This is a genomic window from Brachyspira sp. (assembly GCF_050873525.1).
Classification (GTDB): domain Bacteria; phylum Spirochaetota; class Brachyspiria; order Brachyspirales; family Brachyspiraceae; genus Brachyspira.
Map to the genome: position 1 here is coordinate 1 of NZ_JBNMIZ010000001.1, position 51,024 is coordinate 51,024.

Here is a 51,024-nt window from a genome sequence, read left to right on the forward strand (position 1 = left end):
ATTTTTTCACTTTAGATTTGAATGAAGTAAATTCTCTGTATATATTTATAAAATAAGGATTAAAATCCAAATCTTTGCAATCGGAAAGTTTTTTGATAAATAATTTTGTCCAAGTAAGAAGATGTAAAGAATGAAATTTAATTTTTCTATTTTCTCCGTTTAATATATAATTGCAAAACGGCTCTTTATTTTCAAAAAATATTTTCTTCAATTCGTATTTTCCTTTCTTTAACATTTCAAATTCTGGAGCGCCGTAAACTATCGCCGAATCAAAAATAGAATCGTTTACTATTTCGCTTAAATCTCCAATCGGTTCTTTTATGCTCGAAAAAAATTCTCTCGAAATATCCATATCGGAAATACTTCCTGCCACTCCGTTAGTCGCTCTGTCGGTTTTATAATACATATCTTTTAATTTATTAAGTTCGTTTTCGTTAGTATATTTGAATAATAAATATTTTGAAAATTCATTTAAAATTTCAATATCTTTAATATGCATAGTTAAAGCCAAATTATGAGCGAGCGAAATTTTATAATTTGAAAAAGGTTTTAAAGCGTTATCCAAATCGGAAAATATTAATATGTCGCTGTCGATATGCAGGCATTCGTTTATATTATATTCTTTCATAAAATCTCTTAATAAAATCCATCGCAGCATACAAAACATTTCGTAATTAGGATTGCTTTTTCCGAGATGAACATATTTTTCTTTAAAAGTTTTTGCATCCGAACTTGAAATTTTAGATATGTCGACAAAAGTTGAATATTTGGAATATTTTTTATATTCTCTGTCGGATATTAAAAATATTTTAGAATCTGGATTTGTTCTTTTGATTTGCCTTAAAACATAAAGCAAATATTTTGCAAAGCCCGTATGAATTATAACCACATTCATGATACGAGCCTTGAATATATTTTTAACGAGATGTTAAATAATTTTATTTTTATAAAAGTTATGCAATGAAAAAAGTCAGCTAAATATAATTCTAGCGTTGACGGTTGACGGTTGACGGTTGACGGTTGACGGTCGACGGTTGACGGTGATGAACTTCATACCGTCATTATACAATAAATTTATTTTTTGTCAAGCCTTAAATAATTATTTTAAATATTATAAATCGATTATTAAGTATTGTTTTTTATTTCTTTATAACATATAATAAATTCATAATGAGTATTTTAAGTTATAATTTATTTGTCCCGTTATTGGGAAACATTAAAAATTGGTATTCGCATATCGACAGAATAAAAAAAATCGGATTCGAGTGGGTTTATATTAATCCGATAACTTTTCCGGGATTTAGCGGAAGTTTATACGCGACAAAAGATTATTACAAATATAATCCCGCATTTTTTTCAAGCCCCGAAAAAATCGAAGCGGAAAAAGAGATAAAAGATTTCACTCAATATTGCAAAAAAAATAATATAAAATTAATGATAGATTTGGTTATCAATCATTCTTCAAAAGATTGCAATTTGGTAGAAGAACATTTCGACTGGTATAAATTAAAAGACGGAAAACTTGTTTCGCCCGGCGCTTGGGATAACGGCAAATGGATTGAATGGGGAGATTTGGCTTCTTTCAATAACGAAAAAATAATTTTAAACGAAAATAACGAAAAGACGGAAAATCCTATTTGGAATTTTTGGAAAGAACTTATTAAACATAATTTGGAATTAGGATTTTCAGGTTTCAGATGCGATGCGGCTTATAAAGTCCCTAAAGAATTATGGCAGTATTTAATAAGCGAAGCTAAAAAAGAAAATAAAGAAATTATATTTTTTGCGGAAAGTCTGGGATGTTCTTTGGACGACACTAAAGATTTAATAGAAGCGGGATTCGATTATGTGGCAAGCAGCGCCAAATGGTGGGATTACGAAAGCGAATGGTTTATAGAACAATACGATGCGGCAAGAGAAAATTGCAAACAAATAGCTTTTCCGAGCAATCATGATACGGAAAGACTTATAACGGAATATAAAGGAAACATTTGGAAATTAAAACAAACTTTTTTATTCACGGCGATAGTATGCGATATGTGGATGATAACGCTCGGAGACGAATACGGATTTTATAAAAGATGCAATGTAGTCGGCGGAAACGAAAAAGACTTTGAAAAAATAAATTTCGATTTAAGCGAATTCATAAAAGATATGGGCGATTATATTAAAAAAAATCCAATACTTTCAAACTGCGGAAAAATAGTTTCTTTGGATGTTTTGGAAAATATTGAAAAAAAGAAAAAAGAAGAAGAATTAAAAAATAAGAATAACGATAACAATAATAATAATGAAAATAAACCCGAAGAAAATAAAGAAGAAATTGAAGAGATAAAAAATCCGCTCAAAAAATTTTATAAATATAGTTTGGACGAAAAAGACATGGTTTTTATAGTCGTTAATACTTCCGATACGAAAGAAGAATTTGACGCTAAAAAATTTGATATAAAAGAAGATATTTCATTCGATAATATAATAGAGATAAAAGAAACGATTGAAATAGCGCCTTATCAGTTAAAGATTTTTAGAGTTTGATATATTTTATAAATTTAAAAATCAATATAAAAAATAAATGAGGAATTTTATGGAAAATGCAAAATCTATAGAAAATTTTTTTACCGATTTGTCGAAAGGATTGCTCTTTGCCGAAAACACCAACGAAATAGATATTATAGTCGATTTGTTTTTAGAAAAAATATGCCAGTATTATAATTTCGACTGCGGAGAAGTTTATTTTCCGAAAGGCGAATATTTGATATTGCGAGGCGTTTACGGAATAGACAGATATTATGTATGCAAAGTCGATTTTCCAATGAATATAGATAAAGTGCAGGAAATTTTATACAACGGAAAAGAATATATAGCGCAAAATGTCAATATTTCGGATATAGAAGTATTTTCAAATTATCAAACTTTATTCGCCCTGCCGATTAATACGAGTCAAAATCCCATAGGAATAATAGTTTTCAGAAATAAAGAAGATAAAACGGAATTCTACAAAAGCATAAGAGACGAACTTAAAAATTTTATCGGACATTTCGCCGTATATGTAAACAATGTATTGCAGCATGTAACTTATAAAGAAAAAGACAAACAATTAAAACTGCTTAGAGATTTATATTTGAAATTAAGCGATATTGATAAATTTGAAGATAATTTAAAAGATTTGGCTTCGGATATTGCAAACATATTCAGCGCGAGCAAAACTTTTATAAGATTAAGATACGAAGGCTATAATTTTGAAACGATTTCTTCCTACGGTTTTGACAATAATTTTGATTATTCGATTTTTGAGAAAAAAGAATACGAGCATAAATATCTGGACGCGGAAGTCGGATATGTAAACAATGTTGAAAAACATGAGGACGGAGAACATTTTAAGAATATTATAAATCGTTCGGTTTTATTTAATAGAATTTCCGTAAGAAACGACTGCATCGGATATATTATGGTAATTGATAAAATAAAAGACGCGGTAAATCCTTTGGGAGATTTCGATAAAGAAGATTTGAATCTATTTAAACCGCTTCTGGTTAATATATCGAGTAGAATGTCGGAATATTATAATACGATAGAATTGAATAAAATAAACGAAGAATTGTTCAAAGCTAACGAAATAAATACAAAAAACATGAATCGTTTAAGCGCTTTATACGATATAAGCAATATTTTACTCGAGCGTTCGAAACCAGAAGATATTTTATTTATTCTTCTTACGATAGCGACTATTGGAGATGTTTTCGCTTTCAATAGAGCTTTCGCTTTTTTATACGATAAAGAATTTAATGTTTTCAGAGGAAGAATGTGCATTGCTCCGAAAGACGCGAGCGACGCGGGAAATATCTGGAATAAAATGAAAGATATGAATAAATACGGTTTGCGAGAAAAACTGATGCTCTCTTTTGAAAAAAAAGATTTGGAAGAATCATGGGATTTGAATCAGAAATTTATGAATACCGTTATTCCGAACAACGAACAATGCCAGTTATTTTCTTATGTATTCAATAATAGAGAAAGCATAAATGTAAAATCGGTAAACGACAGATGGGCGGAACAATTAAGAAATTATACCGATATATTTGGAAAAAATCCTTTCGCGATAATTCCGATAATGGACGCAAATAACTGTATGGGAATGGTTGTAGTCGATAACGCGTATAACGATGTTTCGATAACCGATTATGATTTGGAATATTTGAAAATGTTCGGGCGTCAGGCGGCGGTAGCTTTTGAATATTCTTCTATGTATAACGAAATAGAAAAGAGTCATAACGATTTGAAAGCGGCTCAAAAGAACTTATTTGACATCAAAAGTCTGGCAATGATAGGAGAGATGAGTTCTTCAATGGCGCATAATTTGAGAAATTTCGTAGTTCCAATATCGGGCTTTGCAAACAGACTCGTAAAAGTGAGTTCGGATGAAAAAACGAGCGAATACGCGAAAATTATAGTCGAAGAAATCGGTAAACTGGAAAGTTATATTCAAAAAAACTTATCGTTTGCAAAAAGCATTAATTTAGTTCCCGAAACTATTAAAGTTGACGATATAATAAAATATATAAACATACTTGCAAAAGAATATATAAAGAAAAGCGGTAAAAAAATAAAATTTTACGCGGTTAATTCCACTAAAGAAAACAGCGTTCGATGGGATTATAACAGAGTAAACGATGTGATAATAAATTTAATTATAAACGCGATTGACGCGATAGAAGACGAAAACTACGCGATAATAAGCGCCGTATTTTCGGATAATTCCTATAAAGAATCTATGATTGATATAATAGTGGAAAATACCAACTCTTATATTGAAGAAGACATAATAGGAAAATTATTCACTCCGTTTTTCACTACGAAAAGTCATGGAGTTGGAATAGGACTCGCCGTTTCAAAAAGAATAGTGGAAGCTCATGGCGGAAGCATAACTGTTAAAAGTATAAATAAAAATTTCCAAGCCACCGCGTTTATCATAACTATGCCCGTAGAATTAAACGGTTAAATTATAAAATTAATAATAAAATTAAATAATTAAAATCTCATTTTCAGGTAAATTTTTCCGATAAATTTAATAGGGGAATAATAAATGGCTAAAATTAGCGAAGCGGCAAAAGCCGAATGCACAAGAATGCAAAATAAATATAAAGACTTGCTTAATTCGGTAGAAGTCAATATGGATAAATTGGAAAAAGGACTAGCGTCTATAGAAGATAATTTTGAAGTCGCTAAAAATAAAATAGATTTGGCGGTTATGTATATAAGAGCGTCTTCGTTTATCGCCACGATTTGCTATATCTCGATTGAACATTTAGATATTAGAGTAGAAAATCAATTAAACGATGGAAGAAGATATATCAATAAAGCGATATCGTTATTGGAAGAGGCTTTAGGAGATTACGGAGACGATTCTTTATCTTTAAATGACGAAGTGCATGAATATTTGAAAGACAAATTCACGGACGAATGGAGATACAAATTTATATGTTCTTTCGGCTATGTTATAGATTATTTTAAATTCTGCTACGGCGAAAATTCAAAATGGCTTCAGAATTTTATCGAAATTGAAGGAAGACTTGCTTTGCTTTCAAAAAATATAATCGATTTCAAAAATTATATAAAAGAATTAAGCCCCGAAGTCGAAGGTTATATTTATAGAGTAAAATTAATGAATCTTACAAAATCTTTAATATCCGCATCCGCCGAACAATATAGAACGAAATACGAATTGCAGGACAGACGCCCAGACGACATGAAAATGGCTCTTAATCTCACTGGAACTTTAAGAAGAATATATATTTATTTGAACGAAGTCGAAGAAGCGGAAGAACAAAAAAAGATTTACGACCTTTGGAAAAAGAAATTAGACACCGACTTAAAAGCAATGAAAAAATAAATTCGCTTTGACAAAAACTTTCAATTAAGTATAATAAAATAATGAAAAATAAATTAATATTTCTTGCATGCATAATTTTTATAGCGATTATTTTAAGATTATCCGCTCTGTCAAAAAGTTTAATCGAAAATGTTTATTCGAGATTTTTCTATAAAGGCTTGGCGGGAAATTTAAATAAATTTTTTGGCAAATTCAGTTTTTCTTTCGGCGAGATTCTTCTTATAATATTTATAATTCTTGTAATATTATTTATAATTTTTACCGTGAAAAATTTAATAACGGAAAAAGATAAATTAAAAATTCTATTTAATTTTTTATACGCGATAGTTTGCGCCGCCGTTATTTTGTATATAATATTTATGTCGGTTTGGGGATTAAATTATTATAGAATTCCGCTTATAAATAATTATTCGGATTATATGGAAAAGCAAATTGACAACGAAGATATTTATGCGGTTGCCGAGTATTTGGTAAAAGATATTAATAATTTGAAAAGTCAAATGAAATATCAAAACATAAACACGAATTTTCAGGCTTTGAATAGAATGGTTGAAGCGGATTATAAAAATATATTTGAAGAATTTGAATTTTTGAATATGAATTATATAAGAACGAAGCCGATAAAATTCTCAAAACTTTTTTTATATTTGCAAATACTCGGAATTTATAATCCTTTCACTTTTGAATCGAATGTTAATATTTTGATTCCTTATATTTCTTTTCCTTTCACAATCGCCCATGAAATGTCGCATCAAATAGGAATTTCCTACGAGGATGAAGCGAATTTTTTAGCTTATTTGGTATGTTCAAAAAGCGAAGATTTATTTATAAGATATTCTGGAACTTTTGAAACTTTATTGTATTTACTCGGGCAGTTAAACCGTGACGAAAATTACGGATATTTGATAAATAATTTGAACGAAGAAACAAAAGAAGAAATCAGAGAACATAATAAATTTTGGCAGCAGTATTCGGGCGAATTGTCGAAAGTAAGCAAAAAAGTTAATGACGCGTATTTGAAAGCGAACAGTCAAAAAGAAGGCGTTAGAAGTTATTCGAGAGTCGTTCGGCTTTTAGTTTATTATTACAGAAGTAAAAATTTATTATAAATATTATAGAATTAATTTTAAAAATTTTAAATTTCTATCGTAAGTCCGTCATAAGCTGGATACATATTTTTAGGCAATTCTTTTTCCAAATTTTTATGCAAAACATCATGAGTCATATGCGTGAAGTAAGTTTTTTTAGCCCCCACTTTGTCTGCAATATTTACCGATTCCTGCAAAGATAAATGCGTATGGTGAGGACGATATCTCAATCCGTTTAAAACTAAAATCTCCGTTCCTCCTATCAATTTGAAACTTTCTTCGCTTATAAAACTTGCGTCCGTTATATAAGTGAAATTATTGAATCTGTATCCTAATATATTCAATACTCCATGTTTTATCGGAATTGGAACTACTTTTATGCCGTCAAATTGCATCGGCTTATTAATATGATAAAATACGACTTGAGGAAGCCCGCCACCCATTTGAACGGGATTAAAAAAATAATCGTATTTATCTCTTAAAATATCCATAGTTTCTTTATTTCCGTAGCAATCTATAGAACGATTCATCGCGAAATTTAAAGAGCGTAAATCGACTATTCCAGAAGTATGGTCGGCATGCTGATGAGTAAAAAATACCGCTTCGAGTCTGTTAACTTTTTCTTTAAGCATTTGCGCCCTAAAATCCAAAGAAGTATCGACTACATAATTTTTATCGTTGTCTCGTATAAGAATGGAGGCTCTTAATCTTTTATCTCTTTTATCTTTACTTAAACAAACGGGACATTTGCATCCTATCATTGGCACGCCATCCGAAGTTCCCGTTCCCAAAAAAGTTATTCTCATTATTTTCCTTAATTAATTAAAAAATTAAAAATTTGTTTATTAGATTATACTAATTTTATTTTTTATGGCAATATTAAAAAAATAGCGTCCTCCGTTCGCAACACACGAAGAACGCCGAATTATATCGTAATGACATAAATAATCCGTCATTGCGAATGCACTGACTAAAATACGCCTTTGACAAAATTCAATAATTATATATCATTTATACGATTTACGATTAAAAAATTAGAGGCAAGCAATGTATAAAATATCGGAGTTAAAAGAATTATTAAAAAATAAAAAATTGGACGATAGATTTGACAAAATATACGGCGGAGATAAAAATTCAATCGAAGAAGCTTATTTAAGATTGTCTTCGGTTTTGGAGCATTTTCAAAAAATAGAAAAATCGGATAATGTCCGAATATTCAGCGCTTCGGGAAGAACGGAATTATCTGGAAATCATACGGACCATAATAACGGTTGCGTTTTGACGGCTTCTATTAATTTGGATAAACTGGCTTTGGTTTCAAAAAGAGAAGATAATAAAATAATCGTTTATACGGACGGAGCAAATAATCCCGATTCTATAGATATTAATAATTTGGATATTGATAAAAAAGAATTTGGAAAATCAACCGCTTTAATAAGAGGAGTTTGCGCGGGCTTAAAAAATTCTGGTTATAAAATCGGAGGATTCACCGCGTCTTTAAATAATAAAGTTTTAATGGGAAGCGGACTTAGCAGTTCGGCGAGTTTTGAATCTTTAATCGGAGAGATTTTAAACGCTTTATATAATGACGATAAAATTGAAAAAACGGAAATAGCATTAATAGGAGAATTTGCGGAAAATATATATTTCGGAAAACCTTGCGGATTAATGGACCAAATGGGATGTTCGGTTGGAGGAATAATTTCAATAGATTTCAAAAATCCAAAAAGTCCTCAAATAGAAAAAGTGGAATACGACTTTGAAAAATCGGGCTACGCTTTAATGATAGTAGACGCTAAAGGCGACCATAGTTCGCTTACGGGAGAATATGCGGCGATAAGAGAGGAAATGAATTCTATTGCAAAATATTTTTCAAAAGAAGTTTGCCGAGACATAACAAAAGAAGAATTAATTTCAAACGCTTCAAAAATACGAGAAAAAATCGGAGACAGAGCAATAATGCGAGCTTTCCATTTTATTGCCGAAAACGAAAGAGTAATAAATCAAATTAACGCTTTAAGAAATAACGATATAAAAGAATATTTAAATCTTATGAACGAATCTGGACTTTCAAGTTTTATGTATTTGCAAAATTGTTTTTCAATTACTACTTTAAAAAATATGGGAGTCGCTTTGGCTTTAATGATTACAAAAGATTTTCTTCACGGAGACGGGGCATGCAGAGTTCATGGCGGAGGATTTGCGGGAACTATTCAAGCGCTTATTCCTTTAAATAGAGTCGAAGAATATACAAAACTTATGGATTCAATATTTGGAGATAAAAGCGCGATAAAAATAAAAATTCGACAATCGCCAGTTTGCGAAGTATAAATTTTAAATTATTTGTCCGCGACTACATCGATTTTCGCATATTCTTCGGGAGGCAGAGTCTTCGGAGCTTTTTCAGAAATATCTCTCAATTCTTTCGAGTAAAAATATTCCGTTCCCGAGATTTTATTCGTAATATATTTTCTTATGTTCGATATATAAACCGTAACGCCGGGAAAAAATCCTTCCATTGAAGAAATACTACTGTTTGAAAGTTTTTCAAATTCTTCGCTCATTTGTTTTCTTTTTTCTTCAAGTTCCGTTGTTTCTTTTACGAGATTAGAGACTTTTTTCAAAATGGCTTTTATCGTATCTCTTTTATTTTCTGGTATTCTTTGTATAAACGCTTTCGGGTCTTTAAAATATTCCGAACCGAGCAGAGTTTTATATTTGTTTATTTCCTCTCTATTCGCTTTTACCGTAGTTTGTATATTCTTAAATAAAGCGTATGCTTCGGCGTCTCTTCCTACAATAATAGTCGTTTTTGATTCGCTTATCGCTCCTATGCTCCTTGCCCAGACTCCGTTCAAAGCCTTTACATTTCCGCCGATTATTACTCCCTTTCCTTCCAATACTATTACTCTATTATTGCATGATATATCGGAGTTTACTATTTGATTCGCTATTACATCGCCGTTGCAAATTAAATTAGCGTTTCTTATAAAAGACGCGTAAACTTTTCCGTTTATATGCATATCGCTGTCGGGACCGCCGATTATTCCGCCCGATACGATTAAATTTCCTCCGCAGTTTATTTTAGCGTCTTCAATATTTCCGTTTACTTTAATGTCGCCTTCCGTTTTAATGCTGAATCCCGGCGTAACATTTTCTTTGATTATAACCGAACCGTCAACTTCAATATTTCCCGTAGACAAATCGACTTTTTCAATTTCAATTACATTACTAACGGATATTGTATTATTGTTATTTACCAAAATTCCTTTTATTGCGCTTTTTATATTTATTCCGTCAGCTTCAACTTTAAGATTATTTCCTATTTTGTAGCAAGGTTCTTCGTCATAATGCGCTTCCAAAACTTCATCGTATATGTCGAGTCCGTCAACCGCTGGTTTTTCTGGAATGAAATGAGCTATTTGAATTCCCGCGTCTATATTATGTATAAAACTTCTTTCTTTAAAATCGATGCTTCCGTCTTCCGATTTTTTCCCTGTTTCTATCGACATATCGTAATCGAGTATAACTTTTTGCACATTTCCATCGACTGGTTTTTTTCCTTCAACGAATACACAGCAAACTCCTTCGTTAAATTTCAAATTCTCTTCGACAAGTCCTGCAACTTTATCGTAGTCAACCATTAATCTAATAGGAATTTCCGAAATAAGATTTTGAATATCTTCCGAAGATAATTGTCTTTTTAATTCTTTTTGAGGAGGCAAAACCATAACTCCGCGCCATTTATCCTCTACATTTATCACGGGAATAACTGAAACGGAATTCATACCGTCATAAACTACATAGCCGAAAACCGCGCTTCTATATATGCCCGTCATTTTATCGAATTTAACATTTTTTCCCGCTTTGATTCCCGCTCTTTTGCTGATTGATTTTAAAATCTGCTCGCCCGTTACCGCGTAATTTTTCAAAAGCTCAGTATATAAAAGTTGATTATTAGGTTCGGAATCAACTATTTTATTATATATTTCCCGAACATTGATTGTATTGTCAAAAGAATATTCGTAATTGTTTGGGTCCATTGAAAGCATGCCGCTATTTTCCGTTGCCATAATAATCTCCTTAAAATTTTATTTATTTCATTATATATTTATTTCTTACATAAAAAAAGCATCACATCGCCTTTATTAAATATTTTAACATATTTATCAAAAAATAACTTTATTAATTTATTAGAATTTTTTTCTATTGGAATACTTCCCCAAGAAAAATCTTTAATAATATTAAATCCAATACTTTTCATATATTGCGATAAAGTTTTTTTTGAAAAAAGCCATAAATGTTGAGGCATAACCGCTCGCCATTTAGCTCCGTATTTTTTCGCAAATATTCCGTCCGCATTCGGAGTCGTAATCGCCAAATAGCCTCCTTTAGCGAGTATTCTATAAACTTCTTTTAAAGTTTCGGCTGGATTCGGAACATGCTCTATAACATGCGAAAAATGTATAAACGAAAAAAAATCGCTTTCAAAACCAATTTCTATAAGGCTTTTCTCATAAACTTTCAAATTATAATTTTCTCTCGCGTATTTCGCGGAAGAGGAACAAATTTCAACGCCATAAGTATCGTAGCCTTCGCTTTTCAAATAATTAAGAGTCATTCCCGTAGCGCATCCTATATCCAAAACATTTTTATTTGGAAATTCTTTTTTTATATTTTCAAAATCTATATCTTTCAAGGCAAGTCTTATCAGTTTAAAAAAATTCTCCTGATTTGCAACCTCGTATTCAAAATAATTGTCGTCATATATAGCATCAATTTCTTTTTGACTTATAATTGGATATTGATATATTAATCCGCAGTTTAAACATTTATTATAACTAACCAAATCGGATTTTATATAAAGTTCCGAATCGATTCCGTTACAAAATTCGCATTTATTATTTGTCATCGCTATATAATACTCCAATATTCATAATCGGAAAAATTTTCATAATTCTTATTATATGTTTCGTTTCGATTTTTCATTTTTATTCCTTTTTATTAACCGTTAAAGTTATTTCCGTATTGCTTTTTATAATCTCGTTCGCTTTAGGATTTTGAGATAAAACAATATCGTTTTCGTTCGTTTCGTCTTGCAATTCTATTATATCGTTAATAATAATATTTGGAAATTTGCTTATCACTTCGTTTGAAATTATATTAAGAGCGTCTTCGTATTTCATTCCCGTAATGTCGGGCATATTTAAAGTTATTTGTTCGGGAGAGTTTATTACCAAATATACCGTTCTTCCTTCTTTAATTCTTACTCCGCCTTTAGGTTCTTGATTTACCACAGTTCCCAAAGGAAAATTACTGAAATAATGAGTTTGCACTTTTAGATTGATATTTTCTTTTTCCAAAATATCAAACGCTTCGTAAATTTCTTTATTCAAAACATCGGGAAGTATAAAAGATTTTCCGCCTGCTTTTACCACTATAAACACGACTATTGAAACGACAAAACATTGCAAAACGAATAATAATAAAGCGAAAAGAAGAAGCCTCTTAAAAACCAAAGCCGAGTTCGGATTAACCATTATATCTTTCGGCAGAATTATTTTTAAGAATTTCAATAATTTAATCTTCGCTTTCTTAAACCAGTATTTTATTTTTGAATCTTTCATAATTTATAATTAAACTCCTCTATTTAAAATATTCGCTTGTATTTAATTTATTTCCGCATAAAAATTCTTTAACGGTTTGCCTTTTTTTGCCTTCTCTTTGCAATTCTTTTATGATATAAATTCCGTTTAATGCGGATACAAAAATTCCATCGTTATTTACTTCGAGTATTTTTCCAAAATTTGAATTATTGTCGGATTTTAAATATTCGCTTTTAAAAACTTTTATCATAAAATTATCGTAAAAACAAAACGCCGTTGGATATCGGACAAACGCTTTAGTCATATTATGCAAAATTAAAGCGTCTTTAGTGAAATCCAATTTTCCGTCTTCTTTTTTTATCTTCGAGCAATAAGTCGCTTTTTTATCGTCCTGCTTTTTTAAGTTTGAAATATATTTATCTACATTACTAAAAAATTCTTTAAGCAAATTGACTCCGCTTTTTTTAATCTCTTCGTATAATTCGTAAAACTGCCAATTTTTTTGTATTTCAAATTCTTCCTGCAATATAATATCTCCTTCGTCCAATTTATAATCCATTTTTTGCAATGTAGTTCCCGTCTTTTCAAAACCGTTTAATAAAGCATGCTCAACGGGACTCGCTCCTCTCAAAATAGGCAAAAGCGAACCATGAATATTCATTGGCATTATTTTTGGAATCGATAAAGTTTTTTTCGATAAAATTTTTCCATAAGCGACAACGATTAAAAAATCAGGTTTCAAATCGGATAAAGTTTTATTAAAATCTTCGCTATTAATATTTTCGGGCTTCAAAAGTTTAATATTATTTTCCAAAGCAATTTTGCTTACTTCGGAGATTATTATATTTCCCTTTCTGTCTTTTTTAGAATCTATCGGCGCTATCACGGAAGATATATTGACATTATCTAATTTCATTAATTGCAAAATACAATCAGCCGTAAAATCGGTAGAACCCGCAACGATAACATTATACATAAATCTATTATATATGTCTATCGCTAAAAGTCAAATTTATAAATTAGATAAGAACGAATATAAAAGTCAATCCTAATATACTTTTACAATTTTTGCCTCGCTCAAATTATATTGATAATCTATATTTAAATAAGGTTTACCTTCTTCCTCTTCTTCAGAAAGATTAATACTAATATCTGGAATTGCTATTATTGAAACATGTTCTTCTCCTTCTATATTAACCGTTTTTCCAAGATTATTTATTAAATCTTGATAGTTATTATCCTTTGGTATAACCTCGTAATATCTTACGCCATCTGGAAATACTTCGTCTTTTATAGAAGTTTTAAGAAAAATATATGTATCAAGTATATAAAATCCTCTAAATGGCAAATCGTTTTTATGCATCAAAACACCGTCATAAGAAACTTTATTTTTATTTTTGCAACCAAATATTGATACAAAGATTATGAATAGTAATAAATATTTTTTTAGCATTTTAATATCTCCGTTATTTATATAACATTTACAAGTATAAAATTAATCTAATATACTTTTACAATTTTTGCCTCTTCCAAACGATATTCGTCAAAACCTTGATAATATGGAGGTTCTTCAGGATTTGGAGTTGACGGATGCTGAGATATATCTCCTTGCGCAATTTGATATGTTTCTTCTCCTCTTGCCGTAACTTTTCTCCCAAGATTATTTTTAAAATTCTGATAATGTTTATTTTTGGGGCAAATAACATAATATCTAACTCCGTCTGGAAATTTACTATCACTTATTGAAGTTTTTAGAAGAATATCCCGCTCTAAACCATAGTCTACCCCATAACCTTTAAATGGCAAATCGTTTTTATGCATCAAAATGCCGTCATAAGAAACTTTACTTTTACAACCAAAAATTATTAAGCAAATTATGATTATACAAATTTTTAATCTCATTTTTTATACTCCTTAAAATCTATTCTTAAGGTTCTATAATATCAGGCTCCGTAGGTTCTATAACATCAGGCTCTATAATCTCCATTGATTTAACTATTATATATAAATCATATCTTTTATTCCCGTTGCCTAGGTCAAACCATTGATTCCATTCTTCTCCTATAATTTTTGCTGTTTCATGATAGGGAAGCGTATCCACATCCGTTCCGCTTTTAAAGATTAATCTATAAATGTCATATTGCCTATCTTCTTTATCCACATATACTTCTAAATGAGGTATTCCTCCATTACCTGGCGTTAATTCTCCTATCCTTGTTATATAAACAGGTTCTTCTTTACTTTTACAACCAAAAACAAATATGCAAATTATGATTAAATAAATTTTTAATCTCATTTTTATACTCCATAAAAAATTAAAATTAATAAATAGGAATTGATTCAATTTCAATAACATATATTTTCTTCACATTACCAACTGTTATTAACTTTCCATGAACTATTATAGCATCATTAACTTCATGACTTAAAGAACCTTTAGGCACAATAAGTTCGTAAATTTCAGTGATTGTTTCTATTGATACACTTGAAATTTCTACCTTCAAATAATAAATACCGTTTTCTTCCGTTACAATACCTTTTTTCTCTATATCTATATAAATTGGTTTTTCACTACTATTACATCCAAATATTAATAAACAAATTATAATTAAATAAAATTTTGGTTTCATTTCTATACTCCTTAAAGTTATTCTTCAGGCTGTATAATCTCCATTGATTTAACAATTATCCCTAATTGTAAAAATTTATCTTTACCACTTAACTCTATCCAATGATTCCATTCTTCTCCTATAATTTTTACCGTTTCATAATGAGGAAGCGTATCCGTATCTGTTCCGCTTTTAAACCATAATAAGTAAATTGTATATTTATCTTCTACGCTATCATATACTTCCAAATAAGGTATTCCACCGCCGCCTGGTGTTAATTCTCCTATTCTTGTTATATAAACAGGCTCTTCTTTACTTTTACAACCAAAAATGAATATACAAATTATAATTAGATAAAATTTTAATTTCATTTTTAAACTTCTTAAATTATATATTAACTCTCTATATATTATAATAAATTTTATAAATATGCCAATAACTTTTTTATTCTCCTAACGATATAATGCTAATATCAAATAAGTAATCATCGTCATATCCTCTCTTATGTCCGAAATATGAATTTGAATAAGTAGCTCTTATGGTTATATTCCTTCCGATATAATCCGCTATAGGAATATCATTTAATTTATCAATATCAGATTGAAGCATAATACTATATTCTTTGGTATCAACTTTAAAGCGTCTATACGAATGTTCGATTATATCATACATTGAAGGCATATAATCATTAGGAAATAGAGTTCCCGTATAATTAGAATAAACAGGTTCGTTTGGTTCTTCATTACTTTTGCAAGAAATTACTTGAAAATAAAAAATACTTAAAATAACCATAAAAATCATAATAGATAATTTAACTTTCATAATTTATACTCCTTTTATGAAAATATTAAAACTTAAATTTATAACTAAACGAGGACTAATCCTCAATAGGTTATACAAAGTTAAAATGGAATTAACTATATGTGTAATGTATTTTTGCAATAGAAAAAGGACAGAATTATAGTCTGTCTGTCTGTCTGTCTGTTACGAATTTAACGCTTAATTTATCATTCATAATTAAACTCAATTAATTAGTCTATTTATAAGATAATAAAAATTTTGAAAAAGTCAAGAAATTTTTTTATTATATTTTTAATTGTCATTCTCTCCATACCAATCGACATTTCTTGAAAAATACATTCCCGCCGCTATCACTATAAATAATCCTAATGTTCCCATAAGCAAAGCGTAATCGGTAAGCTGCAATATTCCAAATAAAAATATATAAATCAAAATTTCTACTATCGCCATTGAGAGAATATATTTTTTCGATTTTATTATACATCCTATATAAGCGGAAGTTAATAAAATTACCATAATCGCGCTGATTAAATAACTGATATTAAAATTTATATGTTCCGATATTGCAAGAAGCAGCAAATAAAATATGGCGTTCGATATTCCAATCAAAATATACTGAACGGGATGAATTCGTTTTTTGGAAATTACCTCGCATAAAAATAAAACAAAGAAAGGAATGAATATAAAAAGTATTGAATATTTGACGCTTCTTAATATTTTCTGATAATTATCGTTGAGAAGCAAAAACGATATTATTACATCATTTTGATTTTCATTATTTCCGTATTCGTATTCGTTAAATTCTTCGCTTGTCCAATATTTATTATAGGAAGTGTTAAAACTCGCTATATTCCATTCCGCGTTAAATCCGTTTTTAGAAATATCTCTTTTTGTCGGAAGAAATCCGCCCGTAAAACTCGGGTCGTTCCATTTTGAAGTTATATTAAAATAATTATCCGCCGCCATAGTATTTATGATTAAAGAATTTCCGCCTTGAATATCAATATTCGTTTCAAATTCAAATCCGTTAAATATTTTTTCTTTCGATATATTGAATAAAAATATATTTCTAAACATATTTAAATTTATTTTTATAGTTTTCTCGTAATATGCAAGTTCTTCGTTTCCGTTTACTATAATTTTTGGCAGTTTTAATAAATTCTTTTTGTTTCCGATTCCGAATATCATAATCGCTTCGTCAAATAATATAGTAGAATCGTTTTCGTCCAAATTATACAAATTGGAATTATATTTATCGAACTTTCCTCTTATATTCAAAGTGGAATTCAAAATCGGAACTTTAAATATTCCTCTTTTAAGCAAATTTATTTCCACATCGCCCGAAATATTATAACTGTTCGGCATATAAAAAATATATTCTCGTTTATATGTAGTTTCTTTTTCGGAAATGATTTTTTTCATGTAAGGAATAGCTATAATCAATCCTTCTATATTTGCCGCTCCTCCTATAGGCTCGATTATTGAAAATACCGCTTCGGCTTGATAATTTTTTCTATCTCGAACTACAGAATTGATAAAAGTCATAGGTATAAGAAGCAAAAGCCCCAATATTAGAATCGTAAATATTTTAAATCCGAAAGTTTTTGAAACATTATAAATATTTTTTATCATAATTAAAATTCCATTTTTAGAGAATATAATTTATTTATTATCGTTTTTATTATAGTCAATTAAATATTTTTAACAAGCTATATTATTGAATGTTTACTTTATGCATTTTTATTTTAACAATATAAATAACATAAAAATTATAACTGCTTGGTAAAAATTATTCCATCGCAGTAGCTTCCGTCTTTTAATCTGTATCCGTTTTCAATTCTGCCCGCTTCAGTCATATTCAAAGAACGGTATAATTTCAAAGCGCTTTCGTTTATTGAAACAACGCCGTTATATTGCAAAATTTTAAAACCGTATTCTTTACATCTCTTAAAAGAATCGAGAACCAATTTTCGTCCGATTCCTTTTCCTCTCGCATCGGCTCTCACGCCGTAAGAAGTATTGCAAATATGCGAGCGTCTGCCATAGCCGTTTGGATGCAAAACATAAAAACCTAATATTTTATCTCCTTCGCATGCGCATATAACCGCTAATTCTTTTGCAAAAAATTTTCCCGCGTTTTCAAGTTTCAAAGGTTCTTCTTCTGGAAAAGCCATAGCCGATTCTACTATCTCGTTCCAAATTTCCGTGATTTGTTCTATATCTTTATCTTCGTATGGGCGAATTATCATAATTATTTTCCTCTTTATTAAAATTAATTATATAAAATATAGTTTATTTGTCAAAACTTAAATATTTTTTCGATTGATTTTTAATTTGAAAAACGATAAAATGATTTATATATTTAATTTAAAACGATAAGGACAACTATAATGGCAAAACCTATAACTAAAGAAGGATACGATAATGTAAAGTCAAAAATTGCCGAGCTTAAAGCGGAATTTGAAACTTTACCCGAAATAATAGCGGAAGCGAGAGAAAAAGGCGACTTAAAAGAAAACGCCGAATATCATGCGGCAAGAGAAAGGCAGGGACTTCTTCAAGCGCAAATATCAAAATTGGAAAGCGATTTGGCGGGCTGCGAAATAATCGACCCTTCCAAATTGGATAAAGAAACTGTGACTTTTGGAAAGCGAGTAAAAGTGAAAGACAAAAATACTGGAGCGGTTTCGGAATATAAAATAGTCGGCGAACTCGAAGCGGATATTTCAAAAAATCAAATAACTATAATAACTCCAATCGCAAAAGGATTACTGACAAAAAAAGTCGGCGATACGGTTACAATAAAAGTTCCCGCTGGAGATAAAGTTTTGGAAATACTTGAAATTGGTTTATAAGAATAAAGGAATTTTGAAAGAATAATATTATGGTAATTTTGTAATAATAGATTTAAATAAATATATTTTTTATAGCGGTTTTGGGAAAGAGGTTTTTTATTATTAAAAATATTAAATAAGTTTCAAATAATAATATTTAATAGTTATTTATTAAACAATTTAGAAAAAATATATATTGTCGATATTATAATAAATCCAATTATTAAGAAACTATTAAGGCTATATAATGAAAGATATAAATAAATCTTCTTTGCATTTTAATGACGATACAATACAAAAAGGAATTGAAAATAATTTAATTTCTTAATAAAAATTCATTTGTATTTTTTGCAATTCTAATATAACATATTACTATACAATTTTACAGAAATTATATAAAACTGTTACGGATAATAAAATGATAACTCAAACGAGATATATTTCTAATTTTATTGAAATACAAAAAATAAATAATGGAGCTATAAAACCTGAAACAAAAGATTTTATAGAATTTGAAAATATTAAATTAAAACTCTGCGATTATAAAGAATTGTTGGAAGAAATGAAAGAGCAGAAAATAAAAGTCGATTGCATTCTAACCGACCCGCCTTACTGCATCTCTCGTAAAAATAATTTTAAGACTATGGGGAGAGCTGGAATTGATTTTGGAAAATGGGATTATAATTTTAATCAAACCGAATGGATAAAAAATTGCGTTCCTTTTTTAAATGACGGCGGTTCTATAATTATTTTTAACGATTGGAAAAATCTTTCTTATATTGTGGAGGCTTTGGAAGATAACGGCTGCATAGTTAAAGATTTGCTTCGCTGGGAAAAACTTAATCCTATGCCAAGAAATGTAAATTCTCGTTATGTAATCGATTTTGAATGCGCTATTTGGGCAGTTAAAGGCAAAAAGCGCTGGGTATTTAATAAACCTAAAAATGTATCTTATATGAAAGCGGTATTTAAAAGCGGAGTAGTCCCTGGCGGTAAAAAAAGACTTCATCCTACGCAAAAACATTTGAATGTTATTGAAGAAATATTAAATATCCATACAAATGAAAACGATTTAATTTTTGACCCGTTTAGCGGAAGCGGGACAACCGCGCTTGCCTGTCTCAATAATTCTCGCAAATTTATCGGTTCTGAAATAGATGAAAGATATTTTAAAAATGCATGCAAAAGATTAAATTTAAATATAAAAGAAAAACAATGATAATGTCGCCTTTAAATTATTCTGGTAATAAATCTAAAATACTAAAAACTCTTATTAGTTTATTTCCTAAAAATATTAAAATTTTTGTGGATGTTTTTTGCGGAAGCGGTATAGTCGGTTTGAATGCGAAATTTAAAAATCTAATTTTAAATGATAAAGAAAAACATATTATTGATTTATTGCAATATTTTCAAAATAATTCTTTAGACAATATTTTAAATCAAATAAATAAAATTATCGTAGAATATAAACTTACGGATTCAAAAAATAAGCCTAAAGGTTTTTACAAAATATATAAAAACGAAGGTTTGTCAAGATACAATAAAGATGGATTTTTAGAACTACGAAAATCATATAATCAAAATCCGAGCGAAATTAAACTTTTTGTGCTTATAATATTTGGATTTAATTATTTTTTACGATTTAATTCTAAAGGTTTATTTAATGTTCCCGTAGGCAAAACCGATTTTTCAAATTTTCAATATAAAAAAAGCGTAGAATTTATTCAAGCTTTACAAAATAAAAATATTAAACTACTAAATTTAGATTTTAGAGAGAAAGAATTATATAAAAACGGAGATTTTTTTTATTTTGACCCGCCATATTTTATTACGGATGCGCCTTATAACGCATCATGGAACGAACAGGACGAAAAAGATTTATACAATATTTTAGATTCGATTAATTCAAAAAATAAAAAATTCGCTCTCTCTAATGTTTTAGAATCGAACGGAAAAAGCAATAATTTTTTAAAAGATTGGAGCAAAAAATATTCGATAATTCATATTGATAGACAATATACAAATGCAAATTACAGACGAAAAAATTTAGGAAAAACGCAGGAAGTTTTAATTATAAATTATTAAGGAGATATAAAATGAAATCTGTTTATAAAATATTTTCTTTTAGCACTACGATTAGAAATCCGCAAAGAAATTCCGTATTTTTGGAATGTCTTAATAAGTTTAACGGCTTGGTTTTTGATTCAAAAAATTCTAGGCTATATTTTGAGGAACTTGTAAAAAACGGCATATACAAATTAAGCAATATTCCATCTAAAATTAACGAAAAACTTATAAACGATGATATTTTAAACGATTCGGAATTTGAAGAACTTTTAAAATTAAATCCTCAAATTTCAAGCGAAGAAAAAATAAATTTTAGAATAAGAACGCAATTAAAAGCTTTAGAATCTCAAGGTTTTCTAATTTTTTCAGGCGATAAAAATAAACCGATTATAACAATGACAAATCTTGCTTTCGAGCTTATCAATAGAAAATCTTATATTACCGATATTTATTCTAAAATCATGATTGGTTTGCATTCTGGAAATCCTTCAAGAAAATCAACTCTTAATAAAGCGAGAGTATTTTTGAATACGATTTTTGTAATCGATTTGCTTAAAAAGGAATGGGAAAAATTAGGAAACGAAGCAAAAGGAATTTTAAAATACGAATTCAAAAGTTTTGTTTTGGGAATGAAAGACTGCGATTATAAAAAATGCGTCCAAGATATTTTAGAATATAGAAAAAATTACGGATTAAAAGAAAATGAAAAATATATAAGCGATTATTTATTTAATAAATTAGGATTAAAGAAAATAAAATACGACAGCTTAAACGATTATGCGGATGAAGTTTTTAGAAAATTTGAAATGACAGGACTTTTAATTGCAAGAGGAAAATTTAAACATATTTATTATGATTTTTCTAATTTCAATTCTAAAAAAATTGAATCGCTATTAATCGCTTATAAGAATTATGATTTTAAAGAATTTTCAAATATCGAAGAATATATAAATTTTTTAGATAATATTAAGTTGCCCTGGCTTGATAGCGATGAAGTGAGAAAAGAAGTTATTAAACAAAAAGCGAAAAATTTAAATATTACTCTTAAAGATTCTGATTTTGAAAATTTAAATATTTTGGAAGAATCGCTCAATCAAAAATTTTATAATAAGGCTCTTCAATCGGCTATTTTACAAAGCGATATAAAAGAACTTTTGGAAGAGTTAAAAATTTTAGCTTCTTTATCAAATGCAAAATCCAAATACGATATACCCGAACCTTTGCGTTTAGAATATTTGCTTGCTTTAATTTTAGGAAAAAAATACGGCATTTCAAAACTTTATTCAAATCTTATATATAATGAAAACGGCATTCCTTTATCTTACGCTCCCGCTGGAAAAATAGATTTGGAATATAACGATTTTCTTTTTGAAGCGACAATGATAAAAAATAGAAATCAGCAATTAAACAGCGAAACGACAAGCATAGCGAGACATATGAAAGAAAGTCAAGATAAGAGGCGGGAATATTTAAGAACTATTTTAATCGCCCCTTATATTCATTGGGATGTAGCTTTATTTTTTAAGTTTTGCGCTAAAGAATTTGAAAGTAAAATTGCGCCTATTACTATTGCCAAATTTATAGAATTGATAGAAGAATCTCCTAATTTTAACGATTTTCAAATAAACTTTGATAAATTCGTCAATCAACTTCTTAACGAACAAACTCAAAATTATATTGATTCTATAAATTTTTAAGTCAATTAAAATTATTTTTTATTAGGCAAATGTTTTATTATCTGCGTATCAAGTAAAACCGCTCTGCTTGAATTGTCATAACCCAAAATTTTTGCATAAACTTCTATATGACTTCTGTTTTCTAAAGTAATATTCTGATTAAATATTAAATCGGCAACTCCCAAAATTTCTTTTCCGTTATTATCGTAAATTAAAAGTCTCGCTTTATTTTTTTGAACGCCGTCAATATTCGTTTGCGAAATACCGCTTACATCCGCTTTCCATTTTATATATCCGCCTTCGTATAATCCGTGATTTTGAACTACAGTTAAATAGTCGGGGCTTTCTTTGAATATATTATAATCGGGCGCTATGATGAAATTTTTTAAAACTCTAAATCTTTCTTTTAAATATTCGTTTATATCGCTATCCAACGCTCCGTTTATTATCATAACCGCTTCATTAACGGACGCACTCCTCATATTTTTCTTTGCCTTATCGAACATCTCGGCGACTTCTCTCGGCGAATATGTCGGACTTTTTGCGCTCTCGGGAATTCTGCCGTCTTCCAAACCTTCAAATAAATAAACATTTTCAAGTTTTTCTCTCAATTCTTTTTGTTCTCTGTCGAGCAAAACATATTTAATCATAGGATAAACTCTCTCTATAATCAAATAAGAACCTAAAGACAAAATAAAAACAATCGGAATAATCGCTAAAAATTTGAATATTGAAATTTCTTTTTTTCCGAGTAAATAAGGACGAGGTTTGATTTCGTTTCCTTTCGCGTTGTTTGTTAAAAATCTTATTCTCTCAATATTGTCCGCGGCGATTTTATTGTCGGGAGATAAATCGAGTATTCTAAAATATTCTCTTAAAGCGTTTTCTCTATGTCCGTTATATAAACTAATATAGCCTTTCGCTAAAGTGGCGTTAATGCAAAAACCGTCTTCACGCAAAGCCTTTCTCGATACTTCTTCCGCAGCCGAAAAATCTTTCAAAAAAATATTTGCAAAAGCGAGCATAGAAAGAGCTTCCGCGTCATGATTTAATTTGCTCGTATTGTTTAAAAGATAGTTTTTCGCTTTTTTGTATTTTTTTCTTTTAATCAATTTATAAGCGTTGGAAGATATATTATTCTTCATTAAAAAACAGTCCTATATTTTGTTTAAATAATTTGTTTACATATTCTGTTTACATAATATTATCGGTATTATGATAACTTATATTAGATATTTTTTGAAGTCGATTTTATTTATAATTTATATTCAAATTAACTTCGGTTAGTCGAATATTGATAAAAAAGAAAATTAAATATATAATCTATAAATTAAAAAATGTGCAGGAATTAGAATGAATTATAAAATAGCATTAACGGGTTCAACGGGAAATATGGGCGTTGAAACTTTAAGGCAGTTAATGGAACTTGAAAATATAGAGATTATAAAAGTTTTGATAAGAAAAGAAAGCGAGAAAAAGGCGAAAAAGTTAAAAAGAAAATACAAAAATAGAATTGAAATAATCATTGGAAATATCGAAAACAAAAAAGACTGCGAAAAATTAATCGAAGGAACAAATTATGTTTTGCATCTTGCCTCGCTTATTCCTCCAAAATCCGATAAATTCCCAGAATTAAATTATAAAGTAAACTTTTTGGGAACGAAAAATATAGTCGATTCAATTTTGGAAATGGAAGAAAATAAAAAACCAAAACTGATTCATATATCTACAGTCGCTTTATACGGAAACAGAACTGAAAAGAATCCTTGGGCGAGAGTGGGCGACCCTTTGATAATAAATAATTACGACCTTTATTCTTATTACAAACTTAAAGCGGAAAGATATGTTTTGGAATCTCCTCTAAAAAATCGAGCGATAATAAGACAGACGGCGATGCTCCATAACAGAATGCTTACCGACAATATGAGCGATGGTTTGATGTTTCACACTTGTTATAATTCGCCTTTGGAATGGATTACTGCGAGAGACAGCGGATTTTTAATGAAAAGAATAATCGAAGAAGATACGAAAAATCAACTTGACGATTCTTTTTGGAAAGGAATTTTTAATTTGGGAAGCAAAGCTGAAAACAGAATTACGGGATATGATGTTTTTAACGAAGGTTTTAAATTAATCGGCGGAAACGCTAAAAAATATATGCAGCCGAACTGGAACGCCATCCGAAATTTTCATGGAGTCTGGTATTATGACGGAGATAAACTTGAAAAATTATTTAACTATCAAAACGAATCAATAAACGATTATTGGAAAGAAATTGCAAAAAGACACTGGTATTATTCTCTCGCAAAAATCGTTCCCTCAAAACTGATAAAAATTTTTGCAATCGAAAGACTTTTATTCGATTCAAATTCTCCTCGTTATTGGCATAAAAATAAAGAAATGGGAAAAATTATCGCGGCGTTTGGAAGCGAAGAAAATTATAAAAAACTTTCTAAAAAATGGAAAAAATTTAATCTGCTTATTGAAAATAAAGACTGCAAAGGAAATTATATAAATTACGAAGAATTAAAAAATATAGAAAACGCTAAATTATTAAATCACGGATACGATGAAAATAAAAAAGAAATAAATATTGAAGATTTGAAAACAGCGGCGGAATTTAGAGGCGGAAAACTTTTAAGCGATAAAATGGAAAATATGGAAACGAAATTATTATGGGAATGTTCCGAAGGGCATAAATTTGAAGCGAAACCCGAAACGATAATAAAAGCGGGGCATTGGTGCGAAGAATGTTTTGAAAATCATACTTGGAATTTCGATAATACTGCAAAGAAAAGTCAATTCTACGCTCAAGTTTATTACGATTCGCATGACAAAAACGAAAATATGATTTATTATTTCGATAAAGATTTTAAAGCTCTTTATAAAAAGTTTTAAATAAAAAATATTAAAAATTTTAACAAATATAAAAGGTTTAATTAAATGAATAAAAATAAAAACGCGATAATATACTGGTTTTCGGGAACGGGAAATACCGAAAAAGTTGCAAAAGAATATAAAAAAAATTTTGAAGAAAATAAAATTGAAACTCTGCTTTATAAAATAACCGACAATTTTGAAGATATGCCGAGTCCTGAAAATTTTGATTATGTTGGAATCGCTTATCCGATTCATGGATTTAACGCTCCTTATCCCGTTTTTAATCTTATAAAATTATTTCCAAAAACTAAAAACAAAAATATTTTTATAATAAAAACTTCGGGAGAACCTCTAACGATAAATAATATTTCTTCAGAACCTTTGACGGCGAGATTGAAACCAAAAGGCTACATTCTAACAAACGAATATCATTATATCATGCCTTACAATATGATATTCAGACATACGGACGAAACGGCGGCGAAAATGTGGAAAACGGCAAAATCTTTATGTTCGATAGAGGCAAAAGAAGTATTGGATGAAAAAAAACATTTATTAAAAAAATTTCCTTTCGGCAGATTAATCGCTTTTTTATTTAGAATCGAGCATCCCGCGATGAAAATCAACGGAAAACTTTTTAAAGTAAAAAATATTTGCATTCATTGTAATTTATGCGTTAAGAAATGTCCCGTGAATAATGTTTATAACGATGAAAATAATAATATAAGATTCAAAAACAAATGCGTTATGTGTTCGAGCTGCGCTTTCAGATGTCCCGTAAACGCGATTAATATCGGAATACTCACGGGCTGGAAAGTGAACGGTCCTTATAATTTTGAAAATCCTCAAATCGGAATAAAAAGCAAACATGAAAATTATTGCAAAAAGGCTTACGATAGATATTTTGCGCGAGCTAGTAGTAAGATAAACGAATTTGCAAATTAACTGTTATAATTTAGGTATTATTATTGTATATCAAATCGTCATTTTGTAAATAGTTTTATAATATATAATAAAAAATAAAAAATAAAAAATAAAAATTATTCCGTTATAATATATTTTAAATAAAATATCAGTTTTGACAAATAAAATTATTCTGTTATAATATTTTTATGAACGAGTTGGAATATTTAAAAAATAGCGAAAATGAAATTATAACAGTCGACAGTCTAAACAAGAAAAATGATTGTTTTGTTCGTTATCTGTTTTCGGATAGAGGAAATGAAAATATAGTTTTAGATTTTATTAACGGAGTAATGATTGATTCAAATTTTAAAACTTTTTCTAATGTCGAAATTTTAAATCCGTTCAATTTGAGTAAATATTTGGATGGCAAAGAATCGATTGTAGATGTGAAATGTGTTACAGACGATAACGATACCGTAATAATAGAAATTCAATTGCAAGGTAATCAATATTTTATTGGCAGAAGTCTTTATTATTGGGCTAATAGTTATAGCTCGTTATTAAATAAGTCCGACAATTATACTAAACTTGCTCCAGTTATTGGAATGAATATTTTAGACTTTACAATATTTAACGATATAAAAGATTTTCATTCATGTTATTTATTAAAAGAAATTAATCATAATAAAATACTTACCGACCATTGTATGTTGCATTATATTGAATTGCCGAAGTTTGATATAAATAATATTAGTAAGGAAAAATTAAATACTTGGATAAAATTTTTTAAGGGGGAAAATATGTCAAATTTAATAAAAGAAAATAATATTTTTGAAGAAGTAGAAAAGAGATGTCAGAGTTTTATTGAAAGCGACCCATTGATAAACGCATATAGAAAAAAAGAATGGGAAGGTTATTTCCATAAGGCAGAATTATTAACAGAGCGAGAAGAGGGAATAAAAGAAGGTAGACATGCCGAACAAATCTCAATGGCAATCGCAATGAAAAAAGAAAATATAGATATAGAAGTTATTAAAAGAATAACGGGATTAAGCATTGAAGAAATTCGCAACCTGCGCCCAGACGGGGAAAAACTATAACACTTACTAAAATATATTTTTTATATAACACCACAATTATTTAACCTCTCTTAATTTCCATCCCCCGCTTTAAAAACTGAAACATAATTTCTTTAATACAACTTGAAATATAATCAAATTTATTTATAATGCTTATTAATAATATTATTTAATGGATACATATGCAATACTTTATATTTAGACATGGTAAAGATATAATAGGAAAAGCTAGAAAAAATCAATATTGCTTATGCCGATATGAATATGGATTTCAGGAGCAAAAAAGCGTGCATAATAATTGGATTTTTTTTAAAAAAGTAAAAGTTGGAGATATAATAATTTTAAGTTCTACCACTATAAAAAACAAAAAATATGCTTATGCTTGGGGATATGCTATAAAACCGAGATTTAAAAAGAAAATCAAAAAAATTAGCTTAAACTGTGACAATGTGATAAATACTCGAAAACATGGCGAAAAAAATGAATATCGTTCTGATAAGTATAATGGCTATATAGAATTTGAAGATTGCGAATGTTTTTATGAAAATTTAGAAGATGGGAAAAATAGATTTGGACAAAGAATTGATATTGATGAATGGAGAGATTATAATAAAGAAGGTGTAAAATATAGAGCTTATGATAAATCATACAAATTTAATACTATACAAGAAATTAATGAAGAAGACGCATTAAATATAATAAGAGAATTAAAAAACGACCCAAATTTTGAATTCGAGGATAAATCTATGGAAAATTATATTGAACTACTAAAATCAAACAAAAACCTAATCCTAACGGGAGCGCCGGGAACGGGTAAAACTCATTTGGCTAAAAATATAGCCTCTCAAATAATATTAAAAAAAGATTATGACGAAAGCGTTAAAAATGATAATGATTTTAAAGAACAATGCGCATTTGTGCAATTCCATCCTTCTTACGATTATACTGATTTTGTGGAAGGTTTGCGTCCTAAAAATGATAATGGTAATATAGGCTTTGTAAGGAAAGACGGAGTTTTTAAAGAATTCTGTAAAAAAGCTCTTAAAAATTTAAAAGATAGTCAAAAAGATATTTCTACTTTAAATTATGACGAAATTCTAAAAAAATATTTTTTAGAATTTATAGACGATATTCAATCATCTATTGATGGAAATGAACAATATGAAATTAAAGGGCTAAAAGGTGAACCAATAGCTCCTGTTGTATATGCGGAGTTAAAAAATGATGATGTATTTTATTATAAAATTCATTCAAAACAAGGTAACGAATATAAACAAATTGAATATTTAAATAGTTTGATAGAATGCTATAAAGATATAATTATAAAAAATCTTGATAAAATTACGTATAAAATGTTATCAAAATATACAAACGGTTTGCCATCATCTACATACGGAATTTTGAAAGCGTTTTATGATAAATATAATGAAAAAATAGAACAAGAAAAAAATAATATAACGGTTCAAGAAGTAAAAAAGAAAGATTTTGTATTTATAATAGACGAAATAAACAGAGGCGAGATTTCAAAAATTTTCGGCGAATTATTCTTTTCGGTTGATTCTGGCTATAGAGGAGAAAAAGGAAAAGTTTTAACTCAATACGCGAATTTAATCGAGGACGGAGACGAATTTAAAGACGGTTTTTATATTCCCGAAAATGTTTATATAATCGGAACTATGAACGATATTGACAGAAGCGTTGAAAGTATGGATTTCGCTATGCGCAGACGATTTGCTTGGAAAGAAATTAAAGCCGAAAATACTCAAGAAACTATATTAAGCGATTTAGGAGATTTAAAATACGAAACTATAAAAAGAATGGATAATTTGAATAATGTTATTAGAGATGAAGAAACTAATTTATCCGAAGCGTATTGTATTGGGGCTGCATATTTTAAAAAGATTAAAGATTACAAAGGCGATTTTAATAAATTATGGGATAATCATTTAAATGGACTTTTATTTGAATATACGAGAGGCATGTCAAATCAAAAAGAAATAATGATAAAATTAAAAGACGCTTATAACTCAAATAGTGATAATGATACCGAAGGAGAAGAAGAGGAAATTATTGAAGAAGAATAAATTAATTAGGTATAATAATGAAATGCATTCCGTTAATAGATAATAGAAGTCATGTGATTAAAGAATTAAAATATTTTAAAACCGAAGAAAAAATTTCAGAAGAAGATATAAGTTCATTAGAAAAAATATCTCAAAGAACGATAAAAAATATAATAGAAAACGATAATTTATTGATATTCCCAAGCGATTTAAATAAAAGTAAAAATATTGAAGAAAATAAAGCTATTTTTAATATTTATAATAATCAATTAATAACAAATAACATAATGGGTTTTATCGGTTATAACGACACTCAAATAAAAATTACTTCAAGATTCGCTTCGGAAGATAAAGATTATTTTCTTCACTATATGCTTCAAAAAGTTTTATGTTTCAATATATTTGATTTACAGCATTCGAGCGATAAAGACGATTCTTTTGATTTTTTAATTTATATGTTTATTCATTTTTTCCAAAAAGCGATTAGACAGGGAATTTATAAAAGCTATCAAAAAAGAGAATATAACGATGCGAATGTGAGAGGAACGATTGATATTAATCGGCATATAAAAAATAATATTCCTTTTAATGGCAAAGTCGCTTACAAAACGAGAGAATACAGCCACGATAACGATATAACTCAATTAATAAGGCATACTATAGAATATATCAATACGAAAAGTAGAGGAATTTTAAATATTGCAAAAGAAGAAGTAAAAAGTTCGATTTCGCAAATTATTGAAGCCACGCCAAGATACGATAAAAATAAAAGACAAAATATAATAAATAAAAATTTGAAAAAATTAAATCATCCATATTTTTACGAATACGAACCTTTAAGAAAGATATGCGTTCAAATATTAAGGCATGAAGAAATAAAATACGGACGCGAAGAAGATAAAATTTACGGCATTTTATTTGACGGCGCTTATCTTTGGGAAGAATATATTTGGACTATATTAAAAGATTTGAATTTTAAACATCCGAGAAATAAAGAACAAGCGGGCGGAATTAATTTGCTAGACAATAAATGGAGCGTCTATCCCGATTTTTATAATTATGATAAAAAAATAGTTTTGGATACAAAATATAAAATGTTAAATAAAGATAACGATAAAATTGACGGAAGCGATAAACATCAAATAATATCTTATGTCTACACTTTGGGCGCTAAAAAAGGCGGTTTCGTTTATCCTTCGGAAGATAAAAAATTCTGTTTTGATAATATAGGAATTTTGAATAGAGAATATAATAAAAATATATTGGAAGATTATAATCCTTCGATTTTCAAATACGCATTCTTAATACAAAATAAAAAATCAAACGAAGAAAATTTTGAAAATATTAACGATTTTAAAATAGAAATAGAAAAATCAGAAAATGATTTTAAAGAAAAAATTGAAAAAGAATTTAAATAATTTGTCTTTTAAATATTTTTAATCTATGATATAATAAAACGACAAAATATTAAAAAATAAACGGAGAAAATAATGCTCGGAGCGATAATAGGAGATATTGTAGGTTCTATCTACGAATTCAATAATATAAAAACTAAAGAATTCGATTTCTTTTCGGATGAAATGTTTTTCACGGACGATACGGTTATGACGATTGCGATTGCGGATGCCATAATTAACGGCGGAAAACATGATGATTTTATATGGTTTATGAAGAAATGGGGGAACGATTATATTGATAAAAGTTATGGAAGTTCTTTTAGAAAATGGCTCGAATCCGAAAATTCCGAACCTTATAACAGCTGGGGAAACGGCTCGGCAATGAGAGTATCTCCATGCGGCTGGGTTGCAAAATTAGATATTCCGTTTGAAGATGGAATTAAATGGACGGAAGATTTGGCGAAAACATCCGCCGAAGTTACGCATAATCATCTCGAAGGAATAAAAGGCGCTCAGGCTACCGCGGTCGCGATATACTGCATGAGAGTCGGAAGAGCTAAAAATGCCGTAAACGAATATAAATACATTCTTAAAAGCGAAATGGAAAAAAGATATAGATATAATTCTAACTTTCCTTTGAGTCAAATTCGCCCTACTTATACTTTTAACGAAAGTTGTCAGGGAACGGTCCCGCAGGCTATAGCTTGTTTTTTGGAGGGCAGAGATTTTGAAGATGCTATAAGAAACGCTATTTCAATCGGAGGCGACAGCGATACTCTTGCGGCGATTACGGGAAGCATAGCCGAAGCCGCTTATGGAATTCCAAAAGACATAAAAGAAAAAGCTTTTAATTATCTTAATGAACCTATAAAAGAATTATACGAAAGATGGATTAATTTTATTAAATAATAATTATTAATCGTCTAAAAAATTCTTTATATATTTCGCCTGTTCTTCGTTTTTTATCAAAAAAGCGTCATGCCCGTAATTTGATTTTATCTCATGAAATTCGGTTTCTATATTGGAATTATTATAAGCGTCTACAATATCCGCCGACTGCGAACTCGGATAAAGCCAGTCGGAAACGAAAGATATTATAAGAACTTTATTAAGCAAAATATTTTTTTTAGTTTTTATTTTTTTAATTTCATCTCGCACATCGAAAAAATCCATAGCTTTAGTGAGATAAAGAAAACTATTCGCGTCAAATCTTGAAGTAAATTTTTCTCCGTTATAATGCAAATAATTTTCGACTTCAAAAGAAGGCGTAAAATATTTTAAAGATTTTTTTCTCTTTCTTCCAAATTTTTCTCTCATATATTCTTCGCTCATATAAGTTATATGTCCGAGCATTCGCGCCAAAGCGAGTCCTTTATCGGGAGAGGAAATTCCGTAATATTTTCCGCCATACCATTCGTTGTCTTCCGTTATCGCTTGACGGGCTATTTCGTTTAAGGCTATTTGCATAGGAGAATGCGTCATCGAGCTTGCGATTATTATTGCCTTTTTAATTGTATCGGGATAAGTAGCTGTCCATTGAAGAGCCTGCATTCCTCCCATAGAACCTCCGACTACGCAATATAATTTTTTTATTCCCAAATAATCTATAAGAATTTTCTGCGCCCTTACAATATCTTTAATCGTAAAAGTTGGAAAGTCCGTTCCGTAATAAGAATTGCCTTTCGCTTTTTTTGAAGAAGGTCCCGTAGTTCCCGAGCATCCTCCCAGAACATTCGAGCAAATAACGAAATATTTATTTATATCAATCGCTTTATTTTTTCCGACAAAATTGCTCCACCATAGCATAACATTCGAGTCGCCCGTAAAAGCATGACAAACTAAAATCGCGTTATCTTTATTTAGATTCAATCTGCCGTTAATTGTGTAGGCTATAGTCAAATTTTCTATAGTCTCTCCGTTTTCAAATTTGAAAGTTTTATTCGTTTCAAAATATTTAACTTCCGATATTTTATTTTTTATTTTCATTTTCATTGGCAAAACTCCCATAATCAAATTTTTAAAATAAAAAAGCCGCCAAAAAAATTTTGACGGCTGGAGACAAAAAAACAAAATCTATACTATACAGCCGTCCGTAAATCGCATTTGCATCATAGAAAAATGATTAGTATTTACGAAAGCCGTTTTTTGCAATTTATTTTCCTCTTTTAAAAATTTTTTATTTAATTAATTTTTAATTGAACAAATTATAAACTAAAATAAAATTATTGTCAATAGGGATATATTAATCAATTTTATATATTGACAAATTTTTTATTATAATGTAAATTCAAATTAAATATAAATAAAAAATATTGAAAGAAGAGTGCTATAATGAAAAAATTAATAGTTACAATAATACTAATAACGATAGCAATAATATGCTACAAAGAGTATGTAAGAAGACAATCAATAGGCTATAAAGTGCAAGAAGCATTTAAAGAATTAGTAAAGGAGATAAATGATGAAACGAACTTATCAGCCAAGTAAGTTACGCCGAGCGAGGAAATTTGGTTTTTTTAAACGAATGGCTACGAAGCATGGACGAGATATTTTAAAACGAAGAAGAAGAAAAGGCAGATATAGATTGACGGCGGCGGACGAATAATTTAAGCGAGCAATAAATTTATTTGCGGATGTTTTTGGAAATTTTGTTAATAATCGGAAATATTTGAGTTTTGGCAAAAATATATTTTAAAGAAAGACTTAAAAAGAGAAACGATATAATCGCTTTTTTTGAAAATAGAGCCGATTTAATAAAATCAATTAATTACTTCTATACGATATTGGGATTAAAAAATAATCGTTCCTATTCGAGATTCGCCGTTAGTATGAAGAGAAATAAATCGAACGCGGTAATCCGAAACAGAGAAAAAAGAATCGTTCGAGAAATATACAGAACGGAAAAAAGCAGAATTCCAGCGGGCTACGATTATTTTATTATAGTAAAGAAAAAAAACAGCCGTTCGTTTGAAGATTGCAAAAAGGATTTATTAGAATTGTTTAAGAAATTTGAATGAGGTTTAAAAGATTTAAAATGTTTAAAAAAGTAATTTTATTTTTAATTTTTTTATATCAAAAATCAATATCGCCTTATTTGAAGCCTTGTTGCAGATATATTCCTTCATGTTCCGAATATGCGAAACAGTCGGTTATAAAATACGGAGCTTTTAAGGGAAGTTTTCTTGCGATATTGAGAGTGATTAGATGCAATCCTTTGGCGAAAAAAATATACGACCCAGTTCCTTGATTTTAGTTTGGATTTAAGATTATTGAATATTAGGAGATTAAGTAAAGATTTATGAGCGATGGAAAAAGAATGGCTATAGCGATTGGGCTTTCCGCTATTATATTATTTATATATATGTTTTATCAATCGAGATTTATGAGAACGACTCCAGCCTCTCAAAATGTTGATACGAATACAAATATTGCATTGAATCAAACTAACGATAACGAAGAAAATATAAATAACATTTTAAATACTTCGGGGATGCAAAAAATAGATAAAACAGACAATAGCGAAACCAACTTAAATAACGAAATTCAAATTTTAGAAAACGAATATGTTATAGCGAAATTAAGAAACGGAACTTTATATTCCTACGAATTAAAAAATTATTATAAACAGGATATTCCGAAAAACGCGACAAACGAAATAGTCGATATGGTTGGGCAGGTTTATAACGGAATTTATCCTTTTACTTTAACTTTTCAAAATCTTTCAAATTCAATAGCCGTCCAAGAAAATTTAAATTATAATATAATCGAAACTAATAACGAAACTATAAATTTTATTGCAGAAGCGGTTATAGAAAATGTTCCCGTTAGAATAAAGAAAAGTTTTGCATTTGGCGAAGACCCTTATCAATTAAAAAACAGCGTGACTATAGAAAATATCGGCGATAAAAATTTGTCAATGTATTATTCTTACTTTTTAGGAACGGGAATCGGACCTTACAGAACGGATAGAAATTCCGTGCGGGAAGATTCTACAAGGGCGCAATATCTTATAAGAGGAAACGGAAAATCAAGAATTTTGCTTACGGGCGATATAGCGAAAGAAAATATAATTTCAAGATTATTCGGTTCGAGAGGTTCTAAAACCAACGCTATGAGATATAATATTTACGAAGGAGAAGATAAATGGGTTGCCTTAAATAACAGATATTTTGCGATTATATCTAGTCCTCCTCAATCGAACGCAATTTTTGAAACGATGACTTTTTCTCGTCCCGCAACAAACGAATACAGAAACGATTTTCATTTGGCAAATTTGCTCACGAAGCATAATATTAACGCAGGAAGTTCTATTACCGATAATTACTCGGTTTATATGGGACCAAAAGTGAGAGGTTTATTTGCGAAATATTATCTTGAAGAATCCTACGAATCTATTTTTCAGGAATCTTTTTTGGGACTTAATTTAAGACCTTTGACATATATTTTGGATATAATGCTAAACGGTTTATACAACATTACTAAAAATTACGCTTGGGCGATAATATTATTTACGCTTTTATTCAAAATAATAACCTATCCGTTAAATCATGCTTCTTATAAATCGATGAGAAGAATGCAGCTTGTTAATCCTAAAATAGAAAGAATAAGAGAGCAGTATAAAGATAATCCCGAAAAATTGAACGCGGAGATTATGGCGATATATAAAAAAGAAAAAATTAATCCATTGGGCGGATGTTTGCCTATGCTTTTGCCTTTTCCTCTTCTTATAGCTTTTTTCTATTTGATGCAGTCGATGGTAGAATTAAGAAACACGCCTTTTTTATGGATAACGGATTTGTCTTCGCCAGATAAATTATTCGTATTTCCTGCGGGAGTTCCGATTTTAGGAGGACTTAATTTTAATTTATTTCCGATACTCATGGCAATAACGAGTTATTTAAGCATGAAACTTCAGCCTTCTTCAAGCGCGGGAAGTTCGGGTTCGGCAGCGACTCAAATGAAAATGATGACAACGATATTTCCTCTTATGATGCTTGTTCTGTTTTATAATTTTGCAAGCGGACTCGCATTATATTGGACGGCGCAAAATGTATTCGGAGTAGCGCAGCAGTTTATAACGGCAAAGTTATTAAATAAAAACGAAGATAATAATATTGAAGAAGAAAGTAAATCTGGAAAAACAAAAAAGAAAGATAAAAATTTTAAAAATATAAATAAAAAAGCTAATAATAAAAAAAGAAAATAAAATTAAATTATTTATAGGAGGGCAAAAATGTTAGTAAAAGAATTTAGCGGAAAATCGGAAAAAGACGCTATAAGCAAAGCGCTCGAAGAGTTAAATTTGACGGAAGAACAAGTTAGAATCGAGGTTGTGGAAAAAGGCAAACGAAATTTATTCGGAATAGGCGAGGAAACTCCGACAGTTATCAGAGTTTATTATGAAGAAATATCGGAAAGTCTTGGAGAGTTCAAATCTATAGTTGCGGACATATTGAAGTATATGGGAATAACAGCCGAAGTCACAGCGAAAGAAGAAAGTGGAAGCAGAATATATATAAATGTTTCTACGGAAGATTCGGGCGTTCTCATAGGGAAAAAGGGAGCGACTTTAGAGGCTTTACAGTTTTTGGTTTCTTTAATCGTCTCTAAAAATTTCGGCGAAGATAACGAAAGACATGTAATATTGGATGTCGATGGATACAGAGAGAGAAGAGAGGAAACTTTAAAACATATGGCGCGTCAAGCGGCTCAGCAGGCAAAAAGGACTAGGAGAGCGGTTGTGTTAGAGCCTATGTCTCCTTATGAAAGAAGAATAATCCATTTAGAACTTCAAAACGATAAAGATGTCGAAACGAAAAGCGATGGCGAGCCTCCATATAGAAGAGTAAAAGTATTTTCTAAAAACGGCGGATACAATAACAGAAGATATAATAACAATAATAATCGAAACAGAAATTCGTATAAACCGTATTATAGAAATAAGTAAATTATTATTTTTCATAAAGCCCGTAATATTTTAATTTGATTAAAAAATAAAATTAAATTTATTACGGGTTAAATTTTATCCAAAATAAGTCTTAAATCTTTTTTGTCTATTATTATATTCGCTTCTTTTTTTAGAATTTCTTTTGAGCAAAAAGCTACTCGGTTTTTCGCATATTTAAACATACTTAAATCGTTCGCTCCGTCTCCGACTACAAGAGTGTTATTTTCTGAAATATTGAGTAATTTTTGCAAGGCTAAAAGCATATTTCCTTTACTATCTGCAAACATCATCTCGCCGCCTACTTTTCCAGTTAAGACATTATTTTTTGTATGGAATATATTTGAAAATTCTCCGTCCAATCCTAATTTTTTAACGAATATCGAAGTCGCATTTTTGAATCCGCCCGAAAAACAAACGCATTTATATTCTTTTTTTTTCAATTCTTTAATCGTTTCTTTTGCTCCGTTCATAATTGTAAGAGACTTGCATATTTCGTTTACTTTTTCCAATTTCATTCCTTCAAGCAAAGCGACTCTCGAAGTTAAACTTTCAAAAAAATCTATCTCTCCTTTCATGCCTTTTTCTGTGATTTTTTTTATTTCTTCGTAATAATCGGTTTCTTTAGCTATTATGTCCAAAGTTTCTCCGTCCATAAGCGTGGAGTCAAAATCAAAAACGGCTAATTTCATTTTTAGAATTATTCCTTTAATTAATTAAAATAATATAACGGGAAAAAGTAATTTTGGCAAGACTTAATTTTACTAATATACTTGCCAAACTTCTAAACTCTGTTATACTATCATTTTATAATTACGGAGAAAATAAAAAATATGATAAAAAAAATTATCTCAAATATCATTAAAGAAGCGGTAAATAATTATCTAAAAAATCAAAATATAAATAACGATATAAATATTGAAAATATAGAAATCGCATATTCGGTTGACGATAAATTCGGAGATTATGCCTGCCCAATCGGAATGCGTCTCGCTAAAATATTAAAAAAAAATCCAATGGAAATCGCTCAAGGAATAATAAACAATATAGAAAATAATAAATATTTCGACAAAATCGAAGTCGCAAAACCGGGCTTTATAAATCTTACTCTTTCAAAAGAATATATAAATAATTCTATAAACGATTTATTAAAAAACGAAAATTACGGAAAAAATATTTTGGAAGAAAAAAAGAAAATTTTAGTGGAATATATAAGCGCAAATCCAACAGGACCTCTTCATATCGGGCATGGAAGATGGGCGGCGATTGGAAGCGCCTTATCGAATCTCCTTAAATATGCGGGACATGAAATTTATCAGGAATTCTATGTAAACGATGCGGGCGAGCAGATAGAAAAATTGAATCAGAGCGTTCAGGCGGTTAAAGACGGAAAAGAAATTCCAGAAGACGGCTATCATGGAGATTATATAAAAGATATTGCGAAAGAAAACGGAATTCCTAAAGATATAATTTTGGAAAGTCAGAAAAAACTTTTGAAAAGATTCAGAGTGGAAATGGATAACTATGCATTGGAATCGAAAATCAGAGAAAACGGAGAACTTGAAAAAGCAATTGATTTTTTAGATAAAGAAGGACTTTTATTTGAAGAAGATAACGCCGTTTGGTTTAGAAGCGTGAAGTTCGGAGACGATAAAGATAGAGTTATTAAAAAAAGCAACGGATTATACACATATTTTGCTCCAGATATTGCCTATCATAAAAATAAAATCGACAGAGGCTATAAATATTTAATAGATATTTTAGGAGCAGACCATCATGGATATGTTCCGAGAATTACTGCGGCGGTTAGGGCGGTTTCGGGCGACACGGCAAGTTTGAAAGTTATTTTAGGGCAGATGGTTAGATTATTCAGAGGGAAAGAAATTGTCCGAATGAGCAAGAGAACGGGAGATATGATAAGTTTGGAAGAAGTTATTGACGAGATTGGAGTCGATTCAACGAGATATTTTTTGCTTATGCGTTCGTATTCGAGTTCGCTTGATTTCGATTTGGAACTTGCAAAAAAGAAAGACAACGATAATCCAGTTTATTATATTCAATACGCTTACGCGAGAATTTGCAATATATTTTTTAAGCTCAAAGAAAAAAATTTAAGTTATAACGAAAATAAATCTTTCGATATAAATAATATTTCAAACGAAAGTTCTTTAAAACTTGCGAAAATTATTTTAAGACTGCCAGATGAAATTTACGAATCTTCAAAATCTTTGGAAGTTTATACTTTTCTAAATTATACTTACGAAGTGGCGTCCGCATTGCATAAATTTTATTACGACAATATAGTTTTGGACGAAGACGAAAATATTCGGCAGGAAAGATTAACTTTGGTAAAAGCCGTCCAAAAAGTTTTAGGAATTTGTTTCGATATTATAGGAATTTCAAAAATAGAAAGAATGTGGTAATTTTTAAAATAAAAAATCCGCCTCATCGTATAAGACATAACTGCGCCTGACTTTTTCGTCAGGTGGGCTACCCAGAAACATGACCTTGATTTCTCAAAACCGCAAGCGGCGAGCCTATCATTGATATTTCGCTCTGTATCCCTAATGCATTAATTTATAGTGGCGCAAAAATGTCGTCTATTCACGCATGAGGCAGAATTATTTAAACTATAAATTTAATTTTATTATTTGTCAATACTCGAATAATTTTTATTTAAAAAGTTATTCATATAAATTAAAGAATTAAAAAATCGTTATAATAATTTATTTATAATTTTATCTTATTTATCTCCACTAAAGAATCATTTTCTTTTAAGGAAGGGCTTATTTTTAGTATGCATATTATTCCATCATAAGAAGCTTTTATATCTTTTATTTTATCTCCAAAATAATCCCTTATTTCGCCTACAGTATCTCCGACTTTAACAAAATCGCCAGTATCTACTAAAGGATACCACATGCCAAAATCAATATCGCTTTTTATAGAACCCGTATAATTTAGAATTACTCTTTTTTCAGTGTCTTTCATATTTTCGTTTTCAAGCATATTAATATAAATCATAATATTTTTAATTCCGTTATAATGAACTTCTGTATTTAAATTATCGAGCAAACCGTTTCCTCCAGCTTCGGTAAGTATAGAAGGGACTCCTCTAAACGCTAATCTACTATAAGCTCCGCCGTATTTATTTTCTTTATTCATTTCGGTGTGTATAATATATTTTATGTTGTAGATTTCAGCCATTTTTTTTGAAATAGAATCCGTTTTATCATCGTTTACTATTGGAACATAAATGCAGTTTGCTATTTTTTCTGGAATATCTCCTCCATGAAGCTCTATGCAATAGTCTATATCTTTTAAAACTTCATTCCAAAAATAATAATTCATAACTTCCGTATAACTTCCATTTTCTTTACCAGGAAAAAGTCTTAACGGATTTTTATTGTCTTTAGGAACTACAAAAGGGGCGTTTTCTCTAAAAGCTGGAATATTATATATAGTGGTTATTATAAGTTTTCCTTTTATTTTTAACTTGTTTGCTTCTATATCTTTCAATAATTTTATAGCAGATTCTATACCGCAAAATTCACTTCCGTGCATTCCTCCTATTATGGCAAGAGTAGGACCTTCAATTTCGCCTTCTATATAAGCTACGGGAAACATAATGTATTCTTCTTCGTATCTAAATTTCAAAATTTTCTTTATTACTTTATTCAAAATAATCTCCTTTGTTTAATTATTTAAATCTATTTTATTAAACAATGTTTTAATAAATAGCAATATAAAAACGCTTCTACCTAAATAAAAAGCGAGTAATGAAATCCAAAGTCCGTTATTATTAAATTTATCAAAAGTTAAAAATAAAACCGCTAAAAAGAGGCATAAACTTAAAAAAGTCGATATAAATATTGGCTTATTAAAAGACGCTCCCGTAAATATTCCGTAAAAAGTTAATCCTATAGCCGATACTACGGGATATAGCGCTACCCAAAAATAATATTTATAAGAATAATTTAAAACTTCAGCGTTGTTGGTAAAAAGGTTGATAAAATTTTTATTAAATATCAAGTATATAGAAGTTAAAACTATTATAAATATAAAAGCGTATTTTGTATTTTTAATAATAGTCGCTTTTAATAAATTTACATCTTTTGCTCCGCAAGATTTCCCACTATAAACACTGGATGTATTTGCTATCCCGTCAAACATATAAGATATTATGGATTGTATTTGAAGCAATATAGAATTAGAAGAAATTAATATAGTGCCAAGTGAAGAACTTTTAGCGGTAAATATATTTATTTGAAGTATTAAGCATAATGTTCTTAACATTAAATAAAGATTTGAATATAAAGAATTTTTAATCTTTGAAAAATCGCTTATATTTTTAAAATTTATTTTTCCAAAATTTCCATATTTAATTATAAATAAAAATCCTATTAAAAAAGAAACTATTTGAGAAATTAGAGTTGCAAAAGCTATTCCAAAAACTTCCATATTTAGTATTAACGCAAATATTACATCCAGAATCATATTTAAAATATTTCCAGTAATTTGCATTATTAGAGAGGCTTTTATTTTTCTTTGTCCCATAAGCCATCCCAACATAACATAATTTGAAAGTAAAAAAGGCGCTCCCCATATCAAAATATTATAATAAATATTTAAAGATTCAAAAGCTTTAGCTTCCAAATGAAAAGCGTTCTTGCAATAAATCATTATTATTTTTTGAGAAATCAAAATTATAAAAGATATAATTAAAGCAATAAGTAAAGGTTGGAAAAATGCAAAAGATTTATCTTCTTTTCTGCCGCTGCCTAAAGCTATGGCGCTTAAAGATGTCGTATTAACTCTTAAAAATCCAAATATCCAATATATAGTATTAAATACGACACTTCCTACAGAAACGCCCGCTATATAAGCTGGGTTGTTTAGTCTTCCCGCTACTGCCGTATCTACCGCTCCAAGTAACGGTTGAGTCATCGTAGATATTACAAAAGGCATCATTATTTTTATATAATCAGCGTCTCTTATTAAATGATTATAATTATTTAAAGAATCAAGCATATTTTTCATTTTTTAAATTTTGATATATATTTAATATGTCAAATGTTTTAACCGAATTAAGAAGCTCTTTAGCATAATCGGTTTTTACATGACTTAAATCTTTTATATTGTCAACTTCTTCTATAATATTTCCATTATTAAAAAATAAAACTCTGTCACATAAATAAGTTATAGTTGATAAATCATGAGTAATAAAAATATAAGAAAATTGATATATTTTTCTTAATTTTATCAAATAATCCATAACCTGCGTTTGCGTGGAAACATCCAAAGAACTTACCGCTTCGTCAAGCAAAATAACTTTTGGGTGGATTGCAACAGCTCTAGCTATACATACTCTTTGAAGCTGTCCTCCACTTAATTCATGCGGATATCTATTCAAAAAATTTTCATTCAAACCTACATTGTTTAACAATTCTATTGCCATATTTCTCCTATTTATTTTATCAAGTTTTTCGCCTGTATTTATTATATGAACATTAATAGCCTCATCTAAAGCTGACATTACTGTAAATCTTGGATTAACAGAAGAAACATAATCCTGAAAAACTACGCTTATATCATATTTTATGTTTTTCATTTTATATTTTTTTCCATATAGTTTTATTCCGTCTATAATCACCTCTCCTTTTTCTGGTTTATGAAGTCCTAAAATTACTTTCCCTAAAGTGCTTTTCCCACTTCCGCTTTCTCCAATAATTCCTAAACATTCCCCTTTTTTTAATTTGAGCGAAACTCCATTTAAAACTGTTTGCTTTTCTTTTCCGAATACTTTTTCTTGATTTTCTTTTCTAAAACTTACTCTTATATCTTTAGCTTCTAATAATGTCATGCCTCTAACCCCAAATTATAAACTATAGAATTAAATTTTTTCATTACAGCCATTCTTTTTGAAACTAAAGAATTAGTGTAATCATCTTTGCTATTTAAAATTATATCAGCTATATTTCCTCTTTCTAAAATTTTGCCTTTTTTCATTACTATCATTTTATCCGATATTTTAGACAATATTCCCAAATCATGCGATATAAAAATCATTGAAACTTTATTTTCTTTTTTTATTCTTATAAATTCTTCCATTATCGAATTCTGGCTTATAGAATCTATTGAAGTCGTAGGTTCATCAGCAATCAATAATTTAGGCTCTACCGATAAAGCTAAACCTATCATTATTCTTTGGAGCATACCGCCGCTTAACTGATGCGGATACTTTTTTATAGTATCTTTAGGATTTTTTATTTTCATTATTTCTAAAGTTTCTATGCATTTTTTATATATGTTTTCTTTACTAAGATTTGTATGTTCCTTAAAAGTCTCTTCCATTTGATTATATATTCTATACAAAGGGTCAAAGCATGTCATAGGGTTTTGAAGTATCATGCATATATCTTTCCCTCTTATTTTTCTCATATTTGAAGGAGATTCTTTTATCAAATCATTACCATAAAATAAAGCTTCTCCATTTACTTCAAAATTATTGTCAAGTAAACCGAGTATAGATTTTATAGTTATACTCTTTCCGCTTCCACTCTCTCCCAATATTCCGACACATTCTCCTTTGCTTATAGAAAATGAAACATTATCTATTATTTTCTCATTGTTATTTTTTCTATGTTTAAAATAAACATTAAGATTTTTAATTATCAAAATATTTTCTTTCATAATAATACCTTTTATCTAAACTCTGCTTTCTTTAGGGTCCAAAACATCTCTTAATGCGTCTCCCAAAAGATTAAAAGAAGCGACTAAACATACTATAGCTATACCTGGAACTATCATTTGTTTCGGATTAGTCGTCATGACATTTTTAGCCTCGTTTAGCATAGCTCCCCATTCTGGTATTGGGGCTTGAACTCCAAGTCCTAAAAAAGACAAAGTAGATATATTTAATATAGCCCATCCAGTATCTAAAGTAGCCAAAACTATCATTTCCGAAGATATAGACGGAATCATATGCTTAAATAATATAAAAGGAGAACCAGAGCCTACAGTTTTTGAAAATAGAACAAAATTTTTTTCTCTATACTTTAAAACATTAGTTCTTATCATTCTAGAATACCAAGCCCATTTTATAAAAACATTAGCTATAATAACATTGGCTATATCTACTCCAAGCAAGGCTACTACCGCAAGTATCATTATCTGACTTGGGAAAGAAAGCATTACATCGACTATTCTCATTATAATTTCGTCTACAGCTCCTTTAAAATATCCAGCTAATATACCCATAAAAGTTCCAAGTCCTATAGTTCCAAGCATAGTAAGAAGAGATAAAAATAAAGTGTATCTTATTCCATATATCATCCTTGAGAGTATGCATCTTCCAAGCTGGTCTGTTCCGAGAGGATATTCTTTTGAAAGCCCCGCAAATTTATTTAATATATTATTAACATAAGGGTCATTTGGAGCTATCAAAGGAGCTAATATTCCTATCAAAGCTATTATTAATATAAACAATACGCATCCTAAAGCAATTTTATTTTCTAAAAATCTTTTAAACATTATTAATCTCCTATTCTTAATCGAGGGTCCGCAAGTCTTTGAATTATATCGAATATTAAATTAAAAAACACGAATAAAATCCCTGTCATCAATATATAAGCCTGAATAACGGGATAATCTCTGTTGAATATAGAAGCTATGCATAATCTACCTATACCTGGCCATGCAAAAACATTTTCTACTACTATAGTTCCAGAAATTAATTGCGGAATACTCATACCAATTGCCGTAATACATGATTGTAACGAATTTTTTAATATATGTCTTACGAGAATAACTCTATGCTTTAAACCTCTAGCGTTAGCGTATAAAACATAATCCTCTTTCATATTTTCAAGCATATTGTTTCTTATAAGTCTTATATAAGTGGATATATAAGTAATAGATATAGTAACAGAAGGAAGTATAGCATGCGCTAAAGTTCCGTTTCCGCTTGTCGGCAAAATATCAAGTTTTATACTTATAAGCCATATAAGAAGAAGCCCTATCCAATACGCTGGCATAGCTGTAGTAGCAAATACAGAAAACCGAATTATTCTATCAAATAGGCTATCTTTATATACGGCACTAAAAAAACCAATTGGTAAACTCAAAACTATGACAAATATAAGCGATAGAAAAGCCAATTGCAAAGTGGCAGGAAGACATCTCGCAATTTCTCCTACCACAGTTCTTGATGGATTTGTATAGCTTACTCCCAAATCTAATCTTAAAAAATCTAATATCCATCTAAAATACCTGATAAAAAATGGTTCGTTTAGTCCGAGTTCTTCTCTCATCTGCTCAACAGCTTCTTCAGATATTATTGGAATTTGCTGAACTCTTAAAACTACCTCCGCAGGGTCAGACGGTATCAAATTAATAAAGAAAAAACTTAAAAGAGTAATACCAAATAATAACGGTATAGTAACTAAAATTCTTTTTATGATATAAGCTTTCATAATTTTTCCTATGAATTACAAAATATATTATGTAAAAATTAGCTATTGACTATTAATTTGCTATATCAAAATACATTAACCAAAAAGGCACTTCGTATTGAGTTTGAGCAAATTGAACATTTTTCAAATCTGCCGTATAAACCGCTTTATTGCATTCATATGTTAAAGGAATATACACGGCATCCTCATGAAGTCTTGTAAGAACAAAATTATAAAGCGTTTGCCTTTCTTTTTCGTCCACACTTAAAAGTATCTTCGTTATGGCTTCATCAATTTCTTTTTTGTCATGCAAGCCTTGTTGAGCCGCATAATCTCCGTAAACTCTTTGACGCATTGCCGCTAAAGAAGATTGAGGGTCGTAAGGAGAACCCCAGCATATATTAAATATCATATCAAAATTTCCAGCTTTCATATTGTCTCTATACGATTGCTCCTCCTCTCCCGTTATATTTACTTGAATTCCTATTTTAGCATATTCAGCTTGCAAATATTCGGATATAGTTTTTTCTGTTACGCTGTCGCTATTATATAAAAGCCTTAAATTTAATTTTTCTCTATTTTTCTCTCTTATGCCATCGCTTCCAATAATCCATCCCGCTTCATCCAATAATTCTTTTGCCTTATCCATATTATATTCGTAAGGAGTCAAATTAATATTGCAGTAAGGAATAGTCTTTGAAAATAGAGTATCGGCTGGAGGTTCTAATCCATAAAATATTCCGTCAGATATAGCTTTTCTATCCGTAGCATGCTGCAAAGCTATTCGCACTTTACTATCGGAAAGTATATTATGCGTAGTATTTAAGACTATTTGCCTTGTAGAAGTAGGTTCGGATAAAGAAGACACAAATTTATCACTTCCCTTATACTTATTAATAGCATCCGAGTCAAGCATATTTTTTCCAAATATTAAATCTATCTCGCCTTTTTCTAAAGCTAATAATCTCGTTTGATTGTCGGGAATAACTTTTACCATTATATTTTTTATTTTAGGAGCTTCTCCCCAATAATTCGTATTGGCTTCAAAAATAGCATATTTATCGGTTTCAAATTCTTTTAATACATACGGTCCAGTTCCTATAAATTCGTTAACTCCGTTTTTGGTAGAACCGTTTTTCATAGCTTTAGGAGATATCATAGCGAATGGACGCGTCACTCCAAGTTCTGTTAGCATAGGATAATATGGAGAAGTTAAAGTAATTCTAAAAGTGTAATCGTCTATAGCTTCCACTTTATCAAGAATATGCATCATTTCAAGCCAAGTATGCCTATCTTTATTTTCGAGTATGGCGTCAAAATTGGCTTTTATGGCGTTAGCGTCACAAATCTCTCCGTCCGAAAAATATACTCCTTTTCTTATATTGAAAGTGTAAACCTTACCGCCGTCCGTTATTTCCCAGCTTTCCGCAAGGCATGGTTCGTAACCGTTTTTTCCTATATTAACCAAAGTCTCGTAAAGCATCTCTTGAGCATACATTTCGCCTGCGTATAAATGAGGGTTTAAATCTCTTATATCTCTATAATTTACGAATATAAGCTCTTCGTTCTTTGCTCTCCTTTCATTAGAAGATGATTTGCTTTCAGAAGAACATCCTATTAAACTTATGCACCATATAACAAATATGGAATTAAAAATCGTTTTAAAAATTGTATTATTCATTTTAGAATAATCTCCTTTACTTTTAGTATATTTTGAAATATTGTTAGAATATTATAACATATATAAAATATTTGTCAATAGTTTTTATAGCGTTTTGAGGTTGAAAATTTTTCGTATTGCCTACAATTTTTATATCTCGTTTATTTCTAATTTTTTGAACGGCGCTAAAACCTAAATCTGCTCTTTCTATTCGTTCGCTTAAAAGTAAAACATATTCGTCAAAACTTTCGATATATTCGTTTATATTTTTAAAATCTATATCCTACATTTTATATATTTTATTTAAGTTTTCTATATCTTTATGTGGAACAGGCAAAGATTGAAAATCTTTATTTATCTTGAATACTTTTATAGAATTTATAGTTTTAAATTGCAATTCTCAATGTCATTTTTATCAAAAAACAGCCTCCTCCATTAGCAACAACTCAAAAATAAAAATAAATTATTAAATCTCTTTGACAAATAAAATTATTTTGTTATAATTTATTTTCTAATTAATAAAAGTAGTTGGAGTTTTATAAAATATGATTAAAAGATACACAAGAAAAGAAATGGGCGAACTTTGGAGTTTGCAAAACGAATTTCAAACGATGCTCGATGTGGAAATAGCGGCTTGCGAGGCGATGGCTGAATTGGGAGAAATTCCAAAAGAGGATTTGAAAAATATAAAAGAAAAATCTTCGTTTACCGTTGAAAGAATTGCCGAAATTGAAAAAGAAACGAACCATGATATAATCGCTTTCGTTACGGCGGTTCAGGAAAATGTCGGAGAAGGCGGACAGTTTATACATAAAGGGCTTACTTCAAGCGATGTGAAGGATACTGCGCTTGCGATAATGATGAAAAAATCTGCGGAAATAATATTAAATGATTTGAAAAAACTTTCGGAGATTTTATTAAAAAGAGCGAAAGAACATAAATATACTTTATGTATTGGAAGAACTCATGGAATTCATGCCGAGCCTATGACTCTGGGACTCAAATTTATTTTATGGCTTGATGAAAATGAAAGAAACATTAAAAGAATAGAGCGAGCGAAAGAAATCGTATCGGTTGGAAAATTGTCGGGAGCGGTTGGAACTTACAGCAATATCAATCCGAAAATAGAGGAGTTGGTTTGCAAAAAATTAGGACTAAAAGCGGATAAAATTTCTACTCAAATAATTCAAAGAGACAGACATGCTGAATATTTGACAAGTTTATCAATAGTTGCAAGTTCTTTGGAAAAATTTGCAACGGAAATTAGAAATTTGCAGAGAACGGATTTAAGAGAAGTAGAAGAATATTTTAGCGAAAAACAAAAAGGTTCTTCTGCAATGCCTCATAAAAGAAACCCGATTACCTGCGAGAGAATTTCTGGCTTGGCGCGAATCGTTCGGGCAAACGCTCTTGCTTCTTTGGAAAATATCACTCTTTGGCATGAAAGAGATATAAGTCATTCTTCGGTTGAAAGAGTAATTCTTCCAGATTCTACTATTATAGTAGATTATTGTTTAAATAAATTTATGGATATAGTCGACAAACTTTTAATTTATCCTCAAAACATGAAAAATAATTTAGAGAAAACGGGCGGATTAATTTTTAGTCAGAGAATTTTAATTAGTCTCGTTAATAAAGGAATTTCAAGAAACGACGCGTATTTATGGGTTCAAAGAAACGCGATGAAACGATGGCTTAATAACGAAGATTTTAAAGAGAATATTCATAAAGACGAAGATATAAAAAAATATTTGTCGGATAAAGAAATTGACGATTGTTTTGATTATAAATATTATTTAAGAAATATCGATTTGATAATGAAAAGATTTGATATTTAAAAAACAACGGACGAAGTCTTAACCTCGCCCGTGCTTGAATGCGTGAATTAGAATTATTATTATATTCTTTTATTTCCAATTTACATTCCACTATGGTTAGATTTATTATGTCTGTCGTATCTCCAGCAAAACCTCCGCCTGAAGCATTTACATTCCACTATGGTTAGATTTATTATTCAAAACGGCGATATAAAACTTATTATGACAGAAGAATTTACATTCCACTATGGTTAGATTTATTATTCCTGCAGTTCTCATTCTCTCATATTGAACATCAAGATTTACATTCCACTATGGTTAGATTAATTATTTTCAAGCGAGCAACTAGCTCAAGGAATGTGGGAGAATTTACATTCCACTAGGGTTAGATTAATTATAGCTTTTTGACTTATACAAGCAAGACATTTTCCGCAATTTACATTCCACTATGGTTAGATTAATTATTAATTGACATGAATCGTTATCTGGTATGCAGTTAATATTTACATTCCACTATGGTTAGATTAATTATTCGAAGTCGGATTTTCGAGAAAATCCCATAGAGTCCCATTTACATTCCACTATGGTTAGATTAATTATATAATTTTTCCCCTTTTAAAAAGTTTAATCAAATACATTTACATTCCACTATGGTTAGATTAATTATGTCCGTAGACAGGTTGTAGACTGATATGATTTAATTCATTTACATTCCACTATGGTTAGATTAATTATTTCGCTCATAAAAGTAATATGCCAAGTCGCGTTAATATTTACATTCCACTATGGTTAGATTAATTATCGTTTTCAAGTCTTCGCATGAATTATGCTTTGTATGGATTTACGTTCCACTATGGTTAGATTAATTATGAGTGACCCAGATTATAATGTGGGTATAGATTATCAATTTACATTCCACTATGGTTAGATTAATTATCATTAAGCGGTTTTGTATCGTCTTCGGCAATTTATGATTTACATTCCACTATGGTTAGATTAATTATAATTTTATCAATGTTTTTGATTTCCATGAATTGACCATTTACATTCCACTATGGTTAGATTAATTATTAGTGGTAAGCACGCTGGTGTGGGTGGCTTACGAGCATTTACATTCCACTATGGTTAGATTAATTATCAGCAGTAACAAGAGCAATGCAAGATTACCAAGCAAAATTTACATTCCACTATGGTTAGATTAATTATTGCCACAATTTCAAATTGGAGTTTAAAGATATTATCATTTACATTCCACTATGGTTAGATTAATTATGTAAATATCACTCGATACATTATACTGAATATGGCAATTTACATTCCACTATGGTTAGATTAATTATATTCGGCTTAAACGGACGCTTGCCGTTATTCCCCTGATTTACATTCCACTATGGTTAGATTAATTATTCTGATATAATTTCCTTTTCTGCATTCAAGCCCGAATTTACAGTCCACTATGGTTAGATTAATTATGCATTGAGAAAATGGGTTTTAAATGACTTGTGGATTATTTACATTCCACTATGGTTAGATTAATTATGAAGAAACGCGTTGATGATTATGCTCATGTCGAATAATTTACATTCCACTATGGTTAGATTAATTATTATCAAATCCTGTTAATATTAATTCTCCTGTTCAGGATTTACATTCCACTATGGTTAGATTAATTATTAATATTAATATAAACAAAAAATAGGAGATACAAAAATTTACATTCCACTATGGTTAGATTAATTATTTTAAAGCTGTTCAAACGATTATTGAAAAAGCCAAGCATTTACATTCCACTATGGTTAGATTAATTATTTTTACTCGGCGGACAGCTTTTCGGCTTATATAAGCATTTACATTCCACTATGGTTAGATTAATTATAAATAAGAGACAAGTTTCCTCTCGTGTCGATTTTTGGATTTACATTCCACTATGGTTAGATTAATTATTTAAATGATTTATCTGTTCGTTATCTATAAAAATCGATTTACATTCCACTATGGTTAGATTAATTATATTATTAACATAATTTTTGACGGCGATGACTTGACTTATTTACATTCCACTATGGTTAGATTAATTATCTCATTTGATTTTCAATCTATTGGTATTTTGGAAAAATTTACATTCCACTATGGTTAGATTTATTATACTGGTCGGACAGAGTGCCTCCTCTCTATCCCGCTAATTTACATTCCACTATGGTTAGATTTATTATAGTAAATTGCTCTCTAATTCAAATTATAGACTGAATATTTA

Annotated in this window: 46 protein-coding genes and 1 CRISPR repeat array; of the genes, 22 read left to right on the forward strand and 24 right to left on the reverse strand. The window is 29.5% G+C overall.

Annotation, left to right across the window (positions count from 1 at the left end):
- A partial coding sequence (locus ACR0QS_RS00005) for a hypothetical protein (protein WP_432631386.1) occupies positions 1–895 on the reverse strand: 895 nt, incomplete at its 3' end.
- A 275-nt stretch (positions 896–1,170) separates the two neighbouring features.
- On the opposite strand from ACR0QS_RS00005, the gene ACR0QS_RS00010 reads away from it, so the two are divergent.
- From ACR0QS_RS00010 to ACR0QS_RS00025, 4 genes are all read left to right on the forward strand, one after another.
- On the forward strand, positions 1,171–2,535 hold the full coding sequence (locus tag ACR0QS_RS00010) for an alpha-amylase family glycosyl hydrolase (RefSeq protein WP_432631387.1): 1,365 nt from the start codon (positions 1,171–1,173) through the stop codon (positions 2,533–2,535).
- Between the two features lie 49 nt (positions 2,536–2,584).
- Positions 2,585–4,999: an ATP-binding protein gene (locus ACR0QS_RS00015; RefSeq protein WP_432631388.1), complete on the forward strand. Its 2,415-nt coding sequence runs from the start codon at positions 2,585–2,587 to the stop codon at positions 4,997–4,999.
- A gap of 84 nt (positions 5,000–5,083) precedes the next feature.
- Positions 5,084–5,890 carry a hypothetical protein gene (locus ACR0QS_RS00020; protein ID WP_432631389.1) on the forward strand — a complete coding sequence of 269 codons (807 nt, stop codon included), beginning with the start codon at positions 5,084–5,086 and terminating at the stop codon, positions 5,888–5,890.
- 41 nt (positions 5,891–5,931) lie between these two features.
- Positions 5,932–6,999, forward strand: a complete 1,068-nt coding sequence (locus ACR0QS_RS00025) for a DUF3810 domain-containing protein (RefSeq protein WP_432631390.1) — start codon at positions 5,932–5,934, stop codon at positions 6,997–6,999.
- A gap of 26 nt (positions 7,000–7,025) precedes the next feature.
- Here the strand turns inward: ACR0QS_RS00025 and ACR0QS_RS00030 are convergent, their stop codons facing one another.
- Complete coding sequence (locus ACR0QS_RS00030) at positions 7,026–7,784, reverse strand: MBL fold metallo-hydrolase (RefSeq protein WP_432631391.1); 759 nt, start codon at positions 7,782–7,784, stop codon at positions 7,026–7,028.
- A 241-nt stretch (positions 7,785–8,025) separates the two neighbouring features.
- Between ACR0QS_RS00030 and ACR0QS_RS00035 the strand changes: the two genes are divergently transcribed.
- Positions 8,026–9,309 carry a galactokinase gene (locus ACR0QS_RS00035; RefSeq protein ID WP_432631392.1) on the forward strand — a complete coding sequence of 428 codons (1,284 nt, stop codon included), beginning with the start codon at positions 8,026–8,028 and terminating at the stop codon, positions 9,307–9,309.
- An 8-nt stretch (positions 9,310–9,317) separates the two neighbouring features.
- Here the strand turns inward: ACR0QS_RS00035 and ACR0QS_RS00040 are convergent, their stop codons facing one another.
- From ACR0QS_RS00040 to ACR0QS_RS00095, 12 genes are all read right to left on the reverse strand, one after another.
- Positions 9,318–11,051: a DUF342 domain-containing protein gene (locus ACR0QS_RS00040; protein ID WP_432631393.1), complete on the reverse strand. Its 1,734-nt coding sequence runs from the start codon at positions 11,049–11,051 to the stop codon at positions 9,318–9,320.
- A gap of 38 nt (positions 11,052–11,089) precedes the next feature.
- Entirely contained in the window at positions 11,090–11,890 is an 801-nt protein-coding gene (locus tag ACR0QS_RS00045) for a class I SAM-dependent methyltransferase (protein ID WP_432631394.1), read from the reverse strand.
- 79 nt (positions 11,891–11,969) lie between these two features.
- Positions 11,970–12,605 carry a PASTA domain-containing protein gene (locus ACR0QS_RS00050; protein ID WP_432631395.1) on the reverse strand — a complete coding sequence of 212 codons (636 nt, stop codon included), beginning with the start codon at positions 12,603–12,605 and terminating at the stop codon, positions 11,970–11,972.
- A gap of 19 nt (positions 12,606–12,624) precedes the next feature.
- Complete coding sequence (gene fmt, locus ACR0QS_RS00055; protein WP_432631396.1) at positions 12,625–13,560, reverse strand: methionyl-tRNA formyltransferase; 936 nt, start codon at positions 13,558–13,560, stop codon at positions 12,625–12,627.
- A gap of 72 nt (positions 13,561–13,632) precedes the next feature.
- Positions 13,633–14,037 carry a hypothetical protein gene (locus ACR0QS_RS00060; RefSeq protein WP_432631397.1) on the reverse strand — a complete coding sequence of 135 codons (405 nt, stop codon included), beginning with the start codon at positions 14,035–14,037 and terminating at the stop codon, positions 13,633–13,635.
- Between the two features lie 47 nt (positions 14,038–14,084).
- The gene (locus ACR0QS_RS00065; RefSeq protein ID WP_432631398.1) at positions 14,085–14,486 is read right to left on the reverse strand and encodes a hypothetical protein; all 402 of its coding nucleotides are present in this window, start codon (positions 14,484–14,486) and stop codon (positions 14,085–14,087) included.
- A 25-nt stretch (positions 14,487–14,511) separates the two neighbouring features.
- Entirely contained in the window at positions 14,512–14,880 is a 369-nt protein-coding gene (locus ACR0QS_RS00070) for a hypothetical protein (protein ID WP_432631399.1), read from the reverse strand.
- 25 nt (positions 14,881–14,905) lie between these two features.
- Entirely contained in the window at positions 14,906–15,214 is a 309-nt protein-coding gene (locus ACR0QS_RS00075) for a hypothetical protein (RefSeq protein WP_432631400.1), read from the reverse strand.
- Between the two features lie 17 nt (positions 15,215–15,231).
- The gene (locus ACR0QS_RS00080; RefSeq protein WP_432631401.1) at positions 15,232–15,564 is read right to left on the reverse strand and encodes a hypothetical protein; all 333 of its coding nucleotides are present in this window, start codon (positions 15,562–15,564) and stop codon (positions 15,232–15,234) included.
- Positions 15,565–15,637: 73 nt separating this feature from the next.
- Positions 15,638–16,015, reverse strand: a complete 378-nt coding sequence (locus ACR0QS_RS00085) for a hypothetical protein (RefSeq protein WP_432631402.1) — start codon at positions 16,013–16,015, stop codon at positions 15,638–15,640.
- A gap of 270 nt (positions 16,016–16,285) precedes the next feature.
- The gene (gene creD, locus ACR0QS_RS00090; protein WP_432631403.1) at positions 16,286–17,626 is read right to left on the reverse strand and encodes a cell envelope integrity protein CreD; all 1,341 of its coding nucleotides are present in this window, start codon (positions 17,624–17,626) and stop codon (positions 16,286–16,288) included.
- Between the two features lie 137 nt (positions 17,627–17,763).
- On the reverse strand, positions 17,764–18,243 hold the full coding sequence (locus ACR0QS_RS00095) for a GNAT family N-acetyltransferase (RefSeq protein WP_432631404.1): 480 nt from the start codon (positions 18,241–18,243) through the stop codon (positions 17,764–17,766).
- A 141-nt stretch (positions 18,244–18,384) separates the two neighbouring features.
- Here ACR0QS_RS00095 and greA point away from each other — a divergent pair, with 141 nt between their 5' ends.
- From greA to ACR0QS_RS00115, 4 genes are all read left to right on the forward strand, one after another.
- On the forward strand, positions 18,385–18,849 hold the full coding sequence (gene greA / locus ACR0QS_RS00100; RefSeq protein ID WP_432631405.1) for a transcription elongation factor GreA: 465 nt from the start codon (positions 18,385–18,387) through the stop codon (positions 18,847–18,849).
- A 397-nt stretch (positions 18,850–19,246) separates the two neighbouring features.
- Positions 19,247–20,047: a DNA-methyltransferase gene (locus ACR0QS_RS00105; RefSeq protein WP_432631406.1), complete on the forward strand. Its 801-nt coding sequence runs from the start codon at positions 19,247–19,249 to the stop codon at positions 20,045–20,047.
- Entirely contained in the window at positions 20,008–20,913 is a 906-nt protein-coding gene (locus tag ACR0QS_RS00110; RefSeq protein ID WP_432631407.1) for a DNA adenine methylase, read from the forward strand. The genes ACR0QS_RS00105 and ACR0QS_RS00110 overlap by 40 nt, the downstream gene beginning before the upstream one ends.
- An 11-nt stretch (positions 20,914–20,924) precedes the next feature.
- A complete protein-coding gene (locus ACR0QS_RS00115; RefSeq protein ID WP_432631408.1) occupies positions 20,925–22,592 on the forward strand; it encodes a hypothetical protein in 1,668 nt (555 codons plus the stop codon).
- An 11-nt stretch (positions 22,593–22,603) separates the two neighbouring features.
- Here the strand turns inward: ACR0QS_RS00115 and ACR0QS_RS00120 are convergent, their stop codons facing one another.
- On the reverse strand, positions 22,604–23,716 hold the full coding sequence (locus ACR0QS_RS00120) for a tetratricopeptide repeat protein (protein ID WP_432631409.1): 1,113 nt from the start codon (positions 23,714–23,716) through the stop codon (positions 22,604–22,606).
- 208 nt (positions 23,717–23,924) lie between these two features.
- On the opposite strand from ACR0QS_RS00120, the gene ACR0QS_RS00125 reads away from it, so the two are divergent.
- The 6 genes from ACR0QS_RS00125 (at position 23,925) to ACR0QS_RS00150 (ending at position 31,805) form a co-directional block, all read left to right on the forward strand.
- A complete protein-coding gene (locus ACR0QS_RS00125; protein ID WP_432631410.1) occupies positions 23,925–25,469 on the forward strand; it encodes an NAD-dependent epimerase/dehydratase family protein in 1,545 nt (514 codons plus the stop codon).
- A 45-nt stretch (positions 25,470–25,514) separates the two neighbouring features.
- A complete protein-coding gene (locus tag ACR0QS_RS00130; protein WP_432631411.1) occupies positions 25,515–26,396 on the forward strand; it encodes an EFR1 family ferrodoxin in 882 nt (293 codons plus the stop codon).
- A gap of 167 nt (positions 26,397–26,563) precedes the next feature.
- Positions 26,564–27,457, forward strand: a complete 894-nt coding sequence (locus ACR0QS_RS00135; RefSeq protein ID WP_432631412.1) for an Rpn family recombination-promoting nuclease/putative transposase — start codon at positions 26,564–26,566, stop codon at positions 27,455–27,457.
- A 161-nt stretch (positions 27,458–27,618) separates the two neighbouring features.
- Entirely contained in the window at positions 27,619–29,520 is a 1,902-nt protein-coding gene (locus ACR0QS_RS00140; RefSeq protein ID WP_432631413.1) for an McrB family protein, read from the forward strand.
- A gap of 17 nt (positions 29,521–29,537) precedes the next feature.
- Positions 29,538–30,917: an McrC family protein gene (locus tag ACR0QS_RS00145; protein ID WP_432631414.1), complete on the forward strand. Its 1,380-nt coding sequence runs from the start codon at positions 29,538–29,540 to the stop codon at positions 30,915–30,917.
- Between the two features lie 72 nt (positions 30,918–30,989).
- Positions 30,990–31,805, forward strand: coding sequence for an ADP-ribosylglycohydrolase family protein (locus tag ACR0QS_RS00150; RefSeq protein ID WP_432631415.1), 816 nt, complete (start codon positions 30,990–30,992; stop codon positions 31,803–31,805).
- A 6-nt stretch (positions 31,806–31,811) separates the two neighbouring features.
- On the opposite strand, the gene metX is transcribed toward ACR0QS_RS00150, so the two are convergent.
- Positions 31,812–32,888, reverse strand: coding sequence for a homoserine O-acetyltransferase MetX (gene metX / locus ACR0QS_RS00155; protein WP_432631416.1), 1,077 nt, complete (start codon positions 32,886–32,888; stop codon positions 31,812–31,814).
- Between the two features lie 466 nt (positions 32,889–33,354).
- Here metX and rpmH point away from each other — a divergent pair, with 466 nt between their 5' ends.
- The 5 genes from rpmH (at position 33,355) to jag (ending at position 36,843) form a co-directional block, all read left to right on the forward strand.
- Positions 33,355–33,501, forward strand: coding sequence for a 50S ribosomal protein L34 (rpmH, locus tag ACR0QS_RS00160; protein ID WP_432631417.1), 147 nt, complete (start codon positions 33,355–33,357; stop codon positions 33,499–33,501).
- Positions 33,502–33,571: 70 nt separating this feature from the next.
- Positions 33,572–33,913 (forward strand): ribonuclease P protein component, encoded by a 342-nt coding sequence (gene rnpA / locus ACR0QS_RS00165; protein WP_432631418.1) that lies wholly within the window; start codon positions 33,572–33,574, stop codon positions 33,911–33,913.
- 17 nt (positions 33,914–33,930) lie between these two features.
- The gene (yidD, locus tag ACR0QS_RS00170; RefSeq protein ID WP_432631419.1) at positions 33,931–34,143 is read left to right on the forward strand and encodes a membrane protein insertion efficiency factor YidD; all 213 of its coding nucleotides are present in this window, start codon (positions 33,931–33,933) and stop codon (positions 34,141–34,143) included.
- A 51-nt stretch (positions 34,144–34,194) separates the two neighbouring features.
- Complete coding sequence (yidC, locus tag ACR0QS_RS00175) at positions 34,195–36,102, forward strand: membrane protein insertase YidC (protein ID WP_432631420.1); 1,908 nt, start codon at positions 34,195–34,197, stop codon at positions 36,100–36,102.
- A 27-nt stretch (positions 36,103–36,129) separates the two neighbouring features.
- Positions 36,130–36,843, forward strand: a complete 714-nt coding sequence (gene jag, locus ACR0QS_RS00180) for an RNA-binding cell elongation regulator Jag/EloR (protein WP_432631421.1) — start codon at positions 36,130–36,132, stop codon at positions 36,841–36,843.
- 68 nt (positions 36,844–36,911) lie between these two features.
- Here the strand turns inward: jag and serB are convergent, their stop codons facing one another.
- The gene (serB, locus tag ACR0QS_RS00185) at positions 36,912–37,532 is read right to left on the reverse strand and encodes a phosphoserine phosphatase SerB (RefSeq protein ID WP_432631422.1); all 621 of its coding nucleotides are present in this window, start codon (positions 37,530–37,532) and stop codon (positions 36,912–36,914) included.
- Positions 37,533–37,673: 141 nt separating this feature from the next.
- Here serB and ACR0QS_RS00190 point away from each other — a divergent pair, with 141 nt between their 5' ends.
- Positions 37,674–39,263 (forward strand): arginine--tRNA ligase, encoded by a 1,590-nt coding sequence (locus tag ACR0QS_RS00190; protein ID WP_432631423.1) that lies wholly within the window; start codon positions 37,674–37,676, stop codon positions 39,261–39,263.
- Positions 39,264–39,570: 307 nt separating this feature from the next.
- Here ACR0QS_RS00190 and ACR0QS_RS00195 read toward each other — a convergent pair whose 3' ends face one another.
- From ACR0QS_RS00195 to nikA, 7 genes are read right to left on the reverse strand one after another with little or no spacing between them, the layout of a single operon-like run.
- Positions 39,571–40,521: a M14 family metallopeptidase gene (locus ACR0QS_RS00195; RefSeq protein WP_432631424.1), complete on the reverse strand. Its 951-nt coding sequence runs from the start codon at positions 40,519–40,521 to the stop codon at positions 39,571–39,573.
- Between the two features lie 15 nt (positions 40,522–40,536).
- Positions 40,537–41,880: an MATE family efflux transporter gene (locus tag ACR0QS_RS00200; RefSeq protein WP_432631425.1), complete on the reverse strand. Its 1,344-nt coding sequence runs from the start codon at positions 41,878–41,880 to the stop codon at positions 40,537–40,539.
- Positions 41,864–42,703, reverse strand: a complete 840-nt coding sequence (locus ACR0QS_RS00205; RefSeq protein WP_432631426.1) for an ABC transporter ATP-binding protein — start codon at positions 42,701–42,703, stop codon at positions 41,864–41,866. The genes ACR0QS_RS00200 and ACR0QS_RS00205 overlap by 17 nt, the downstream gene beginning before the upstream one ends.
- On the reverse strand, positions 42,700–43,533 hold the full coding sequence (locus ACR0QS_RS00210) for an ABC transporter ATP-binding protein (RefSeq protein WP_432631427.1): 834 nt from the start codon (positions 43,531–43,533) through the stop codon (positions 42,700–42,702). Before ACR0QS_RS00210 ends, ACR0QS_RS00205 begins: the two co-directional genes overlap by 4 nt.
- A 15-nt stretch (positions 43,534–43,548) precedes the next feature.
- On the reverse strand, positions 43,549–44,373 hold the full coding sequence (gene opp1C, locus ACR0QS_RS00215; RefSeq protein WP_432631428.1) for a nickel/cobalt ABC transporter permease: 825 nt from the start codon (positions 44,371–44,373) through the stop codon (positions 43,549–43,551).
- A gap of 2 nt (positions 44,374–44,375) precedes the next feature.
- Entirely contained in the window at positions 44,376–45,314 is a 939-nt protein-coding gene (opp1B, locus tag ACR0QS_RS00220; RefSeq protein ID WP_432631429.1) for a nickel/cobalt ABC transporter permease, read from the reverse strand.
- Between the two features lie 52 nt (positions 45,315–45,366).
- The gene (gene nikA / locus ACR0QS_RS00225) at positions 45,367–46,974 is read right to left on the reverse strand and encodes a nickel ABC transporter substrate-binding protein (protein ID WP_432631430.1); all 1,608 of its coding nucleotides are present in this window, start codon (positions 46,972–46,974) and stop codon (positions 45,367–45,369) included.
- 524 nt (positions 46,975–47,498) lie between these two features.
- Here nikA and purB point away from each other — a divergent pair.
- On the forward strand, positions 47,499–48,791 hold the full coding sequence (purB, locus tag ACR0QS_RS00230; RefSeq protein ID WP_432631431.1) for an adenylosuccinate lyase: 1,293 nt from the start codon (positions 47,499–47,501) through the stop codon (positions 48,789–48,791).
- A 78-nt stretch (positions 48,792–48,869) separates the two neighbouring features.
- Positions 48,870–50,983: a CRISPR direct-repeat array (repeat unit 31 nt; unit sequence ATTTACATTCCACTATGGTTAGATTAATTAT).
- The last annotated feature ends 41 nt before the right edge of the window (positions 50,984–51,024 follow it).

Bases quoted from the DNA above. Each gene is read 5' to 3' on its own strand.
- ACR0QS_RS00085 (WP_432631402.1), bottom strand. From the start codon at position 16,015: ATGAAAGTTAAATTATCTATTATGATTTTTATGGTTATTTTAAGTATT.
- ACR0QS_RS00145 (WP_432631414.1), top strand. From the start codon at position 29,538: ATGAAATGCATTCCGTTAATAGATAATAGAAGTCATGTGATTAAAGAA.
- ACR0QS_RS00030 (WP_432631391.1), bottom strand. From the start codon at position 7,784: ATGAGAATAACTTTTTTGGGAACGGGAACTTCGGATGGCGTGCCAATG.
- opp1B (WP_432631429.1), bottom strand. From the start codon at position 45,314: ATGAAAGCTTATATCATAAAAAGAATTTTAGTTACTATACCGTTATTA.
- ACR0QS_RS00050 (WP_432631395.1), bottom strand. From the start codon at position 12,605: ATGAAAGATTCAAAAATAAAATACTGGTTTAAGAAAGCGAAGATTAAA.
- jag (WP_432631421.1), top strand. From the start codon at position 36,130: ATGTTAGTAAAAGAATTTAGCGGAAAATCGGAAAAAGACGCTATAAGC.
- ACR0QS_RS00200 (WP_432631425.1), bottom strand. From the start codon at position 41,880: ATGAAAAATATGCTTGATTCTTTAAATAATTATAATCATTTAATAAGA.
- ACR0QS_RS00010 (WP_432631387.1), top strand. From the start codon at position 1,171: ATGAGTATTTTAAGTTATAATTTATTTGTCCCGTTATTGGGAAACATT.
- ACR0QS_RS00040 (WP_432631393.1), bottom strand. From the start codon at position 11,051: ATGGCAACGGAAAATAGCGGCATGCTTTCAATGGACCCAAACAATTAC.
- nikA (WP_432631430.1), bottom strand. From the start codon at position 46,974: ATGAATAATACAATTTTTAAAACGATTTTTAATTCCATATTTGTTATA.
- ACR0QS_RS00025 (WP_432631390.1), top strand. From the start codon at position 5,932: ATGAAAAATAAATTAATATTTCTTGCATGCATAATTTTTATAGCGATT.
- fmt (WP_432631396.1), bottom strand. From the start codon at position 13,560: ATGTATAATGTTATCGTTGCGGGTTCTACCGATTTTACGGCTGATTGT.
- rpmH (WP_432631417.1), top strand. From the start codon at position 33,355: ATGATGAAACGAACTTATCAGCCAAGTAAGTTACGCCGAGCGAGGAAA.
- metX (WP_432631416.1), bottom strand. From the start codon at position 32,888: ATGAAAATGAAAATAAAAAATAAAATATCGGAAGTTAAATATTTTGAA.
- ACR0QS_RS00045 (WP_432631394.1), bottom strand. From the start codon at position 11,890: ATGACAAATAATAAATGCGAATTTTGTAACGGAATCGATTCGGAACTT.
- ACR0QS_RS00105 (WP_432631406.1), top strand. From the start codon at position 19,247: ATGATAACTCAAACGAGATATATTTCTAATTTTATTGAAATACAAAAA.
- ACR0QS_RS00205 (WP_432631426.1), bottom strand. From the start codon at position 42,703: ATGACATTATTAGAAGCTAAAGATATAAGAGTAAGTTTTAGAAAAGAA.
- ACR0QS_RS00015 (WP_432631388.1), top strand. From the start codon at position 2,585: ATGGAAAATGCAAAATCTATAGAAAATTTTTTTACCGATTTGTCGAAA.
- ACR0QS_RS00075 (WP_432631400.1), bottom strand. From the start codon at position 15,214: ATGAAACCAAAATTTTATTTAATTATAATTTGTTTATTAATATTTGGA.
- serB (WP_432631422.1), bottom strand. From the start codon at position 37,532: ATGAAATTAGCCGTTTTTGATTTTGACTCCACGCTTATGGACGGAGAA.
- ACR0QS_RS00035 (WP_432631392.1), top strand. From the start codon at position 8,026: ATGTATAAAATATCGGAGTTAAAAGAATTATTAAAAAATAAAAAATTG.
- yidC (WP_432631420.1), top strand. From the start codon at position 34,195: ATGAGCGATGGAAAAAGAATGGCTATAGCGATTGGGCTTTCCGCTATT.
- opp1C (WP_432631428.1), bottom strand. From the start codon at position 44,373: ATGTTTAAAAGATTTTTAGAAAATAAAATTGCTTTAGGATGCGTATTG.
- ACR0QS_RS00140 (WP_432631413.1), top strand. From the start codon at position 27,619: ATGCAATACTTTATATTTAGACATGGTAAAGATATAATAGGAAAAGCT.
- ACR0QS_RS00125 (WP_432631410.1), top strand. From the start codon at position 23,925: ATGAATTATAAAATAGCATTAACGGGTTCAACGGGAAATATGGGCGTT.
- ACR0QS_RS00070 (WP_432631399.1), bottom strand. From the start codon at position 14,880: ATGAGATTAAAAATTTATTTAATCATAATTTGCATATTTGTTTTTGGT.
- creD (WP_432631403.1), bottom strand. From the start codon at position 17,626: ATGATAAAAAATATTTATAATGTTTCAAAAACTTTCGGATTTAAAATA.
- ACR0QS_RS00020 (WP_432631389.1), top strand. From the start codon at position 5,084: ATGGCTAAAATTAGCGAAGCGGCAAAAGCCGAATGCACAAGAATGCAA.
- ACR0QS_RS00120 (WP_432631409.1), bottom strand. From the start codon at position 23,716: ATGAAGAATAATATATCTTCCAACGCTTATAAATTGATTAAAAGAAAA.
- yidD (WP_432631419.1), top strand. From the start codon at position 33,931: ATGTTTAAAAAAGTAATTTTATTTTTAATTTTTTTATATCAAAAATCA.
- ACR0QS_RS00130 (WP_432631411.1), top strand. From the start codon at position 25,515: ATGAATAAAAATAAAAACGCGATAATATACTGGTTTTCGGGAACGGGA.
- ACR0QS_RS00060 (WP_432631397.1), bottom strand. From the start codon at position 14,037: ATGCTAAAAAAATATTTATTACTATTCATAATCTTTGTATCAATATTT.
- ACR0QS_RS00210 (WP_432631427.1), bottom strand. From the start codon at position 43,533: ATGAAAGAAAATATTTTGATAATTAAAAATCTTAATGTTTATTTTAAA.
- ACR0QS_RS00080 (WP_432631401.1), bottom strand. From the start codon at position 15,564: ATGAAATTAAAATTTTATCTAATTATAATTTGTATATTCATTTTTGGT.
- ACR0QS_RS00110 (WP_432631407.1), top strand. From the start codon at position 20,008: ATGCAAAAGATTAAATTTAAATATAAAAGAAAAACAATGATAATGTCG.
- ACR0QS_RS00065 (WP_432631398.1), bottom strand. From the start codon at position 14,486: ATGAGATTAAAAATTTGTATAATCATAATTTGCTTAATAATTTTTGGT.
- greA (WP_432631405.1), top strand. From the start codon at position 18,385: ATGGCAAAACCTATAACTAAAGAAGGATACGATAATGTAAAGTCAAAA.
- ACR0QS_RS00190 (WP_432631423.1), top strand. From the start codon at position 37,674: ATGATAAAAAAAATTATCTCAAATATCATTAAAGAAGCGGTAAATAAT.
- ACR0QS_RS00095 (WP_432631404.1), bottom strand. From the start codon at position 18,243: ATGATAATTCGCCCATACGAAGATAAAGATATAGAACAAATCACGGAA.
- ACR0QS_RS00150 (WP_432631415.1), top strand. From the start codon at position 30,990: ATGCTCGGAGCGATAATAGGAGATATTGTAGGTTCTATCTACGAATTC.
- ACR0QS_RS00135 (WP_432631412.1), top strand. From the start codon at position 26,564: ATGAACGAGTTGGAATATTTAAAAAATAGCGAAAATGAAATTATAACA.
- ACR0QS_RS00115 (WP_432631408.1), top strand. From the start codon at position 20,925: ATGAAATCTGTTTATAAAATATTTTCTTTTAGCACTACGATTAGAAAT.
- purB (WP_432631431.1), top strand. From the start codon at position 47,499: ATGATTAAAAGATACACAAGAAAAGAAATGGGCGAACTTTGGAGTTTG.